The organism is Phytopseudomonas seleniipraecipitans, assembly GCF_900102335.1.
In the GTDB taxonomy this organism is placed as follows: Bacteria; Pseudomonadota; Gammaproteobacteria; order Pseudomonadales; family Pseudomonadaceae; genus Aquipseudomonas; species Aquipseudomonas seleniipraecipitans.
Genome location: NZ_FNBM01000006.1, coordinates 229376 through 286419 on the forward strand (window position 1 = coordinate 229376; position 57044 = coordinate 286419).

Annotated in this window: 51 protein-coding genes (2 of these 51 running past the window's edge); 22 read left to right on the forward strand and 29 right to left on the reverse strand. The window is 62.0% G+C overall.

The genetic code is table 11. The features are described from left to right. The 3 genes from BLS60_RS14655 to BLS60_RS14665 form a co-directional block, all read right to left on the reverse strand. On the reverse strand, positions 1-277 hold the 5' portion of the coding sequence (locus BLS60_RS14655) for an efflux RND transporter permease subunit (protein WP_070883730.1). Its footprint begins 2897 nt before the window's first position; only the first 277 of its 3174 coding nucleotides appear in the window; its start codon is at positions 275-277; its stop codon lies off the left edge, out of view. A 105-nt stretch (positions 278-382) separates the two neighbouring features. Continuing rightward, a complete protein-coding gene (mexE, locus tag BLS60_RS14660; protein WP_092369386.1) occupies positions 383-1615 on the reverse strand; it encodes a multidrug efflux RND transporter periplasmic adaptor subunit MexE in 1233 nt (410 codons plus the stop codon). A gap of 172 nt (positions 1616-1787) precedes the next feature. Then, positions 1788-2705: a LysR family transcriptional regulator gene (locus tag BLS60_RS14665; protein ID WP_070883728.1), complete on the reverse strand. Its 918-nt coding sequence runs from the start codon at positions 2703-2705 to the stop codon at positions 1788-1790. Positions 2706-2945: 240 nt separating this feature from the next. On the opposite strand from BLS60_RS14665, the gene BLS60_RS14670 reads away from it, so the two are divergent. Next, positions 2946-3962 (forward strand): zinc-dependent alcohol dehydrogenase family protein, encoded by a 1017-nt coding sequence (locus BLS60_RS14670; protein ID WP_070883727.1) that lies wholly within the window; start codon positions 2946-2948, stop codon positions 3960-3962. Between the two features lie 130 nt (positions 3963-4092). Here the strand turns inward: BLS60_RS14670 and gntR are convergent, their stop codons facing one another. Next, on the reverse strand, positions 4093-5118 hold the full coding sequence (gene gntR / locus BLS60_RS14675) for an HTH-type transcriptional regulator GntR (RefSeq protein ID WP_070883726.1): 1026 nt from the start codon (positions 5116-5118) through the stop codon (positions 4093-4095). Between the two features lie 192 nt (positions 5119-5310). Between gntR and BLS60_RS14680 the strand changes: the two genes are divergently transcribed. The 3 genes from BLS60_RS14680 to BLS60_RS14690 all read left to right on the forward strand — a co-directional run bounded on the left by BLS60_RS14680 (position 5311) and on the right by BLS60_RS14690 (position 7790). Further along, the gene (locus tag BLS60_RS14680; RefSeq protein WP_070883725.1) at positions 5311-5835 is read left to right on the forward strand and encodes a gluconokinase; all 525 of its coding nucleotides are present in this window, start codon (positions 5311-5313) and stop codon (positions 5833-5835) included. 159 nt (positions 5836-5994) lie between these two features. Further along, a complete protein-coding gene (locus tag BLS60_RS14685; RefSeq protein ID WP_092369389.1) occupies positions 5995-7365 on the forward strand; it encodes a GntP family permease in 1371 nt (456 codons plus the stop codon). Positions 7366-7538: 173 nt separating this feature from the next. Then, entirely contained in the window at positions 7539-7790 is a 252-nt protein-coding gene (locus tag BLS60_RS14690) for a hypothetical protein (protein WP_092369392.1), read from the forward strand. 452 nt (positions 7791-8242) lie between these two features. Here BLS60_RS14690 and BLS60_RS14695 read toward each other — a convergent pair whose 3' ends face one another. The 11 genes from BLS60_RS14695 to BLS60_RS14745 all read right to left on the reverse strand — a co-directional run bounded on the left by BLS60_RS14695 (position 8243) and on the right by BLS60_RS14745 (position 24065). After that, the gene (locus BLS60_RS14695) at positions 8243-10198 is read right to left on the reverse strand and encodes an acyltransferase family protein (RefSeq protein WP_092369395.1); all 1956 of its coding nucleotides are present in this window, start codon (positions 10196-10198) and stop codon (positions 8243-8245) included. A gap of 489 nt (positions 10199-10687) precedes the next feature. Further along, positions 10688-13519: a DNA ligase D gene (gene ligD, locus BLS60_RS14700; RefSeq protein WP_092369398.1), complete on the reverse strand. Its 2832-nt coding sequence runs from the start codon at positions 13517-13519 to the stop codon at positions 10688-10690. 221 nt (positions 13520-13740) lie between these two features. Then, positions 13741-14922: an MFS transporter gene (locus tag BLS60_RS14705; RefSeq protein ID WP_092369402.1), complete on the reverse strand. Its 1182-nt coding sequence runs from the start codon at positions 14920-14922 to the stop codon at positions 13741-13743. A 195-nt stretch (positions 14923-15117) separates the two neighbouring features. Continuing rightward, positions 15118-15900 carry an IucA/IucC family C-terminal-domain containing protein gene (locus BLS60_RS14710; RefSeq protein ID WP_092369405.1) on the reverse strand — a complete coding sequence of 261 codons (783 nt, stop codon included), beginning with the start codon at positions 15898-15900 and terminating at the stop codon, positions 15118-15120. Then, entirely contained in the window at positions 15897-16688 is a 792-nt protein-coding gene (locus BLS60_RS14715; protein ID WP_092369408.1) for an ABC transporter ATP-binding protein, read from the reverse strand. The genes BLS60_RS14710 and BLS60_RS14715 overlap by 4 nt, the downstream gene beginning before the upstream one ends. Positions 16689-16699: 11 nt before the next feature. Beyond that, positions 16700-17731, reverse strand: a complete 1032-nt coding sequence (locus tag BLS60_RS14720; protein ID WP_092369410.1) for a FecCD family ABC transporter permease — start codon at positions 17729-17731, stop codon at positions 16700-16702. Further along, positions 17724-18713 (reverse strand): FecCD family ABC transporter permease, encoded by a 990-nt coding sequence (locus tag BLS60_RS14725; protein WP_070883716.1) that lies wholly within the window; start codon positions 18711-18713, stop codon positions 17724-17726. Before BLS60_RS14725 ends, BLS60_RS14720 begins: the two co-directional genes overlap by 8 nt. Next, positions 18710-19627 carry an ABC transporter substrate-binding protein gene (locus BLS60_RS14730; protein ID WP_092369413.1) on the reverse strand — a complete coding sequence of 306 codons (918 nt, stop codon included), beginning with the start codon at positions 19625-19627 and terminating at the stop codon, positions 18710-18712. Before BLS60_RS14730 ends, BLS60_RS14725 begins: the two co-directional genes overlap by 4 nt. 20 nt (positions 19628-19647) lie before the next feature. Continuing rightward, positions 19648-22092 (reverse strand): TonB-dependent receptor, encoded by a 2445-nt coding sequence (locus BLS60_RS14735; protein WP_092369416.1) that lies wholly within the window; start codon positions 22090-22092, stop codon positions 19648-19650. A 516-nt stretch (positions 22093-22608) separates the two neighbouring features. Continuing rightward, a complete protein-coding gene (locus BLS60_RS14740; RefSeq protein ID WP_092369505.1) occupies positions 22609-23556 on the reverse strand; it encodes a FecR domain-containing protein in 948 nt (315 codons plus the stop codon). After that, positions 23553-24065, reverse strand: coding sequence for a sigma-70 family RNA polymerase sigma factor (locus BLS60_RS14745; protein WP_070883713.1), 513 nt, complete (start codon positions 24063-24065; stop codon positions 23553-23555). The genes BLS60_RS14740 and BLS60_RS14745 overlap by 4 nt, the downstream gene beginning before the upstream one ends. 276 nt (positions 24066-24341) lie before the next feature. On the opposite strand from BLS60_RS14745, the gene BLS60_RS14750 reads away from it, so the two are divergent. Then, positions 24342-24818, forward strand: coding sequence for a hypothetical protein (locus tag BLS60_RS14750; RefSeq protein ID WP_070883712.1), 477 nt, complete (start codon positions 24342-24344; stop codon positions 24816-24818). A 10-nt stretch (positions 24819-24828) separates the two neighbouring features. Here BLS60_RS14750 and BLS60_RS14755 read toward each other — a convergent pair whose 3' ends face one another. Continuing rightward, a complete protein-coding gene (locus BLS60_RS14755; protein WP_070883711.1) occupies positions 24829-25716 on the reverse strand; it encodes a polyprenyl synthetase family protein in 888 nt (295 codons plus the stop codon). Positions 25717-25958: 242 nt separating this feature from the next. On the opposite strand from BLS60_RS14755, the gene fni reads away from it, so the two are divergent. From fni to crtB, 5 genes are read left to right on the forward strand one after another with little or no spacing between them, the layout of a single operon-like run. After that, positions 25959-27014, forward strand: coding sequence for a type 2 isopentenyl-diphosphate Delta-isomerase (gene fni, locus BLS60_RS14760; protein ID WP_092369419.1), 1056 nt, complete (start codon positions 25959-25961; stop codon positions 27012-27014). Further along, positions 27011-28282, forward strand: coding sequence for a glycosyltransferase (locus BLS60_RS14765; protein ID WP_092369422.1), 1272 nt, complete (start codon positions 27011-27013; stop codon positions 28280-28282). Before fni ends, BLS60_RS14765 begins: the two co-directional genes overlap by 4 nt. Beyond that, complete coding sequence (gene crtY / locus BLS60_RS14770; RefSeq protein ID WP_092369426.1) at positions 28279-29445, forward strand: lycopene beta-cyclase CrtY; 1167 nt, start codon at positions 28279-28281, stop codon at positions 29443-29445. The genes BLS60_RS14765 and crtY overlap by 4 nt, the downstream gene beginning before the upstream one ends. Further along, entirely contained in the window at positions 29442-30932 is a 1491-nt protein-coding gene (locus BLS60_RS14775) for a phytoene desaturase (RefSeq protein WP_092369429.1), read from the forward strand. The genes crtY and BLS60_RS14775 overlap by 4 nt, the downstream gene beginning before the upstream one ends. Beyond that, positions 30929-31930: a 15-cis-phytoene synthase CrtB gene (gene crtB, locus BLS60_RS14780; RefSeq protein ID WP_143024607.1), complete on the forward strand. Its 1002-nt coding sequence runs from the start codon at positions 30929-30931 to the stop codon at positions 31928-31930. The genes BLS60_RS14775 and crtB overlap by 4 nt, the downstream gene beginning before the upstream one ends. Here the strand turns inward: crtB and BLS60_RS14785 are convergent. After that, positions 31812-32348, reverse strand: a complete 537-nt coding sequence (locus tag BLS60_RS14785) for a sterol desaturase family protein (protein ID WP_092369432.1) — start codon at positions 32346-32348, stop codon at positions 31812-31814. The two genes, crtB and BLS60_RS14785, sit on opposite strands and share 119 nt — an antisense overlap. A 510-nt stretch (positions 32349-32858) precedes the next feature. Between BLS60_RS14785 and BLS60_RS14790 the strand changes: the two genes are divergently transcribed. The 3 genes from BLS60_RS14790 (at position 32859) to BLS60_RS14800 (ending at position 35170) form a co-directional block, all read left to right on the forward strand. Continuing rightward, complete coding sequence (locus BLS60_RS14790) at positions 32859-34034, forward strand: hypothetical protein (RefSeq protein ID WP_092369435.1); 1176 nt, start codon at positions 32859-32861, stop codon at positions 34032-34034. Next, a complete protein-coding gene (locus BLS60_RS14795) occupies positions 34031-34756 on the forward strand; it encodes a ferritin-like domain-containing protein (RefSeq protein WP_070883704.1) in 726 nt (241 codons plus the stop codon). Before BLS60_RS14790 ends, BLS60_RS14795 begins: the two co-directional genes overlap by 4 nt. A 144-nt stretch (positions 34757-34900) precedes the next feature. Beyond that, positions 34901-35170 carry a hypothetical protein gene (locus tag BLS60_RS14800; RefSeq protein WP_092369438.1) on the forward strand — a complete coding sequence of 90 codons (270 nt, stop codon included), beginning with the start codon at positions 34901-34903 and terminating at the stop codon, positions 35168-35170. Positions 35171-35241: 71 nt separating this feature from the next. Here the strand turns inward: BLS60_RS14800 and galE are convergent, their stop codons facing one another. Continuing rightward, positions 35242-36291 (reverse strand): UDP-glucose 4-epimerase GalE, encoded by a 1050-nt coding sequence (gene galE, locus BLS60_RS14805; protein WP_092369441.1) that lies wholly within the window; start codon positions 36289-36291, stop codon positions 35242-35244. A 288-nt stretch (positions 36292-36579) separates the two neighbouring features. Between galE and BLS60_RS14810 the strand changes: the two genes are divergently transcribed. From BLS60_RS14810 to BLS60_RS14825, 4 genes are read left to right on the forward strand one after another with little or no spacing between them, the layout of a single operon-like run. Continuing rightward, entirely contained in the window at positions 36580-37767 is a 1188-nt protein-coding gene (locus BLS60_RS14810) for a glycosyltransferase family 1 protein (RefSeq protein ID WP_092369444.1), read from the forward strand. Continuing rightward, positions 37755-38969: a UDP-galactopyranose mutase gene (gene glf / locus BLS60_RS14815; RefSeq protein ID WP_092369448.1), complete on the forward strand. Its 1215-nt coding sequence runs from the start codon at positions 37755-37757 to the stop codon at positions 38967-38969. Before BLS60_RS14810 ends, glf begins: the two co-directional genes overlap by 13 nt. Positions 38970-38978: 9 nt before the next feature. After that, the gene (locus BLS60_RS14820; RefSeq protein ID WP_092369451.1) at positions 38979-40121 is read left to right on the forward strand and encodes a beta-glucosidase; all 1143 of its coding nucleotides are present in this window, start codon (positions 38979-38981) and stop codon (positions 40119-40121) included. Beyond that, a complete protein-coding gene (locus tag BLS60_RS14825) occupies positions 40118-41887 on the forward strand; it encodes an ABC transporter ATP-binding protein (protein ID WP_092369454.1) in 1770 nt (589 codons plus the stop codon). Before BLS60_RS14820 ends, BLS60_RS14825 begins: the two co-directional genes overlap by 4 nt. Positions 41888-42187: 300 nt before the next feature. Here BLS60_RS14825 and galU read toward each other — a convergent pair whose 3' ends face one another. Beyond that, the gene (gene galU, locus BLS60_RS14830) at positions 42188-43024 is read right to left on the reverse strand and encodes a UTP--glucose-1-phosphate uridylyltransferase GalU (protein ID WP_070883193.1); all 837 of its coding nucleotides are present in this window, start codon (positions 43022-43024) and stop codon (positions 42188-42190) included. 49 nt (positions 43025-43073) lie between these two features. Further along, positions 43074-43601 (reverse strand): CinA family protein, encoded by a 528-nt coding sequence (locus BLS60_RS14835; protein ID WP_420848469.1) that lies wholly within the window; start codon positions 43599-43601, stop codon positions 43074-43076. Positions 43602-43737: 136 nt separating this feature from the next. Between BLS60_RS14835 and BLS60_RS14840 the strand changes: the two genes are divergently transcribed. Beyond that, on the forward strand, positions 43738-44175 hold the full coding sequence (locus tag BLS60_RS14840) for a hypothetical protein (protein ID WP_092369458.1): 438 nt from the start codon (positions 43738-43740) through the stop codon (positions 44173-44175). Positions 44176-44273: 98 nt separating this feature from the next. Continuing rightward, positions 44274-45449, forward strand: coding sequence for a 5-demethoxyubiquinol-8 5-hydroxylase UbiM (gene ubiM, locus BLS60_RS14845; RefSeq protein ID WP_092369508.1), 1176 nt, complete (start codon positions 44274-44276; stop codon positions 45447-45449). Between the two features lies 1 nt (position 45450). Here the strand turns inward: ubiM and cysW are convergent, their stop codons facing one another. From cysW to cysP, 3 genes are all read right to left on the reverse strand, one after another. Further along, positions 45451-46281, reverse strand: a complete 831-nt coding sequence (gene cysW, locus BLS60_RS14850; RefSeq protein ID WP_070883192.1) for a sulfate ABC transporter permease subunit CysW — start codon at positions 46279-46281, stop codon at positions 45451-45453. Then, positions 46278-47126: a sulfate ABC transporter permease subunit CysT gene (gene cysT / locus BLS60_RS14855; protein ID WP_070883191.1), complete on the reverse strand. Its 849-nt coding sequence runs from the start codon at positions 47124-47126 to the stop codon at positions 46278-46280. The genes cysW and cysT overlap by 4 nt, the downstream gene beginning before the upstream one ends. A gap of 133 nt (positions 47127-47259) precedes the next feature. After that, a complete protein-coding gene (gene cysP / locus BLS60_RS14860; protein WP_070883190.1) occupies positions 47260-48273 on the reverse strand; it encodes a thiosulfate ABC transporter substrate-binding protein CysP in 1014 nt (337 codons plus the stop codon). A gap of 259 nt (positions 48274-48532) precedes the next feature. Between cysP and BLS60_RS14865 the strand changes: the two genes are divergently transcribed. Beyond that, positions 48533-49429 carry a formate/nitrite transporter family protein gene (locus tag BLS60_RS14865; RefSeq protein WP_070883189.1) on the forward strand — a complete coding sequence of 299 codons (897 nt, stop codon included), beginning with the start codon at positions 48533-48535 and terminating at the stop codon, positions 49427-49429. A gap of 91 nt (positions 49430-49520) precedes the next feature. Here the strand turns inward: BLS60_RS14865 and BLS60_RS14870 are convergent, their stop codons facing one another. The 6 genes from BLS60_RS14870 to BLS60_RS14895 form a co-directional block, all read right to left on the reverse strand. Beyond that, a complete protein-coding gene (locus tag BLS60_RS14870) occupies positions 49521-50537 on the reverse strand; it encodes an ABC transporter substrate-binding protein (protein WP_092369511.1) in 1017 nt (338 codons plus the stop codon). A gap of 49 nt (positions 50538-50586) precedes the next feature. Further along, a complete protein-coding gene (locus BLS60_RS14875; protein WP_092369461.1) occupies positions 50587-51453 on the reverse strand; it encodes an ABC transporter permease in 867 nt (288 codons plus the stop codon). Between the two features lie 13 nt (positions 51454-51466). Beyond that, on the reverse strand, positions 51467-52330 hold the full coding sequence (locus tag BLS60_RS14880) for an ABC transporter ATP-binding protein (protein WP_092369464.1): 864 nt from the start codon (positions 52328-52330) through the stop codon (positions 51467-51469). A 4-nt stretch (positions 52331-52334) separates the two neighbouring features. After that, a complete protein-coding gene (locus BLS60_RS14885; protein WP_092369467.1) occupies positions 52335-53375 on the reverse strand; it encodes an ABC transporter substrate-binding protein in 1041 nt (346 codons plus the stop codon). Positions 53376-53450: 75 nt separating this feature from the next. Further along, positions 53451-54344: a TauD/TfdA dioxygenase family protein gene (locus BLS60_RS14890; protein WP_092369470.1), complete on the reverse strand. Its 894-nt coding sequence runs from the start codon at positions 54342-54344 to the stop codon at positions 53451-53453. A 264-nt stretch (positions 54345-54608) separates the two neighbouring features. Beyond that, on the reverse strand, positions 54609-55388 hold the full coding sequence (locus tag BLS60_RS14895) for a MetQ/NlpA family ABC transporter substrate-binding protein (protein ID WP_070883183.1): 780 nt from the start codon (positions 55386-55388) through the stop codon (positions 54609-54611). 221 nt (positions 55389-55609) lie between these two features. Here BLS60_RS14895 and BLS60_RS14900 point away from each other — a divergent pair, with 221 nt between their 5' ends. Continuing rightward, complete coding sequence (locus BLS60_RS14900; protein WP_070883182.1) at positions 55610-56608, forward strand: D-cysteine desulfhydrase; 999 nt, start codon at positions 55610-55612, stop codon at positions 56606-56608. A gap of 86 nt (positions 56609-56694) precedes the next feature. Continuing rightward, positions 56695-57044, forward strand: partial view of a cystine ABC transporter substrate-binding protein gene (tcyJ, locus tag BLS60_RS14905; protein WP_092369473.1) — the beginning only. It continues 448 nt past the right edge of the window; 350 of the gene's 798 nt are visible here — the first part of the coding sequence; it begins with the start codon at positions 56695-56697; its stop codon lies beyond the right edge, outside the window.

Genomic DNA, 57044 nt, shown 5'->3' on the forward strand with positions numbered 1-57044 from the left:
TCAGCGTCATGCGGCCATCGTTGTTGGCCTGCGACGACATGTAGAGCATGCCCTCGACGCCAACGATGGCCTGTTCCAGGGGCGAGGCAACGGTTTCACCGATGACCTTGGGGTTGGCACCTGGGAAGTTGGCAGTCACCACCACGGTGGGCGGTACGACTTCCGGGTATTCGCTGATCGGCAGCTGGAACAGCGAGATGGCTCCGCCGATCAAGATGATCAACGACAGCACGGCGGCGAAGATCGGCCTTTGGATGAAGAACTGGGAAAAGTTCATCGCAGGTGTTCCTTTGTTTAGCGGACACAGTCCAGCCTGCCCACGCCATCATCGGCGCGAGCAGGTTCTAGGGGATATGTAAGGGGGAGGGCGAGGCCCAGGTTGTTACTTGAGGCTGACCTTCAGCGGCTGATCATCACGCGCGGCACGGGCCGTAGCCACCGCACGGCGTTGGCGCTCAAGTGCCGCGAGGGTTTTCTCGTCGGCCATCGGCACGGCTTGCGGGTCTACGGTGCTGCCCGGTATTGCTCGCTGCAAACCGTTGACCACGATGCGTTCGCCCTTGGCCAGGCCATCGCGGACGATACGCAGCCCCTCCAGCTTCGGCCCTAGTTTCACGGAGCGGTAGACGACCTTGTTGTCCGAACCGAGCACCAACACGAACTTCTTGCCGAGATCAGTACCGACGGCGACATCCTGAATCAGGGTGGCGTCGTAGGTGCTGCTGCCGACCAGCTTCAACCGCGCATAAAGGCCTGGAGTGAAGCGTCCATCGGCGTTGTCGAACACCGCACGGCCGCGGATGGTGCCGGTTCGCGGGTTGACTTGGTTATCGAGAAAGTCCAGTTGGCCAAGGTGCGAGTTGCCGTCTTCGTTGGACAGGCCCAGGTACACCGGGCTCTTGCCGCGGCTATCCTGGCCGGACTGGCGGGCCAGCTCGGTGTACTTGAGGAATGCACGCTCGTCGGCGTCGAAGTAGGCATACACCTTGTCGGTGGATACCACGGAGGTCAGCAGTGACTCACTGGCGGTAACCAGGTTACCGGCGGTGACCTCGGCCCGGCTGACGCGGCCATTGATGGGCGCGATCACGCGCGTGAAGCTGAGGTTGAGACGGGCGTTATCGAGTTCGGCCTGGATGCCAGCGACGGCAGCCTGAGCTTCCTGGGCAGCGGTTTTACGGGCGTCGGCGAGCTCGGTGGAAATCGCATTGCCCTCACGCAGACGCTCGCCGCGGCGCGCTTCGCTGACGGTGCGAGCCTGATTGGCGCGAGCTTGCTGCAGCTGGGCGTCGAGACGCTTGACCTCGGCCTGGAAGGGGCGCGGATCGATCTGGAACAGCAGGTCGCCTTTCTTAACCAGGGCGCCTTCGGTGAAACTCACCTTGTCGACGAAGCCCGAAACCCGTGGGCGAATCTGGACCGATTCTGGCGCTTCGAGACGACCTGTGAACTCGTCCCACTCGTTGAGCGGTTGTTCGATGACTTCGGCAACGCTGACTTTCGCTGCGGGCATCTGCTGCTGCGCAACGTCCTCGCTCTTGCCGCAAGCGGCAAGCACCAACGTCGCGGCCAGTGCCAGGGGGAAGTGCCAGAGCTTGGTGTTGGGCTGTTCCATGATTACGATCCGCCAAGGTGTAGTGATGGAGGCGGAGTCTGGTCCCGGCAACATCCGGGAACGAATCGAACGGCGCGAAGATAGATATCACTGCGAATGATGATATTACGTTTTGGAATATAAATAGCAAGCTAGCTATCTATAGAGCATAGGCCGAGCGCTTACCATCTCGCTATTCGAGACTGTCGGGGTCGCCAAAGAACATCTGAATGCGCGAGCGTAGCCAGCGCTCGGCCGGGTCATTGTCCTGCGCACCGCGCCAGGCCATGGACATCTCGAAGCTGCTGCTTTCGAACGGCGGGTCCTCGGCGCGCAAACCGCCGGCCGCAGTGAGCGTGGCGGCTGTGTAATCGGGAACCACAGCTATCAGATCGGTGCCAGCGAGCAGGGTGCCCAGGCCGTTGAACTGTGGCACGGCCAGCACGACCTTGCGGCTGCGGTCGAGACGGGCCAATTGCTCGTCGACGAAACCATTGAGGTCACCCGCGAACGACACCATTGCATGGGGACGTGCGCAGTATTCATCGAGGCTCAGGGTGCCTGGCACTGCATCGGCACGCAGCAACTTGGGCTTGCTGCGGCGCAACGTCTTGCGTTTGGCGTTGGCGGGCAATTCCTCGGTGTAACTGACTCCGACGGATATCTCACCGGACGCCAGCAGGTTAGGCATCAGCAGGTAATTGGCACGGCGCACCACCAGCACCACGTTGGGCGCTTCGGAGCGCAGGCGGCGGAGCAGGGCAGGCAACAGGGCGAACTCGACGTCGTCGGACAAACCGACACGAAACACCGCAGTGCTGGTCGCAGGATCGAACTCCGAAGCGCGGCTCACCGCCGTCGAGATCGAATCGAGCGCCGGCGAGAGCAGGGCGAAGATCTCCTGCGCACGGGCAGTGGGCTCCATGCTCCGACCAGTGCGCACGAACAGCGGATCATCGAACAGGCTGCGCAGGCGTGACAGCGCTGCGCTGATCGCTGGCTGACCGAGGAACAGCTTTTCCGCTGCGCGGGTCACGCTGCGTTCGTGCATGAGTGTTTCGAACACGATCAACAGGTTGAGATCGAGACGGCGCAGGTCGTTGCGGTTCATCCGGGTACCAATGTGCGGGCTTGCCAGAGCGGGACGCTAGTGAGAGCCTTGTACGCCAATAGTACGAGCACTTGAGCGAATTGGGGAAGACACCGGTCTCATCGATATATCCACACGTTCTAGCGGCCTTTATCACTGCCAGGCATGACGACTATCAATAGTCGCGGGTGGTGCAGGTAGAGGTCAGCAGATAAAGTCGATTCCAGTGAATACCCAATCCGCGATCAGTTGAGGTTGACGATGTCCCGCATGATCCGTTTCCACAAGTTCGGCGACGCCAGCGTATTGCAGTGCGAAGAAGTGCCGACACCTACCCCCGCTGCGGGGGAGGTACTGGTACGCGTCCAAGCCCTCGGGGTTAGTTGGGGCGACGTATTGTGGCGCCAGAATCTGGCGTCGGAAGAAGCCAAATTACCTTCGGGTGTCGGTGCGGAACTGGCCGGCATCGTAGAAGCTGTGGGCGACGGCGTTGACGACCTCGCCGTCGGCACACCGATTGCCGCGTTCCCGGCCAGCACGCCTAATCGCTACCCGACCTGGGGCGACCTGGTGGTTGTGCCGCGTTTTGCCGTCACGCCGTACCCGGACGTGTTGTCGCCGCTGGAAGCCAGCGTGCACTACACCGGTCTGCTGTTCGCCTATTTTGCGATGGTCGATCTGGCCAAGCTCCAAGCCGGGCAGCACGTGCTGATCACCGAAGCCTGCCATTGCCTGGCGCCGCAGTCGGTACAGCTGGCCAAGGCGTTGGGCGCCAAGGTGATCGTATCAACCAGCGTGCCGGACAGCCGCGAGTTCCTACGCGAGCTGGGCGCCGACAAGATCATCTTTACCGAAGAGCAGGATCTGGTGCTGGAAGTTGAGCGCTACACCGAAGGCAAGGGCGCCGAAGTGATCCTCGACCATTGCGCCGGCCAGCAGCTGAAACTGCTCGGTGACGTGGCGGCGACGCGCGGCAAGCTGATTCTGTACGGCATCAATGGTGGCAACGATGCAGCGTTCCCGGCATGTGCGGCGTTCAAGAAGCATCTGCAGTTCTTCCGCCATTGCGTGCTGGATTTCACCGGCCATTCGGAGCTGGGTATCGAGCCGGATTACGCCGCCGTGCAGCGAGCGCTTGATCACATCAACGCGCTCACCGCTGAGGGCTTGTTGAAACCACGTATCGACAAAACATTCCCGTTCGATGAGTTTGTCGATGCACACCGCTACATGGAAGCCTGTCCGGAACGCGGCCGCGTCGCCCTGACGCTGGAGTGATCCGCAGCACAGCGAAAGAAGCCCGGCATAGACCGGGCTTTTTTCTGGGGCGACACATCCCTGTGTCAGGAACCAAGCCTAGCGCGCGCCAGTGAAGGTTTGATGACCATCGCGGCGCTGCATGCCCGCACTAGCTGCTTTCGCGAACACGCAATTCAAAGCCCAGATCGATACTCGGCGCGCCTGCGCGGCCATCGAGCATTTTCAGCAGCAAATTGGCGGCTTCTCGGCCCACTTCAGTGCGTGGCGTGTGGATCGAAGACAGGCGAGGAACGGTGTGCGCAGAGGCCGGCAGATCATTGAAGCCCACTAGGGCGACGCGCTCTGGCACCGATATCGAGCAGCGCTGCGCCTCGAATAACGCGCCCTGTGCCAGGTCATCGTTGCAGAAGAAGATACCGTCGACATCCGGATGGCGCTGCATGAGCTCGCGAAATAGCTGGCAACCTAGCGCAATGGATGAGGGCAGGGGATGCAGCAGCTCTAGCGCCGGGTCATAGACGCCGGCGGCCTGCAAAGCCCGTCGAAATCCCTCACCCCGTTGCATTACGCGCGGGTCCAGCTGTGCGGCAACGTAAGCGAGCCGGCGGCGACCCTGCTGCAGCAGATGCTTGGCCACGGCCTCACCGGCCGCCTGCTGGGAAAAGCCTACGCTGGCGATGCCTGGTGCGCTGTTCAATTCCATCATGTGCACGCATGGGATTCGGCTGGCGGCGAGCAATTGCCGCGTACCTTCGGTGCGGTCGAAACCGGTCAGCAACATGCCCATTGGCCGATACGGCAAGTAGTTGCGGACCAGCCGTTCTTCCTCGTCGCGGCAATAGTGGTAGTCGCCGATCAGCACTTCAATTCCGCGTGGACGCATGACTTCATGAATCGCATCCAACGGCTCGATGAACAACTGGTTGGACAACGAAGGAATTAGCACGACCACTGAGGTGCTGCGCGCCGACGCGAGGGTGCGCGCCGCGGGGTTGGCCACATAACCCAGCTCGTTGGCCGCCTTGCGCACCCGCTCGGCTAGGTCCGCGCCCACCGTCGCCACGCCGCGCAACGCCCTTGAGGCGGTGATGGTAGACACACCGGCACGTGCGGCAACCTCTGCCAGCGTGGGCATACCTAGCGTTCGGGAGTTACTTTGCGTTGGAGATTTCATCGCGAGGGGGCTTGTCACGGGCTGGAATTGGCGATTAAGGTAGCGCTGTCTCGGTGTCTTAGCAATGATGAGTGCAAAGCGCTCACGGCCCCGGTTCATTGTCCCTAGCGATTAAAAAGTACAATTCGAAGCAGCCGTTGCGCAGATTTTTTAGGTCTTCAAGATAGCGCTGTCTTCCGCTGGAGTTGCGATATGAATAACCCTATAAGCGCCCTGGTTGTGATGGGCGTCTCTGGCTGCGGAAAGAGCTGCGTTGGCGAGTCGATCGCCGAACAGGTCGGCGGCTACCTCATCGAGGGTGACACGTTTCACCCGCCTGCCAACATCGAGAAAATGAGCAAGGGCATTGCGTTGACCGACGATGATCGCGTCGACTGGTTGACCCGTCTTGGCCAGGAACTCGCCACTGCCTTGAAAACTCACGAGAGGCCGCTACTGGCTTGCTCTGCACTCAAACGCAAATACCGAGACCGACTGCGCGAAGCCGTGCCAGGTCTGGGCTTCGTGTTCCTCGAACTGTCACGCGAAGAAGCTGCAAGCCGCGTGGGTAACCGCCCAGGCCACTTCATGCCTGCCAGTCTTATCGACAGCCAGTTTGCCACGCTGGAATCGCCACAAGGCGAACCGGCGACATTGACCCTGGATGCCACATTGCCCATCGAGACGCTTGGCCAACAGGCCGCCGATTGGTGGCAGGCAGCCAATACCATTCGCTGATAACACAGCACCATGCTTCTCCCATAACAAAGACAAGTGGAGGCGACATGAATACTCTTCAAAACGCTCGGCTCGCCGAGCAACCTCGTTACAGGGCCCTGACCGATAATCTCGCCCGATACAGCCGAGCGGCTGTAGCTGCAGAGGAGGGTGGCCGTCATGAATGAGGCTACTCTTGGCGCAGGTCCTCTGCTGGGCATAGCGGCTGGTGCGGTTCTCCTGCTGCTGTTGCTGATCATCCGCTTCCGCCTGCATGCCTTTTTGGCGCTGGTACTGGTCAGCATCGCGACGGCGCTGGCCACCCAGGTTCCCTATGACAAGGTGGTGCCAACCTTATTGACCGGGTTCGGCTCCACACTGGCAGCGGTAGCCTTGCTGGTCGGCCTGGGCGCGATGATTGGCCGGTTGCTGGAAATCACTGGCGGCGCGCAGGTGCTCGCCGACACGCTGATCAACAAGTTCGGTGAAAAGCGCGCGCCATTCGCACTGGGCATCGCCTCGCTGCTGTTCGGCTTCCCGATCTTCTTCGATGCCGGCTTGATCGTCATGCTGCCGATCATCTTCAGCGTGGCCAAGCGGTTCGGTGGCTCGACACTGACCTACGCGCTGCCGGCCGCCGGTGCTTTCGCGGCGATGCATGCCTTGGTGCCACCGCACCCGGGGCCAGTCGCAGCTGCCGATCTGCTAGGCGCCAACATCGGCCTGCTGGTCATTGTTGGGGCAATAATCGCTTTGCCAACCTGGTACTTCGGCGCCTACCTGTTCGGTCTGTGGGCCGGCAAGCGATTCAACCTGAAGATACCCAGCAGCTTCCTGACCGATGTAGAGCGCGATACCAGCGTGGCGCCGCCGCCGTTCTCCCTGGTAATGACCATTCTGTTGCTGCCGCTGGTGCTGATTTTCCTCGACACGGGCCTCAACACGCTCAGCGTGATGGGCACGATTGACGGCAGCAGCGACTGGGTGCAATTCCTGCGCATGATCGGCAAGACGCCGGTAGCGCTGCTGATTACCGTGCTCTTCGCACTGATAGCGTTCAGCGGCCGCCATACCCGCAAGCACCTGGAAAAAGTCTGCGAAGGCGCTCTCGGTCCGATCTGCTCGATCATTCTGGTGACCGGGGCAGGGGGCATGTTCGGTGGTGTGCTGCGTAGCAGCGGCATCGGCGATGCACTGGCAGCCACGCTGTCCGATACAGGCCTGCCGGTGATCGTCGCCGCCTTCGTTATTTCTGCCGCACTGCGTGTGGCCCAGGGTTCCGCCACGGTAGCGCTCACCACAGCCGCGGCGCTGATGGCTCCGACGGTCGCCGCAACGCCAGGCCTGAGCGAATTCGACCTGTGCTTTATCGTGGTCGCCATCGCAGGCGGCGCAACGGTGCTGTCCCACGTCAACGACTCGGGCTTCTGGCTGGTTTCTCGCTTCCTGGAAATGGACGAGAAAACCACACTGAAAACCTGGACGGTGATGGAAACCTTGCTGGGTGGCATTGCGTTCCTGCTGGCCCTGATCGGTAGCCTCATCCTTTAACAAGACCGCACATCCGGGCGTTCACGACAGGCCACATGCCGTTCGTGAGCGCCCGGATGCGTTTGGGTGCATCAGCCTAGACGTAGCCGATGAATAACCTACAGTAAATGAAAGGGACTGCAGCCTGATCCAGCGACAGGAAGCCGCCAGGTGTCATTCACGGAGCGTTTTCCATGTCGATCTCGACCAGCAGAGCCACTGCCTTCAGCCATACCAGCAAAAGCGGATCGCATGAGGTGCATCTCGAATTTATCTGGGCGCACGAAATGGGCGGCGTAGCACAAGCGGTCGTCGCCACGTTTGCAGACGGCAACGGCGAGCAATGCAAACAGTTCATCCTACAAGGGCCATTCAGCGAATCCGGCAGCGCCCGCAAGGCAGTAATTGCGAAAGCGGATGCCTGGTTCAATTGTGGCCGAGAGTGATGAGCCAGATATGCAGATGTAAAAAATGAGGACTGAATGAATAAACGCATCATCATCCGCGCTGCAAAGGCCACCGTACTCGTCGGTGGTTTTTTCTGTGCATGCCTGTTGGTCTTTATCGTCGTCGGCATTTTGATGGGAGCCTAGCGGTTATTACTGTCCAGTCGGATAGCAGGTGTTCACGATTCATTCGGCGCGATGGTTAGCTAGCAGGATTTCGCTCCAGAAGCGTCGATGCCTAGTTTCGCATAATGTATATTATGTTAAATTACGATTATCACGATGATAGCCATCCAACAATTCTGCGATCTATATCGCTCCCCACTCTGATGGCTCAAGGCGTTCGGAGCCACTTTGCCCGGCACAGCGAAAACCAGGCTTCACCTCACACTGCCAGACCCTGATCTCTTGTTGCCTGCCAACCGCAGCGTGCGCTTCACTCCAACGCAAACTCATCGTTGCCCAAGCCCCATTCCTGTCCGCTGCGTGCGCACTGCATCCAGCCGCTGCGCCAGTGAGCGATAGCGCGCCGTTTCGCTGAATGCATCGGCTGCCTTGTACGAGCCGTAGATGCTCAGGTGGCCCGACTCATCCAGGCCGAACGGTATGTTTTCATGGGTTACGTCCGAAGGCCGACCGCTGATGTGAAAAAGGTCATCACGGGCCAGGAATATGGCGTTGCCCAGGCGATTGACCACCCCCGCCAACTCGGTGTTGGCCAGGCGTGCGGACACGTCTCGCTGTTTGCCGTATTTGTGGATGTCGAAAGGGATATCGAACAGCAACGTCCGGGCGTAGCGATCCGCGACATTGACGTCGAAGTTGGTCGGGGTCGGCATCACGATCAGTAGCGGCGCCCTCCCCGACGTTCGGCGTATCGCCCGGTATACGCCATTCATCTTGCGCTGATGGCGAATTACGCCCCACGAGCCGGCGAAAATGATCAGGTCATAACGATGAGCGCCGGCCTTCAGGTAGGCACGATTGAGCAAACATTGCGCATAGGCCCGGCTGCTGGTTGGCCCGGTAAAGGCCTGGCCTTCCGCGGGAAAACACCAATCGCTGGCTACCGACTGCACGTCGATGGACAGCCTCTTGCCGATCGCATCCCAGAACGGCGCGTAATGGCCTGCGAACGAGTCGCCAATGAGCAGCGCTTTGAGCTGACCATCCTGCGCGCCGATGCGACAAAGCTGACCGCGGCTGCCGACCGGCAGCGTGGCAATAGTCTCGACGCTATAGAAGCACCAGCCGTTGGTGACTATCGGCATCGACAGCTCTGCCGAGGCACGTCGAAAATCGGCCGATAGCCGAGCTGGAACACCGTTGGCGACAACCGTCAGCATCGCTGCGAGCGCTATGCCGAAGAGCATGCCCAGCCTGGTCGCTGGCTGCGTACGCTGTAGCAGCCCATCGCTGCGGGTAATGCCAAGCTCGATGAACCGATAGGAAAGATGTCCTGCGGCCACGGATGCCAGGATGCCGATCACCAGCCACAGCGGCTGATTCTCCAGGCTGAAGTAACCCAGCCACACCACGATTGGCCAGTGCCAGAGGTAAACCGAGTACGAGGTGCGGCCGAGGTACTGCGCGACCCGGTTATCGGTCAGCGCACATCGCTGGTGCCCCGCAGCAACGAACAACCCGCTGCCTAGCACTGGAATGAGCGCCAGATAACCAGGCCACAGGGTTTCTTCACTCACCAGCAGAGCGGCAGCCAGGATCAGCGCCAAACCCGCCCACGCCATCAACCGCTGCTGGTGATCCTTCAGCCTGAGTGGAAACAAATACACCAAGGCGCCGACCAGCATCTCCCAGGCCCTGGCCGGCAGCAGATAAAACGCGCCAGATGGCGAGTACAGCGTGCCCACCACATTGATGGTGAAGGACAGCAGTACGGCGACAATAATCAGCCAGCGCAACATTTTCTGGCCGACAAAACGCGCCAACACGGTCAGCAGAATCGGGTAAAGCAGGTAGAACTGCCACTCGTTCGACAGCGACCAGGTATGTAACAACCACAGGTCGTGAGCGCTCTCCTGGAAATACCCGCCCGTTTTCCAGAACAGTACATTGGAAACGAACGTCAGGGCCGCGATCACCTGCTGCCCGAGGTCCATGTATTCGCTTGGCATCAGCAGGAACCAGCCCGCCACGAGCACCGCCACGCAGAGCACCGCCAGAGCCGGCACGATGCGCCGGCAGCGTTCCAGGTAGAACGTCGCGAAACTGAAACTGCCGGACAGCTGACGCGAGACGATGATCCCGGTCATGAGATAACCGGATATCACGAAGAAGACATCTACACCGATGAACCCACCAGCTACCGGTGCAACGCCGAAGTGAAACAGCACCACCAACGCTACTGCGACGGCACGCAGCCCGTTGATATCCGATCTGAAATGCATACCACGACCTCTCGCCGCGCATGCGCACCTAGTCAGAGCCTTACTGCTTGAAAGGTTACGTACTACCGTAGGTATCGCGATTTACAGGTCATCCGATCGCTGCGTTACGCAGCGGCTATCGAACGAGTGTTAGACGCCAACGCTGATTCCACTGAAGGACAACGCCAGGCAGCGAATCCAGCTGGCGCTTGAACTGGGCGCCTCTGCCCTGCTCTTCCAATAACGGGCAACGTTGATCAGCCTCAGATTGGTCAGCCTCACAGCCCGCGCAAGCAACCCAAGGCGAGGCCTAGAGAAGCACCCTGGCCAGGTCGCAGCAAGAAAATTTGCGAGCCCGCCGTTTCCGCGCGACGGGCTGTAGGTGGTTGCCGCTTACTGCGCAAAAACCAGCGCAATGGCTGTGCTGAGTAACCGCCGACCAGTTGCTGACGCCAGTAAAATCATCACGCTGCGCAGAGAAAGGCACGCTCGAACGCGCCTTGGTGCGAGTTACTTCATCCCAATGCGTTGCCGCATCTCCCGAGTGATCGTCTGCCTGGTGGCAGCCAATCCCGCCCACGGATCCTCTTCCAGCTCATTCAGGCGTTGGTGCAGATTGACGATCGTCCAGCTGTTGGCGGCTTTCAGCTCGCTGACTTCTTCGCGACGAATCGGCACGGAGACGGGTAAACCTTCTCTGGCGCGCACCGAGTAGGCACAGATGGTCGTAGCGCCAAGGCCGTTGCGCAGGTAGTCGATAAAGATGCGTCCCACTCGGTTCTTGGGGCCGGCGACTGCGGAGAATCGGTCGGGAATAAGCCGGGCCATGTATTTCACGATGCTGTGGCTGAATGCTTTCACGTCCTGCCAGCTGTCTTTCGGCGTGAGCGGCACGACGATATGGATGCCCTTGCCTCCGCTGGTCTTGAGAAACGATTGGAGGCCCAGCTCGTCGAGCACCGTCAGCGTCAGTTGGGTGGCTTCGACCATGCTTTTCCATGGCAACGACGGGTCGGGATCGAGATCGAGCACGAAGCGATCGGGCCGCTGCAGGTCAGCGCTTGTGGCATTCCAGGTATGCAATTCGATCGTGCTCATCTGAACAGCGCCCAGCAGTGCCTCGGGGCTGTTGATCACCATTGCGGGGTGCTTAGCCTGGGCCTTGCTGATCGAGTCGATACCGGGAATAGCCAGGCCTTCCGGGTTCTTCTGGAAGAACAGCTGAGCGCCGATACCTTCAGGCGCCCGCACCAGTGCCACCGGGCGGTTTGCCAGTTGCGGGACGATCCAATCGACGGTGCGCACGTAGAATTCGGCCAGATCCCGCTTGGTCAGCCCGCTGCTGGGGTCTATCACCCGATCAGGATGGGTGAGCCGCAGATGAGGCTCTGGACTATTGCTGCTACTAGTCCGTTTGGCGGGCTTGGCAGCAGCCGGTGATGCGCCCTGCTCCGCCGCGCCTTTCTGAACGATGCGCTTGGCTCGCTCCTCGGTAATCTCGGTAGCCGGTTTGTCCGTGCGAAGCCCTTGAAAAACGGCATGCCTGACGATGCCATCCTGCGTGATTTGCGCGAAGGCGATTTCCGCGAGCAACACGGGTTTTAGCCAATACACACCGCGGGCGTCCGCCCCTGTCGGCGGGTTGGCTACCGCAGGTGCCTTGGTTTCCAGCGGCTGCAGTCGGCCATGAATCGAGTTCAATGTCGATTCGCTGAAACCGGTGCCCACCTTGCCGGCGTATCTCAGTTCTCCGGAGCTCGACTCATGCAGCGCAAGCAGCAGCGCGCCGAACTTGGCGCGCGCGCCTTTGGGAGCTGTGTAGCCCACCACGACGAACTCCTGTCGCCTTTGGCATTTGAGCTTGATCCAGTCATCGCTGCGTCTGGATCGGTATGCGCTGCCCACCCGTTTGCCGATGAGACCTTCCATTTGCATCTGGCAGGCACTGTTTAGCAACGCTTCAGGTGCTTCCTCGAAATCGTCGGAGAAACGCAAAAGCCGGGACGGCGATTTGCTTAGCAATGCGGCCAAGACCTCACGGCGCTGCTCCAGCGCGGTGCTGCGCAAGTCGACGCCATTCAGGTACGGCAGATCAAACACGTAGTAGAGAATGTTGCCGCTGCGTTGCGTCTCGAAGGCATTCTGCAGCGCCTGGAAATCCGGCAGCCCGTTTTCGTTCGGCACCACCATCTCGCCGTCGAGCCAGCCGTTTTCGATACCCAGCGCCGAGACTGCTGCAACTTGTTCGGGGAGCTTGTCAGTCCAGTCGTGGCCGTTTCGAGTAAAGCACCTCACCTCGCCATCAAGGATTCGGGTAAGGATGCGGTAACCATCAAATTTGATCTCGAAACGCCATTCACCGGGCGGCGCAGACTCCACCAATGTGGCCAGTTGCGGTTTCAGGCTGTCGGGCATAGGCCTATCCACAGCCTGTACGGAACGTTTTTTTGCCACCTGCTTGGCTGGGGTTTGGGGTTTTTCGGGCTCAGGCGAACCGGCGCTGCTTGCGGTACGTGTGCCCTGCCCTTGCCGCTTGCCCGTCTGCCCACGTTTTTGCTTACGGCTGCTGATCTCCACCCAGGTCGGCGCATGATCGCTAGGGTGGTCCTCACCTCGTACCCAGGTGTCCACTCCGGCCGATGCAAGATAGGGAGCGAGTGCGGGATTGAGCAGCAGGTGGTCGATGCGCAGCCCTGAATTGGTCTGCCAATGGCGCCGGAAATAATCCCAGTAGGTGAATAGCTGCTCCTCTGGATGCAGATGCCGAAGCGAGTCCACCCAGCCTTGGTCCAGCAGACGCTGATAGCACTCGCGGCTTTCCGGCTGCAGCAACGCATCCTTCAGCCAGGAGCGTGTGTTGTAAATATCGAAGTCAGTCGGCACGACATTGAAGTCACCGGCAAGTACTACGGGATGCTCGCTGGCCTGCAACGTTCTGGCATGTTCGATAAGGTGCTGGAACCACGCGAGTTTGTAATCGAACTTGGGGCCTGGGCGTGGGTTGCCGTTCGGCAAGTACAGACACGCAACGATCACACCGTGGGCGGCCGCTTCGAGGTAGCGTGCCTGCTTGTCCGATTCGTTACCCGGCAACCCTCTGCGAATCTCCAGCGGCTGCGCATCGCGGGCCAGGATGGCAACCCCATTCCAGGCGGTTTGCCCCTGGTACACCACACCGTAACCGGCCGCCTCGATATCCTTTGCCGGAAAGGATTTGTCAGCGGCTTTGAGTTCTTGCAGGCAGACGATGTCCGGTGCTTCGCGCTCCAGCCAAGTCAGCAGGTTGGGCAACCGCGCGTTGATGCCATTGATATTGAAGGTGGCGATCCGAAGGCGCTTCATCGGGGGCTCCCTGAACATTCGTCATAGGCGTATGACCCGCCGATGCGGCTATCAGTCCCAGAGAATGATCAGGGCGTTCGCAGGCGTATTGCCGAGCGAACGTGCGCTGCGCCTGCCAGAGGCCGGAGCCGCCTGCTGCTGCCGGGCGGTTTGTTGCTGCGGTAAAAATGTGCCGTCTGCATGTCGTGCGTAGAGGGCCTGATGACTTGAACGTGACGCCCTCAAACCTGCACGCAAGTGCTCTGCGTTCTGCTCGAAGCCAGCGGCTTGAGCACACTGAGCAGCCCCAGTAATGCCAGCCCAGCGCCCACCCACAGCGGGGCACGCAGACCATAACCGGCCTCGATCGCCGCACCGCCGCCCCAACTGCCCAGCGCCAGGCCGGCGGTGATGACCGACGTATGCAGCGTGTTGACCAAAGGCCCAGACTCGGCCGCTTTCATGACGCGGGCAACCATTGCCGGGTTCAGTGCTACGCCGGTCAGACCGATGGCGATGAAACACGCGATATTCAACCAGAACTGCTCGCCGGCCAGCGCGAAGCCAATCAATGCGAGCATCAGCATCACCAGGCCCCAGGTCACTGCCGTGAGGGTGTGACTATCGGCATAGCGCCCCACGACCATATTGCCCAGCAGGTTGGCGACGCCATACAGGGCCAGCAACGGCGCAACCATTCCCGGCGCCACGCCGACCTCGTCGATCAGAATCGGTGTGCAATAGCTGAAGGCCGCGAAGGTTGCGCCGATGATCAACCCGCTGGTGAGGTAAGCCGCCCATAGGCTGCGATTACCCAGTGTCGCCCACTGCCGCTTCAAGCTGGTTTCGTTCCCGTCGCCAGCCGGCAGGCGCAGCGCCGCGAATGCGGTGCAGATAAGGGCAAGCGCGACCACTGCCCAGGAGCTGGCACGCCAGCCATAGTGATGTTCGATCCAGGCAGTCATCGGCACACCGGCCACTGGCGACAGCATCAGCCCCGCCAGCACCACCGAGACTGCCCTGCCCCGCGCTTCTCGAACGACCATCGCAGCGCAGACGGTCATGCACAAACCGATACAGGCGGCGCTTGCCACGCCCATGACGATTCGCGCCAAGGCAAGCACCGGATAGCTCGGCGCGGCCGCTGCCAATGCGCCGGCGGCGATGTAAAGCGTCAGTAGCCCCACCAGCGCGCGCTTGTTACTGATACCCCGGGCAAGCAGCAGGACAGTCACAGGCGGGCCGCCGAGGGCCATCCCCAGGGCATAGAAAGCGATGAGATTGCCGACCTCCGCCAGGCTTACCGAGAAGGCCTCGGCCAGCGCCGGCATCATGCCGGCGACCATGAATTCGGCGGTAACCAGCGAGAAGATGGTGGCGCCCAGCAGGTAGACGGTGACGGGCAGTTTGGAGCGGCTGGTCATAAATTATTCAGGCAGCGAAGAAGGCCGGCCACCCTATGCATTGTTGAACAAATGGTCAATTAATTGCTGCGCAAAGCTGCCCGTCGGGAACCTGGCAGGCGCTCATATGGAGCTGTTTCGCCCCCACGATCAGCAGCTACTGCAGGCTCACTGCCATCGGCAAAGGTCGCTACCTATGCTCAGAAATATCGAGTGTTATCGTGTGGCTTTAGGGCGGATCAACGGGCAGGTCGAGCAGTATTCCACCGGGTTGCTGGCCTGGTAGTAGAAGCAGCAGGTTCGGCGAAAACGCACCGCGCGCGTGCCGTTGTCGAGCAGGGTCACTGGGCGATTGAAGTGCGCCAGCGGGTTGTAGTCGAGGCCGAACACGCTGGCAGGCGCCTCGTCTGTCAGCCAGCGCAAATCCTCGGCGCACCTTTGGCGGGTTGCCACGCACTCCAGCTTGGCCAGGCGTTTCTCATACAGCGAATAGACCCGCACCGCGGTGTTTTCCCAAAGAATGCGCCGCGACACCCCGGTGACCCCGTGGAGGCTGCGCCACAGCGGCTGCAGCAGGCCGGCGAACAACTGCGTGGCAATCGCCAGCCGCCATGCCTCGCGCTGCTCTGGCGGCACAACCGCTGCGTCGAGGCTGCGCAGTGGCAACGACGATGCCCACAAGCCGTCGTCGTGGCCGTACTCGATATAGGTATTGTCCAGCGACAGCGTCAGGCCCTTGTCGTAGGCCGACATCGCGTACAAGCAGGCACCGGTGAGCAGAAACGATAGGCGTTTGCCGAGCAGCGAGGCAGTGATGCGTCGCGACGGCGAGCCGATCACCGGCCCCAGCTCATCCAGCAGCGCGCTGCACACGGCGTCGTTCAACAGCTCGCTGGCCACCAGGCTGCGCGGAACATCCCGCTCAGCTTCGCTGCGCAGGCGTAATTGCCCGGCGAGCACCTGCCATTCCTGCGTGCTAAAACCAGCTAGCGGGTTCATCGTGGAATGTCCCGGCCGAAGGGAATGCACAGCGGCGTGTGGAAGAACGGGTCGGGAATGATTCGGCAATCGAGATCGAACACCGTCTTGACCAGCGCCTCGGTGAGGATGTCCGCGGGCGTGCCCTGGGCGTAGGCGGTGCGCTGGTGCACGGCGATCATGTGATCGGCGTAGCGACAGGCCAGGTTGAGGTCGTGCAGCACCATGATGATGGTCTTGCCCTCCTCCCGGTTGAGTTCGCGCAGCAGGTCCAGCACCTCGATCTGGTGAGCCAGATCGAGAAAGGTAGTTGGCTCGTCGAGCAGCACCAGCTCGGTTTCCTGCGCCAGGGTCATGGCGATCCAGGCACGCTGCCGCTGGCCTCCGGACAGGGCATCAACGGGGCGATCGGCCAGGTCATCGAGACTCGTCCGGTTCAGCGCGCGGGCTACCGCCGTTTCGTCGTTGGCGGACCACTGTTGCATCCAGCTCTGGTACGGATAGCGCCCCAGCGCCACCAGTTGCCGCACGCTGATGCCTTCGGGCGGCACCGGCATTTGCGGCAGAATCGCCAGTTCGCGGGCCACCGCGGCGGTCGGCTTGCGCTGGATATCGGCGCCATTGAGGATCACCGTTCCCGCCTGCGGCTTGAGCAGCCGTGCGAAGGATTTGAGCAAGGTGCTTTTGCCGCAACCGTTGCTGCCGATCAGCACCGACACCTTGCCACGCGGCACCTGAAGGTCCAGCGACTCGATGATGGTCTGGCGCTGATAGGCCAGCGTCAGGTTATGGCTCTCGATCGAAGTCATGTCGATGCTCCTCACTGCCGCTGCCTGATCAGCAGGTACAGAAAATACGGGGTGCCGAACACCGCGACGAAGATGCCCGCGGGCAGATCCAGCGGGAGAAACAGGGTGCGCCCGGCCAGGTCGGCGAGCATCACCAGATTGGCGCCGACCAGTGCTGCCATCCACGCCTGGGCAGCGAAGCCGACTGGGATCAGTTGCCGAGCGATATGCGGCGCGATCAGCCCGACGAAGGCCATAGCACCGCCCCAAGCGATGGCAGCGCCTGCCAGGGCCACGCTGACAGCGAGCAGCGCGGCGCGCAGCCACTGCACGCGCACGCCGACACCGCGGGCCAGACCTTCATCCAGCTGCTGAACCACCACATGCCGGGACAGCAGCATCAACACCGGCACCAGGCACGCCAGCAACGTGGCCAGCGCGCGTACCGCCGGCCAGCCGGCGCCGTATACGCTGCCGGTCAGCCAGACATAGGCCGACAGCGTGGTGGACAGCGGGCTGAATACCAGCATGAAGGTGGTCGCTGCCGCCAGCATGGCCGACACGCCAACACCAATCAGCACCAGCCTCAGCGGCGACGTACCCTGCTTCCAGGCCAGACCGTAAACCGCCAGTGCGGCGGCGCCAGCGCCAAGCATGGCCGCCATCGACAAGCCACCCATGCCCCACAGCGTGGCGAAACTGGACAGGTACAGCACCGCAGCGGCACTGGCGCCGCTGGTCAGCCCCAGCAGGTCCGGCGATGCCAGCGGATTGCGCACTACGGCCTGCAGAATCAGCCCGGAAATCGCCAGCGCCCCGCCGATCAGCGCGCCCAACAACAGCCTGGGCAGACGCAACTGCTCGACGATGAACGACAGGCTAGCGCTGCCCTCGCCAAAAAGAATGCGCATCACGTTCCATGGCGATACCGCGACTTTGCCCAGGCACAGGTTCAGCAGCACGACCACGGCGCTGAACAACAGGGCAATGGCCAGGCGACGCCCTGCCTGCTGCTCGATACGTCGCGAGAATCCACGCCAGCGCAGTACGGAGGACTCAGCCATGCCGACCTCCTCGCCTGGCCAGGGCAATAAAGAACGGTGCACCGAACAGCGCCGTCATCACCCCCACGGGCATTTCCTGCGGCAGGATAACCACCCGCGCGAGCATGTCGGCAACCAGCAACAGCGCGGCGCCTAGCAGTGCGCAGCCGGGCAGCATCAGCCGATGGTCGATGCCGACCAGGCGGCGTACAACGTGCGGCACGATCAGACCGATAAAGCCGATACTGCCCGCCACCGCCACTGCACTGCCGGCCAGCATCACCACCAGCACGCCCAGTTGCAGACGAATCAGCCCAGTGCGCTGCCCCAGGCCGACGGCAATCTGCACGCCGGCGTTGAGCACATTGACCTGAGCGCCGAGCAAGCAGGCGACGAGCACCCCGACCAGCGCACACAGGATGAATGGCTGCGCGGTGGCCAGGTCGCGCTCACTGAGCGAGCCGGCCAGCCAGAACAACACTGTGTCCAGGCCCTGTTGATCGATTACCAGCAGCGCCTGGCTGAAGGCGGTGAACAGCGCGGTAATCGCAGCGCCAGCAAGCACCATGCGCAACGGATTGAGCGCCCCCTGCCCGCTGTTGCCCACCAGCCAGACCAGCGCGCCGGCGACTGCCGCTCCGATAAAGGCGCTCCATAGCCACTGCTCCGGCGAGCTGATGGAAAACAGCGACAGGCACAGGACCAGCGAGAACGTCGCCCCGGCGTTGATGCCGAACAAGCCTGGTGAGGCCAACGGGTTGCGGGTCATGGCCTGCATCAGCGCGCCGGCCACTGCCAGGCTGGCCCCCACCACCACGGCCGTCACGGTGCGCGACAGCCGCGTGGTGCTGACCAGCAGGTGCTCGACGTTCAGCGGATCGGCCTTCAGCAAAGCTGCCGCCACCGTACCTGGCGAGATCCAGCTGGCGCCGACGGACAGGCTCAACGCGCAACAGGCCAGTAGCAGCAACGACGCGATACCCAGTTTGATGGGCGCGCTCATACCCGACTGCCCTGCAGGATTGTCCGCTCGATATCGTCGAGCATGCGATTGGCCCCGAGGATGCCGCCGGAGAATATCCACGCCACCCCATCCACCCACCAGACCCGCCCCGCCTGCGGCGCTGCCATGCGCTGCCACAGCGGATGCGCGGTCAGGCTGCGGTAATGGCGCTGCACGCCGGGGCTGTCGGCGCGGCCGAACACGAAGAACACATCGGCATTTACCACCGGCAGGCTTTCCCGGCTGCTGAGCTTGATGGAAACGCCGGTGGCCGCCCGCCCCTGCTCGTTCCACACAAAACCCAGCTCGCTGAGTACGGTTCCGGCGAAGCTGTCCGGCAGGTAGCTGCGCACGTGGTCCTCGCGTATATCCAGCACCGACACGCTGAGTGGCCAGCGGGCGCCGAATTGCGCCTGCAGCCGTACCCTGAGCGCGGCGATGCGTGCGTCCCAGCTTGCCTGCAATGCGCTTGCTTCGACCCTGCGCGCCGTGGCGACGCCCATCACGCCAAGGGTTTTCTGGAACTCGAAAACCTCATCGAGCATTACCACCGGACACACCTGTTCGAGCAGCCCCTGAATCCGCTCGTGGCGAAAGCGCGACGCGACGATCAGATCCGGCGCCAGCAAGGCGATGTCTTCCAGGCTCGGCTGGGTTTCCAGGCCCACATGGGGCACGCCCGCAAGCGCCTGGCGCAGGTAGCGATACATGGGCTTCTCGCTCCACGAATCGACCACGCCGGCCGGCCGAATGCCAAGCGCCACCGCAGTGTCGGTGGCGCCCTGGAACAAGGTGATGACGCGCTGCGCTGCAGGCCCTGCCTTGGCCAGCGGCATTGCACCGGCAGCGAGAACGCCCAGGGACAGGCGCATCAGCGTGCGCCTGGACATCAGCCCGGTCTTGTCAGGTTGCAAGCTCGATCCTGTTCAATGCATCAGAACCCGAGGGTGGCCGACAGCACGAAAGTGCGTGGCGTCGCGAGGGTCAGGCCAGGCTCGCTGTCGTCCGAGGCGCCCGCCGAGATCCAGTCCCGGGAGTTGGCCACGTTCTCGACGGTGCCGCGCAAGGTGACATCGGTTTCATCGACCTTGAAGGCATAGCGTGCGCCCACGTCATAGCGGGTCCAGGAATCAATCTCCTTGGTATTGGCCTGATCCAGATACTGGGAACTGCTGTACATGCTGCGGGCGGTCAGGGTCAGGCCCTGCACCGCTGGCACGTCCCACTCGGCACCAAGGTTGGCGTTGTACTCGGGCGTTGCCGGGGCACGGTTGCCGTCGGTGGCGCCGCCGTTGTTGGTGTCTTCCAGATTACTGTCGATGTACATCACACCGCCGAGTAGACGGAAGCCGTCGATGGGCTCGCCGAACACGTTCAACTCGATACCGTCGTTCACCCGCTTGCCGCTTGGGCCGAAAGTGCCCCTAATACCTGGGCCGGGCGCATCACCTGTCTCATAGGCAGGCTGTTTGATGCGAAATACGGCAGCGGTAATGGCGAACTTACCCATGTCGTATTTGGCACCAGCCTCAAGCTGGCGGCTGATGAATGGAGGGAATATGTCGTCTTCGTTGCTGGAGGTCGACGGTGCGATCTTGCCCTGGCTCAGACCTTCCATGTAGTTGGCATACAGCGACAGCTGATCAGTAGCCTTGAACAGCACGCCAACCGACGGCGAGAGCTTTTCCTCGTCGTAGGAAGTCTCACCCTTGATGCCATTCTCCCAGTCATCGACCTTCACTCGCTGCCAGCGGGCACCGAGCGTCAGCAATACGCGATCCTCCAGAAACCCCATCGTGTCGGATAGCGCCACGCCACTGAAGCGGTTCTCGGTGTAAATCTTTGCATCAGTCCGCGTGCGAACGGTCGGCTCGGGCGTAGCAACCGGGTTGTAGAGATTGCCCGGGCGATTGGCATAGCGTCCGCCGCCATTCTCGAAGTCCATCGAGAAGTAATCGGCAGCCAGATTGACCTCATGGCTGACTGGCCCGGTCTGGAACCACTTGCGCACACCCGCGTTGACGGTGCGCACGTCTTCGTCGCGGGTGAAGTCACGGGGCTGGATGGTGAAATCGCCGGCAGCATTGAGGATCGATACGTTATGGCGAACGAAGTCATGATTGCTCTTGCGCGCCCCCACTGCGCCATAAACCATCAACGAATCGTCGATGTCGTACTCACCGCGCAGCGCACCAAAGGTGTCACTGGTCTCGGCCTTCGTCCAGGCCTGGGCATAGTTGTGGCGCACGTCGCTGGCTCTTGGCACAGGCGCAGCATCCGATACCAGCACCCGCTCCTGCGGCGCATCGGTATCGCGCTCGGTATGCCCCACATCCATCGAAAGGCGCAGGCGCTCATCGCGGAAGTCCAGTCCCAGCACGGCCATCTCGCGGTTGACCTTCTGATGATCCCATTCGGTATCGCCGGACTGCTTGACGCCGTTGAAGCGCACCCCGAAGCGGTTGTCTTCACCGAAACGGCGGCCGACATCGACGGCGCCGCCGACTTGGCTGTCCGAGGCATAGGTACCGGTGAACTCGGTGATCGGCTTGTCGGTGGCGCGCTTGGGCACCACGTTGATGCCGCCGCCCACACTGCCGCGCGGCGAGATGCCGTTGACCAGTTGGGTGGGCCCGCGAAGGATGTCGACGCGATCGGCCATCTCCATATCGATGGAGTACGTCGGCATGATGCCGTACAGACCGCCGTAGGACACATCGCTGTTGAACAGGCTGAAACCGCGAATGGTGAACTGCTCGAAACGTCCGCCGGCCGGGTTGGTAGACCGCACCGCAGGGTCGCTGGCGGTCAGGTCGGCCAGGGTGCGAGCCTGGTTGTTCTTCACCGCCTCGCTGGTGTAGGTGGTCATGCTCAGTGGTGATTCCATGAAATCCCGCGAGCCGAGCAAGCCTTGCGAACTGCGCCGTGCTACCTGCCCGCCAGCGTAGCGCTCGCCCTCCAGGCTTTCTGAAGGAAGCGTGACACCGGTGATCGCCGTCGGCGCAATTTCCATCGCGGCGGCGTCATCGGCAGCTGGTACCAACGTATAAGCCTGCGCACCCACAGGCTGCAGGCTCAGGCCACTGCCCTGCAGCAGACGCATGAAGCCCTCATCAACGCTGTAGGTGCCGGACAGCCCAGGCGTGCTGCGGCCACTGACCAGCGCCGGATCGACCGACAAACTCACCCCGGCCTGACTGGCGAAACGGCTTAGCGCTTCGCCAAGGCTGCTGGCGGGCACGCTGAACGTGCGCTCAGCGGTCTGCGCGTGGGCGGCCAGCGGAGCCATGGCGCCCAAGCCGAGCATCAGGCTCAGGCATACGGTCGAGTAGGAAATGGAAGACACCAGGCGAGGCCGATGACGTGTCAGCGATGGCATTGGCAAGACTCTCTTTTAGGTTCACTTACTACCCATGACAGGCCAGTGAAAAAAAAGGGACAGCTACCCGAATAAATTTCCCCACCCGACGAAGATCGGCCTGGCCCCCGCCGCAGATGGGCGCAACATCGAACCCCAGCACCGCCGCCATCCTTCGCGCTGGGGCGCCGCCCCTACGAAATGATTGCGCGGCAGACCACATCCCGTAGGAGCGGCGACGTCGCGGCGAATGGTGGGCGCGACATCGATCCTGCAGCACGGCCGCCATCCTTCGCGCCGGGGGCGACGCTCCTACGAAATACTGCGCGGCTAACCACATCCTGTAGGAGCCGCGACCCCGCGGCGAATGGTGGGTGCAACATCGATCCTGCAGCACGGCCGCCATCCTTCGCGCCGGGGGCGACGCTCCTACAAAATGATTGAGTGGCTGACCCAATCTCGTAGGAGCCGCAACCCCGAGGTGAGGTGGGAACATGTAGGGTCGTTAGCACATCCAGCGTCGCGATGACGTGCAGGTCAGGCCGATTGTTCGCGGGGTACCAGCGTCACCCAGTAACGGGTGCGAGCACGAACCTCTAGCGGCAGGCTGGCGGCGAGCAGGTCAAGGACCTGATCGGTATCGGCAAGGCGAAAACTGCCCGTAACACGCAATGTTTCGAGCGCTGGCGACCAGCGCAGGACCCCGGGTCGATAGCGATCGAGCTCACGCAGAAAATCCCCGAGAGGCTGATCGTTAGCCATCAGTACGCCGTCGCGCCAATCGGGTGCAGCGGTGTCGAAGGCCTGTGTCGATACCACCCGACCGTTGCGCAACAGCACGCGCTGGCCGGCGCGCAACGCCGGTGTCTCGTACTGCGTCGGGCGCAGCTCTGCCATGCCACTGAGCATCGAGAATTCGCAGCTATCGCCCAGCTCGCGAACGCAGAGCTGGGCCTGGCTCAGTATCGCCCTGCCCTGGGCCGTGTCGATGACGAAGGGCGTGGTCTCTGCAACGCGTAAGGCGATTTCACCGCGCACCAGCGTCACGCGCCGCTGCGCTGCATCGACATTCACCGCAGAAGCGGTATTCAACTCGAGCACCGAACCGCCCGCGAGGGTCACGCTGCGACGCTCGCCAGTGCCCGTGGACAGGTCTGCCCGCCAGGCAGCAACGGGCAGTTCGCGGCTTACCAGCCAGGCCGCCGGGGCAACCGCGGCGAAACCGAGCATGCCTTTCAGTAGTCGCCTGCGGCTGGCGTCAGGACGGTCGAGACTGGCCATGGCGAGTTCGGGGGGCAACCCGGCGAAACGGCCGCGCAGCGCCTGGATGCGCTGCCAGGCGTGTTCATGGCTGACATTCAGTTCACGCCAGCGCTGCAGATTGGCGTGGTCCTGATCACTGGCCTGCCCGGACTCGATCAACGCCAGCCAGCGCGCCGCGGATCGCGCCGTCTGCCGAGCATCGTCACTGACCTCGCGATTCAGCACAGCTCAGCCAGCAGGCAGTGTTCGTAGGCTTGCGCCATGTAGCGTTTGATTGTCCGCTCGGAAACCTCCAGGCGCTCGGCGATTTCCCGGTAGCCCAGCCCTTCGAGCTGACTGAGCAGAAAAGCGCGGCGCACCACCGGCGGCAACCCATCGAGCAATTCATCAAGCGCCTGCAGGGTTTCCAGTAACAGCCAGCGCTGCTCCGGCGATGGCGCACAGGCGTCGGGCAACTGCATCAGCGCATCCAGATAGGCTTGCTCCAGGCTGCGCCGCTTGTGCAGGTTGATCAGCAGGCGTTTACCGATGGTCTTCAGGTAGGCACGCGGCTCCTCCAGGTCAGTGATGACCTGCGAACCTGACAAGACGCGGATAAAGGTGTCCTGGCTGAGATCGGCCGCATCCCAACCGTTGCCCATGCGGCGGCTCAGCCAGTGTTCAAGCCAGCTGCGGTGGTCACGGTAGAGGTCGTGAAAAGCCTGTTCACTGGGTACCGCCGAACCGAACATGCCGAACACCTGCCTCGAGAGCTAATAACGAGATCGATTCTAATTAACAACTGATCGAAGCGGTAGCCTTGTCGGCGGATTTCGTTGGCAGCTACCTACTGCGCATGCAGGCAAGTTTGCGGCGCTCGGTCTTTATAGGGGGTGCACGCGGGCCGCCCTTCCCTCCATGCATGCGATAAACAACCAGCCGCACAGCGCGGTATGGGCGGCAAAACATTTGGCAAGGAAGGCACGGGGCTCTATTGTGCTGCGAATTTTTCGATAAAGCGGCCAGCCATGAAGTCTCTTTCCATTCTATTGCTCAGCGTCATCTGTTCGTCCGCCTGGGCCGCCGATACGCCCGCAACGGCGCCGACGCCTGCCGCACCCTGGACGCTGCTCGATCAGTTCGAGAAGGCTTACACTCTGGATCACAGCGCTCGAGTGGTGCTTGTGGCGCGCAGCATGTCGACCGCGCGACTGGTCAACGGCGCGCTGGAAGAGAAGCCGGCGGGTTACCTGGAAGCGCGTCACGTGGTCTACGTGGCCGATATCGAAAAGATGCCATCGCTGGCGAAGATGGTGGCGGTGCCGGCCATGCGCTCGGCCAATTACCGCATCATGCTGGATCAGACGGGTCGCGTTGCAGGCCGCTATGACGGCGACCGGGAAACGGTGCAGTGGCTGGAACTGGAAGGCGGTAGCGTGGTGCGCGAAAAGCGTTTCAGTGATGCTGGCGAGTTGCAGAGTGCTCTTGAAGCACTCTCTCGGTAATAGCGCCCGATCAGACGAACAGCATTTTTAGAAAACGCCCGATATACACGTCATCGCGATAGGCCTCGTCCAAACATTCCTGGGCGCGCGCCAGGTGACGATCGAGCCGCTCACGCACACCCGCCTCACCACATACCGCGAGCAAGGTCGATTTGCCGTCGTCTTTGCCCTGGTCCTTGGCATTGTTGGGGTTGGCGTCCTGCAGGTCATCGTAAAGCTGAACGGCGTGGCCAAGCTCGATGGCAAAGCACTGCAGTACGCTACGAACCGGCTTGGGCGCATCGCTGATCAGATACGCCATATCCATGATTGCGCTGAACAACACCCCGGTTTTCAGGTTGTTGGTCGCGGCAATCTCTTCTTCAGAGCGCGCATGCTTGCCATCGCGCAGGTCCTGCAACTGCCCCTGCACCAGCCCTTGCGAGCCAACCGTATTGGCAACTATCTCGACCAACTGGGTGCGTACCAGCGGATCCAGCCCTTCGATGCTGGCAACTACCCCGAAAGCTCGCGCCAGTAACGCCACGGCGGCCAGAATCGCGATGTCTTCGCCGAACGCCAGGTGCACGGTGGGCCGGCCGCGACGGATCTGCGCGTTATCCATGCAGGGCATGTCGTCGAGAATCAGCGACGCGGCATGCACCATTTCAATCGCGCATGCCAGATCAAGCGCCTGGTGCTGGTTGGCCCCCAAGCCATTGGCGGCGAGCAACAGCAGCAGCGGACGCATGCGCTTGCCGGGAGCCAGGGCGCCGTCGCGAACGGCAGCCGCTACCAGGGCGCGCTCATCGCTGACAACCGGCAATAAAGCATCCAGCCTGTCCTCGATGGACACGCGCAGTTGCGCAAGGTGTTCGGTAAATCCGCTGTCCATCGTTGCAGTCGCATAGGCTGTCATCGTTCACTCTCTTCTTCTGTATTGCGCAACACCTGGATACGTTTCCCACGCTGCAAGGTCGCCGCAACGCGCGATCCTGACACCGAAGTGATCGCAACTAAAGCCGCTTTGTAATATTGGAACGTCTAAAGCGTGCAGTTGCCTGATAATGTGGCAAATTCAAGCCAAGCGGACACCTATATTATTTCCGTTTTGGACAGACCGCGCGCCCCCCGAAATGATTCCTGTGCAATGGAGCCTGCATGAATAATAGCGACCTGAGTCGCCGTAAGGATGATCATCTGGATATCGTCCTGGATCGACACAAGGCGAGCACTCGCGTCAGTGCAGGTTGGTCGACGATACAGTTCGAACATTGCGCACTGCCGGAACTGGATCTTGGCGAGGTAGACCTGCGCGCCTCGCTGCTTGGCATCGGCCTGCAGGCGCCGCTGCTGATCAGCTCCATGACCGGTGGCGCCAACCGTTCCGAAGCCATCAACCGTCACCTCGCCGAGGCGGCTCAGGAACTGGGCATCGCCATGGGCGTCGGCTCCCAGCGCGTCAGCCTGCAGACCGGCAATGATCAGGGCCTGACCCGTGAATTGCGTCGCCTGGCGCCAAGCATTGCGCTGCTGTCCAACATCGGCGCCGCGCAGTTGCTGGAGCCTGAAGGCCTCGACCTGGCGCGCCGCGCTGTCGATACGCTGGAGGCCAACGGCCTGATCATTCACCTCAACCCGCTGCAGGAAGCCGTGCAGCCCGAAGGCGACCGCAACTGGCGCGGCGTACTGACCCAGATCGCGCGCATCACTGCCAGCCTGCACGTGCCGGTGGTCGTCAAGGAAGTCGGCGCTGGGCTCTCTGCCTCGGTGGCTCGCTCGCTGGTCGAGGCTGGTGTGCAGGTGATCGATGTCGCTGGCGCCGGCGGTACCAGCTGGGCGGCCGTCGAAGGCGAGCGCGCGGCGAACGAGGCGGATCGCGCCGTGGCGATGGCCTTCGCAGGCTGGGGCATTCCGACGGCGACAGCCGTGCAATCGATACGCGAGGCGCTGCCGGAGGTGACGCTGATTGCCTCTGGCGGCGTACGTGATGGCGTGGACGCTGCCAAGGCCATTCGCCTCGGCGCCGACATCGTCGGCCAGGCGGCCGGCGCGCTGCCCGGTGCGACGCTGTCGACCGAGGCGGTGATCGCTCACTTTCAGGTGGTCATTCGCCAACTGCGCACCGCCTGCTTCTGCACCGGCTCCGCCAACCTGGCCGCGCTGCGCAATGCCCGGCTGCTTTCGACTGGCTCCTTACGAACGACTCAAGCATGACCCACTTCGCCGTCATCGCGCCGCCCTATTACAGCCACTTTCAAGCCTTGCAAGCCCTTGCCGTCGAGCTGATCGAGCGAGGCCACCGGGTAACCTTCTTTCATCAGTCGGACGCCGCGCATTGGCTCAGTGACCCACGCGTCGCGTTTCGCTCGGTCGGTGCCGGCAGCCATCCGCCAGGCAGCCTGGAGCGCACCCTGCGCCAGGCCGCGCGACCGGATACGCCCTGGGGCCTGCGACGGATCATCAAGCAGATGGCCGGCACCACGGCGATGCTCTGCAGCGAGCTGCCTGGCGCGCTGGCCGACAACCAGGTGGACGCCCTGCTCTGCGACCAGATGGAGCCGGCCGGCGGGCTGGTCGCGGAAGGCCTGGGCCTGCCGTTCGTATCGGTAGCCTGCGCGCTGCCGGTCAATCGCGAGCCTGGCCTGCCGCTGCCGGTGATGCCGTTCGCCTACGCCACCGACGAGCGCAGCCAGCACATGTACCGTGGCAGCAGCCAGGTCTACGACTGGCTGATGAAGCCGCTGGGCACTGTCATCAACGAAGCGGCACGGCGCCTTAACATCGCGCCGCGCACCGCCCTGCACGACTGCCTGTCGCCCCTTGCGCAGATCAGCCAGACCCTGCCGGGCTTCGATTTCCCGCGCAGCCAGCTCCCGGATACGTTCCATGCCGTCGGCCCGCTGCGCAGCCCGGCGACAACGCGCCAGGGCGAGTGGCCCATCGATAAACAGCGGCCGTTCTTTTTCGCCAGCCTCGGCACCCTGCAGGGCGACCGCCTCGGCCTGTTCGAGCGGATCGCCCGTGCCTGCCGTCGTCTCGACGGCCAGCTGCTGATCGCCCACTGCGGCAAGCTGGATGCCGCCCAGGAGCGGCGACTCATCGACTGCGGCGCCACCTGGGTCACCGACTTCGCACCGCAACAATGGGCGCTTGAGCAGGCCGATGCGGTGATCACCCATGGCGGGCTGAACACCGTGATGGATGCGATTGCCGCGCGTACACCGATGCTGGTAATGCCGATCGCCTTCGACCAACCCGGGGTGGCGGCACGCGTCGCCTATCGTGGCGTGGGTAGCCAGCTCAGTCGCCGTGCCAGTGCCTCGCGCATCGAAGCGGCGCTGCGTGCACTGATCACACAGCCGTTAGCGGGCTTCGACGGGCTGATTGCCGAACTGCAGCAGGCAGGCGGTGTGCCGCGGGCTGCCGATATCGTCGAGGCAGCCGTCCTGCCATTCACCACGGAGCGCGCTGAAGGTCTATGACTTACGACTTGATTCTTGCTGGCGGCGGCCTGGCCAACGGTCTGATCGCCTGGCGCCTGAAACAGCAGCGGCCCGATCTCAAGGTGCTGTGTATCGAGGAGCAGCCGCAGCTGGGCGGCAACCACACCTGGTCTTTTCACGACGGCGACCTCAGTGAAGCCCAGCATCGCTGGCTGGACCCGCTGGTGGTGCAACGCTGGTCCAGTTACCAGGTGCACTTCCCGTACCTGTCTCGCGCTCTGGAAAGTGGCTATGCGAGCATCACCAGCGAGCGCTTTGCCCAGGTCGTCACCCCGGCCTTGGGCTCGACGCTGCGCCTGGGTGCGCGGATCAGCGACCTGAGCCCGACCCACGTGACTCTGGAAGATGGCGAGCGGCTGCAGGCCCGCGCGGTGATCGATGGCCGCGGTGCACGCGCCAGCCAGCAACTGGTGCTCGGCCAGCAGGCCTTCGTCGGCCAGCTACTGCGCCTGGAGCAACCCCATGGCCTGACGGCGCCGATCATCATGGACGCCCGGGTGCCCCAGGGCGACGGCTACCGCTTCGTCTACGTGCTGCCCTTCTCGCCCGACACGCTGCTGATCGAAGACACCCACTACGTCGACCACCACCGTGCGTCCACCGAGCAGTTGCGCGAGCACATTGCGGCCTATGCCCATCGCCATGGCTGGAAGATCGCCGAATGCCTGCGTGAGGAACAAGGGATCCTGCCGATCACCCTCGCGGGCGACTTCGACGCTTTCTGGGACGAAGCAGCCGGCCAGCCGCTGTCCGGCCTGCGCGCGGGGCTGTTCCACTGCACCACCGGTTATTCGCTGCCCCACGCGGTGCGCCTGGCCGACTGGCTGGTTGGGTATGAGCTGCGTGATGCCGCCACCCTGGCCCATGACCTGCGAGCCCATGCGCGCGGTGAATGGCGCAATCAGGGCTTTTATCGTCTACTCAACCGCATGCTGTTCCTGGCCGGGCGCCCGAAAGACCGTTGGCAGGTAATGCAGCGGTTCTACGGGCTGCCCGCCGGGCTGATCGAACGATTCTACGCCGGCAGCAACCCTTGGCATGACCGTGCGCGCATTCTGATCGGCAAACCACCGGTGCCCGTCGGCGAGGCCATGCGTGCGGCCGTCCGTCATTCCCCCCAGCATTTTGAGACTCGTTCATGAACCAAGCGAAAACAGCCATCGTCATCGGCGCGGGATTCGGCGGGCTGGCCCTGGCCATTCGGCTGCAGAGCGCCGGCTTCCGCACCACGCTGCTGGAAAAACGTGACCAGCCGGGCGGCCGCGCCTACGTGTACCGCGATCAGGGTTTCACCTTCGATGCCGGGCCGACGGTGATTACCGACCCCAGCGCCATCGAGGAGCTGTTCGTGCTCAGCGGCCGCAAGCTTTCCGACTACGTCGAGATGCTCCCGGTCGCGCCCTTCTATCGCCTCTGCTGGGAGGACGGCACGCAGTTCGATTACGCTAACGACCAGGCTGATCTGGATCGGCAGATCCAGGCGCTCAACCCCAGCGACGTGGAGGGTTACCAGCGCTTCCTCGCCTACTCCCGCGCGGTCTTCAATGAAGGCTATCTGAAACTAGGCGCGGTGCCGTTCCTGTCGTTTCGCGACATGCTCCAGGTCGGCCCGCAGCTGGCTCGCCTGCAAGCCTGGCGCAGCGTTTATTCGATGGTGTCGAAGTTCGTCGAGCACGACAAACTGCGTCAGGCGTTCTCGTTCCATTCGCTGCTGGTCGGCGGCAATCCGTTCGCCACCTCATCGATCTACACGCTGATCCACGCCCTGGAGCGTGAATGGGGCGTGTGGTTTCCCAAGGGCGGCACCGGCGCGCTGGTGCAGGGCATGGTCAAACTGTTCGAGGACCTTGGCGGCACCCTGGAACTGAACGCCGACGTGGCGTCCATCGACACCAAGGGCAACCGTGCCACTGGCGTACGCCTGCAGGACGGCCGTCATTTCGCGGCGGATTGCGTGGCCTCGAATGCCGATGTGGTGCATACCTACGACAAGCTGCTGGCTGAACACCCGCGCGGCCGCCAGGAAGGCCGTCGGCTGAAAGGCAAACGCTTCAGCAATTCGCTGTTCGTGATCCACTTCGGTCTCAAACGCCAGCAGCCTCAGCTGCAGCACCACACGGTGTGCTTCGGCCCGCGCTACCGCGAGTTGATCCAGGAGATATTCCACGGCCACACCCTGGCCGAGGATTTCTCCCTCTATCTGCATGCGCCCTGCGTCACCGACCCGAGCCTGGCGCCGCCCGGCTGCTCGAGCCACTACGTATTGTCGCCGGTGCCGCACCTGGGTAATGCGCCCATCGATTGGGAGGTCGAAGGCCCGCGTTACCGTGATCGCATATTGGACTACCTCGAAGAGCACTACATGCCGGGCCTGCGCGACGATTTAGTCACCTGCCGGATTTTCACCCCCAACGATTTCCGCGATGAGCTGTACGCCTATCAAGGCTCGGCGTTCTCGCTGGAGCCCGTGCTGCAGCAAAGCGCCTGGTTCCGCCCGCACAACCGCGATGCGCAGCTGGAGAACGTCTACCTGGTCGGCGCCGGCACCCATCCGGGCGCCGGTGTTCCTGGTGTGATCGGTTCGGCGAAGGCAACGGCGGGATTGATGCTCGAGGACCTGCAGCCATGAGCAGCACTGCGCCTGACGACCAGGCGCTGATCGAACACGCCAACCAGAGCATCGCCGTTGGCTCGAAGAGTTTTGCGGCAGCCTCAAAGCTGTTCGACGAGCCAACCCGGCGCAGCGCCGTGATGCTCTACGCCTGGTGTCGCCACTGCGATGATGTGATCGACGGTCAGCAAGCCGGCCACGATGCGGTGACCATCAGCCGTGAAGAAGCAGAGCGGCGCCTGGCCAACCTCATGGCGCAGACGCGCGCGGTGTACGCCGGCGGCGAGCTGGACGACCCGGCATTCGCGGCCTTTCGCCAGGTGGTGCGTGCCCACGGCATTCCCGAGCAGCACGCGCTGGAGCACCTGGCGGGTTTCGAAATGGACGTGGTGGAACGCCGCTACCTGACCATTGATGACACCTTGCAGTACTGCTACCACGTCGCCGGTGTCGTGGGGCTGATGATGGCTCGGGTGATGGGTACCCAGGACGAAGCGACGCTGGACCGCGCCTGTGACCTGGGCCTGGCGTTCCAGCTGACCAACATCGCCCGGGATATCGTCGACGATGCCGCTGTGGGCCGCTGCTACCTGCCCGAGCAGTGGCTGGCCGAACTGGGAATACCGCGGGATCAGGTCGGCGCAAGCCAATACCGCCCGGCAGTTGCAGTGCTCGGTCAGCGCCTGGTGGCACTCGCCGAGCCTTATTACGCCAGCGCCCAGGCCGGGCTCACCGCCCTGCCCTGGCGCTCGGCCTGGGCAGTGGCAACTGCAGGAGCGGTGTACCGACAGATTGGCGTGAAGGTGTCAGCGGCCGGCGAACAGGCCTGGGATGCGCGCATATCCACCTCAAAAGCGGAGAAGATCGGCGCGGTACTGACTGGTTTGCAGCGCGCGCTTACGAGTCGTGGCGCCCGTTGGCCGGCTCGCCCTGCGCAGTTGTGGCGACGTCCGCATCCGTCTTGCGCAGCGGCCCGTCGTGCATCGCCCGCAGCTGAGCCTTCAGACGCGCCGTAGAAGGCGCGTAGAGAAAGCCGAACGATACGCAGCGCTCCTTGCCGTCCACGGCGTGGTGCATCAGGTGCGCCTGGTACAGGCGCTTGACGTAGCCGCTGCGTGGCACGAAGCGAAACGGCCAACGGTGGTGCACCAGGCCATCGTGCACCACGAAATACAGCAGGCCGTAAGCGGTCATGCCGGCGCCAATCCACTCCAACGGATGCATGCCCTGAGTCCCCAGGGCGATCAGCACGATGGCCAACCCAGCGAACACCACGGCGTACAGGTCGTTCTTCTCGAACCAGCCTTCGCGCGGCTCGTGGTGCGAGCGATGCCAGCCCCAGCCCCAGCCGTGCATCACGTACTTGTGGGCGTAATAGGCGACGCCTTCCATCGCCGTCAGCGTGGCGAAGAACACCAGCGCGTTGACGATCATCGCGCCACCGCCACGCAACGGCTGAAGCGCTCGGCTTGCCTGTGTTCGTCAAACCAGGTGCGGTGATTCATCGGGTGGGTGTGGCTGCTCAAACGCATCGCTCCGTTATGCCTGTGTTATCGACCGCCATCGCTGCCAGGCGCTCCATTTTCAAAAGCGTGGGGCTGCGTGGGGCAACGATTAAAAGTCGCACCATCCTACAAGAACTGCGCCGCGCTCGCCGCACTGTTGCCGCCGAACTGCGGCGGGCCTGGACGAGCGGAAAAAAGTACCGCCATTCAACGGTTTGCCTAACTCGCAAGCGTCAGCGCTGTAAGGCGGCCGCAGCAGCGGCAAGGCCGCGCCACATGGGGCTTCAAGCGGCGAATTCAGCCTACTCCATACGAACCGGCGAACGAAGCGGCCACTTGTCGCAGGCCTGCAATGGCCGGAACTCGGGGGCAGTCGACGAATAAAGGCGCGCGAAACAGCGTGCTGCTATCCGTGAAAACCGATGATGGAGGCTCATCCATGAGCATGATCGACACCCTGTTGGACAACAAGGGAACGCCGCTGGAGAAACAGACGTTCACCTGGCGAGAACTGGCCAGTAGACCCATCAGCAAGCTGGACGACGACGCCTTCACCCGCGTACGGGTGATCCTGATGAACGGTGTCGAATCCGACGCCTTGCGCCTCAAGCACTTCGGTGCACGCTTCAACAAGGCGCTGCAACTGCCGCTGGCGCAGATCCGCCGCGTCGAGCATCACCAGATGACCGCCATCAACTGGCTCCTTTCGTCCGACCATTCGCCGCTGGAAACCACCGTGGCCTACGAGCAGACCGCCATCGAGATCACCGCTGCGGTCGCCCAGAACGAACCCGATCCTTACCAGGCGCAAACCTACCGCTTCGGCCTGCTCGAAGACTTCGATCACCTCTACCGCTACGCCGCGATGCTCGACCGGCTGGAGGGCAAGGACGCCAACAATATCCTGCAGGGTTACACCGACATCATTCCGGGCCGGCCGACCAGCGAGCATCACCGCGCACCCGAGGATGACCTGCGCGACAGCTACGAGAAGGACAACGCCGCCCTGATTACCAAGATCCACGCGGCGCTGATCACCGGGGCCGAATATCAGACCCACGATTACTACATGAACATCGGCCCGCTATTCGCCGACCCGGTGGCGCGGGCGCTGTACGCCGAGATCGCCTCGGTTGAAGAGCAGCACGTGACCCAATATGGCTCGCTGCAGGACCCCAGCGAGAGCTTCATGGAGAAGTGGCTGGTGCACGAGGCGATGGAGGTCTACACATACGCCAGTTGCGCCGAGCAGGAAGACAACCCGCGCATCAAGGCGCTGTGGGAGCGCTTCGTCGACTACGAGCAGGGCCACCTCAACCTGGCCTGCGAGCTGTTCAAACAGCACGAACGGCGCGACCCGGCCGAGGTGCTGGGCGGCCAGTTACCAAAGATGATCCAGTTCAAAAGCCAGCGCGATTTCGTTCGCGAAACCCTTTCCAGAGAAATCGATCTGCGCGCTCACGGCGTCGATTACGTGCCCAAGGACAAGGAAGGCCGTGCCTCCCTCGACTATCGGTCACGGCTCAACGGCGAGGGCGTGCCGGCCAATGTGGTGTCCGCCGGCTACACCTGGAAACCCGGTACCGAACTCAACCCAGCGGGAGAACAACGATGAGCGAGCGCCAAGTCAAAATCGGCATGAATCTCACCGGCACACAAATGGCGCCAGACGCCACGCAGGAACAACTCGAAGCCACTCGCCTGTTCCCTGCCGACATACCCGGCGATATGCGTAGCTACACCGACGCACGTCAGCAGGCTATCGGCACGGCCGACCGGGTTGGGTCCGTACCGCCGCCAGGCTCGGTCAAAGGCATGCTGAAAACCGCCGTCGACAAGGTCACTGGCAGCAACCCCGAGGTGCTCCTCGACAAGCTCGGCGAACGCCTGGCCTTCGAGCGTACCGGGGTGCGCTTGTATGAGGCGATGATCGCCAAGGCGACATCCGCCGTAGGCGCGACGCCGGCCATGGTGGCAACGCTGCGGGAGATCCAGGCCCAGGAGCTCGAACACATGAACCTGGTACGTGAAGCGATCGAAACACTAGGCGGCGACCCGACCACCATGACGCCCTGCGCCGACGTTGCGGCGGTGAAAGCTCAGGGCGTGCTGCAGGTACTGACCGACCCACGCACCACGTTGTCGCAATCCATGAGCGCGATCCTGACCATCGAGCTGGAAGACAACGCGGCCTGGGAACTGCTGATCGAACTGGCCAAAAAGGCCGGACACCCGTTGATCGCCGAAGGATTCAAACACGCCTTTGAGCAGGAGGAGCTGCACCTGAGCACAGTGCGCGAGCTGATCCGGCAGGACCTGCTGGGTCAAGTCAGCTGACCGGTCAATGGCGAGGAATGGAAGGCCGCCTGCGGGCGGCTTTCTACCGGATGCTCCCCGCTCGTCGTGCCAGAGGAGTCTGGCGGCAGCGCGGCAGTCAACCGCTGCACATACCTCACAATGAGCTGCAGAAGGCACCTGTTGATGAACGAAACCGCAAAGGACATGGAGCTCAAGGCATGGCGATTGCTGCTCGAAGATGATGCCTATCGCCTGGATTGCCCCAAGGATTATCACGCGACGCTGCTGCAGCGCGCCGACGAGTTGCTGCAGCGAGGCCTACTCGACGCAGATGACTGGCAGTTGTTAGTCGCCGCGGCCGATCAGGCTTATGACGCGACCGTCGAAGCGCCAGCAGACAAGCAAAGCGACTGCCTGCCGCTTTCTACCCTGCGTCTGCCGGATACGCCCTGACGGATACGCGCTTGCATTCATAACTGCAGCCCGCCGTTGGCAAACGGTCGGGCTGCTGGTGGTAGCGCAGCCTAACTGGCCAACACTTCGGCCGGCGCCACCGCAACTTCAGCCTGATAGCCCTGCGGATTCATCTTTTGCCAGCGCCAGGAGTCGGCGAGCATCGCATGCAGCCCGCGCTTGGCACTCCACTGCAATTCGCCCAGTGCCTTGCTCGGATCGGCCCAGCATTGAGCGATGTCGCCAGGGCGCCGCGCGACGCTGCGAACCGGCAGCGAGCGACCAATGATCTGCTCGAACGAGCGGACCATTTCCAGCACCGAATAGCCCTGCCCCGTGCCCAGGTTCCAGACCGAGACGCCGGTGCTCTGACTCAGGCGTTCGAGCGCACACAGGTGGCCCTCGACCAGATCGACGACGTGAATGTAATCGCGGATTCCGGTGCCATCGCGGGTCGGGTAATCGTTGCCGTAGATACTCAGCTGCGACTGTCGACCCACCGCCACTTGCAGCATGTACGGCAACAGATTGTTGGGAACCCCGTTGGGGTCTTCACCAATCAACCCCGACTCGTGAGCACCGATCGGGTTGAAGTAACGCAGCAAGGCAATCGACCAGCGCGGGTCGGAATGCGCCAGGGCCTTGAGCACGTTCTCGGCCATCAGTTTCGACTGCCCGTACGGATTGGTCGGGATGCCGGTGGGGCAATCTTCACGGATCGGCATGCTCACCGACTCGCCGTACACCGTGGCCGAGGAGCTGAATACCAGGCGGAAGATTCCGGCATCGGCCATCGACTGGCACAGGGTAATGCTGCCGGCCACATTGGTTTCGTAGTAACGCAGCGGGTCACGAACGCTTTCGCCAACAGCCTTGAGGCCAGCAAAGTGCATCACCGCAGTGATCGGCCAGCGCTGGAACAATTCGTCAAGCAGTGCCCGGTTACGGATATCGCCTTTGATAAAACGCGCCTTGTGGCCGGCAATCAGCGCCACGCGGTCGAGCGACGCCCGCGAGCTGTTGCACAGATTATCCAGTACCAGCACCTCATGACCGGCCTGCAGCAGCGCCAGCACTGCGTGAGAACCAATGTAACCCGCACCCCCTGTGACCAATATCATGTTTGCCTCCACCGAAATTGAGTCGCTCGTTAGGCCGCCGCCCATGCCATGGCAAAAGCACGGGACGCCTGCCTGATGAAAAAGTGATCGTCTACAGAGATAACGACGAAGGCCTGTTCGCAGTAGTTCAGGTCAGTGGATGAACGCGCCATTGCGTGACCTTTCAGCCGATCTGTTGAACTGCGCAGAACCCCTCATCGTCCACTTTTCGCATCTACCCGCTTAACCGAAACGGCCGCGCCAGAGCCCGCCGCTTCGCTTGTGCGGCCCATTTGAGGAGAGCTGAACATGAGTTGGGCAGGATCTTTCCAGACGTCTATCGGCAAATCCCGGACGCCTTCGAATCACGCCGAAGCAGCGGTCGTTTTCGACCCCTCGATGGCGACGTTGCTGTGTCTTTCGCACCTGCGCTGGAGCTTCGTCTACCAGCGTCCGCAACACCTGATGTCGCGCTTCGCTGGCACCTACAACGTGCTGTTCTTCGAGGAGCCGATCGGCACCGATGAAACCGAGCCCTGGCTTGAGGTGCGCCCTGACGAACAAGGTGTGCAGGTGCTCGTGCCGCGCTTGCCTGCCGGGCTGAATGCGCAGGCCAGCACCGCTGCCATCCGCGCCCTGCTCGACGACTACCTGGGCAAACTCGAGGTCGAGGATCTGCTGCTCTGGTATTACACGCCGATGAGCCTGGCGTTTTCCGATCACCTGCAGCCACGCGTGACCATCTATGACTGCATGGACGAGCTGTCGGCCTTTCATGGCGCGCCGCCCGAACTGGTCGAGCGGGAACGCGAGCTGTTGGCGCGCGCTGATCTGGTTTTCACCGGTGGCTACAGCATCTGGGAAGCCAAGCGCGAGCTGCACGACAACGCGCATGCGTTTCCCAGCAGCGTGGATATCGCCCACTTCGCCAGCGCACGGCAGCCACAAAGCGATCCGCCTGACCAAGCCAGCATCGGCCTGCCGCGCCTGGGCTTTTACGGGGTGATCGACGAGCGCTTCGACATCGAGTTGCTCAGAGCGGTGGCAGCCATGCGCCCCGACTGGCAGTTCGTGATGATCGGCCCGGTGGTCAAGATCGACCCTGCCGACCTGCCGCGTCTGGACAACATCCACTACTTCGGCGGCAAGACCTATGACGAGTTGCCGGGCTATCTGGCCGGCTGGGACGTGGCGCTGATGCCCTTCGCCCTGAACGCCTCGACCCGTTACATCAGCCCGACCAAAACCCCCGAATACCTGGCTGGCGGTCGCCCGGTGGTGTCCACGCCAATCAACGACGTGGTGCGCAGCTATGGCGATTGCGGGCTGGTGCTGATCGCCGGCACACCCGAAGAGTTCGTCGCCGCGTGCGAGCAGGCCCTCGCCCTGGCGGCGGACCGCGACGCCATGCTCGCCGCGGCCGACCGCATCCTCGGCGACATGTCGTGGGATCAGACACAGGCATCCATGAAGGAGATGATCGAATGCATTCGTTGAACGTCACCGGCCCATCGGCCAGCCAATCAGATCAGCAACAGGCATTCGATTACCTGATCGTCGGCGCCGGGTTCGCCGGCAGCGTGCTCGCCGAACGCCTGGCCGCCGGCCTGAACAAGCGCGTCCTGTTGATCGACCGGCGTTCGCACATCGGCGGCAATGCCTACGATCACCACGACGAAGCTGGCGTGCTGATTCACCGGTACGGCCCGCATATCTTCCATACCAATGCGCAGCGCATCGTCGATTACCTGTCGCGCTTCACCCAATGGCGCCCTTACGAGCACCGTGTGCTGGCGGTCGTCGATGGTCAACAGGTGCCCATTCCGATCAACCGCACCACGTTGAACGCCCTGTATGGCCTGGACCTGCAGAGCGACGAAGAGGCCGAGCGCTACCTGGCCAGCCGCGCCGAGGCGGTCGAGACCATTCGTACCAGTGAGGATGTGGTGGTCAATCAGATCGGCCGCGAGTTGTACGAGAAGTTCTTCCGCGGCTATACCCGCAAGCAGTGGGGGCTCGACCCGTCGCAGCTGGACAAGATGGTCACCTCGCGCGTGCCGACCCGCACCAACACCGACGACCGCTATTTCACCGATACCTTCCAGCAGATGCCTCTGGAGGGCTATACGCGAATGTTCGAGCGCATGCTCGACCACCCGAACATCAGCATCATGCTGAACACCGATTACCGACAGGTGCGTGATCAGGTCGCGTACAAGCACCTGATCTATTGCGGCCCTATCGACGAGTACTTCGATCACTGCTTCGGCAAGCTGCCGTATCGCTCGCTGAAGTTCGAGCACCAGAGCCTCGAGCAGGAGCAGTTCCAATCGGTAGCGACGGTCAACTACCCTGACGAGACGGTGCCGTACACGCGCATCAGCGAATACAAGCACCTCACTGGTCAGCAGCACGCGAGCACCAGCATCACCTACGAGTATCCGTCCGCAGAGGGTGACCCTTATTACCCGATCCCGAGGCCGGAAAACGCCGAGCTGTACAAACGCTACGAGCAATTGGCAGCCGAAACCCCGGGCGTCACCTTTCTTGGCCGGCTTGGCACCTACAAGTACTACAACATGGATCAGGTCGTCGGCCAGGCACTGGCGCTGTACAAGCGTATCGAGGAAGCTCACAACGGTCCGGCGCCTGGCGAGAGCGCCGAACACAGTGAAAGCCTGGCCCGGCAAGCACCGTAAGGACGACCGATGCACCTACCTTCCCTGTTCGACAGCTTCTTCCTGGGCGGTTTCGAGTGTTCCACCCATAGGCGTGACGACGGTCGGCGGCTTGATCTGGTCGACAGCACGGGTCACGCCCGCTGGGCGGGCCAGGACTATGCCGCCCTGCGCCGCCATGGCATCCGCTCGGCGCGCGATGGGCTGCGCTGGCACCTGATCGAATCGACCGCTGACCACTACGACTGGTCGAGCTTTCTGCCGCAGCTAAGAGCAGCCGAGCAAGCAGGCGTGCAGGTGATCTGGGACTTGTGCCACTACGGCTGGCCAGACGGTATCGACATCTGGCGACCAGAGTTCGTCGAACGCTTCGCGCGCTTTGCCGCAGCGGCCGCCCGCGTGATACGCGAGGAAAGTGATCGGGTGCCCTTCTACTCACTGCTCAACGAGATGTCGTTCTGGGCCTGGGCCGGTGGCGAAGTGGCCTATTTTTCGCCGCTGGGCCGAGGCCGTGGCGACGAACTCAAGCAACAACTGGTGCGCGCCAGCATCGCGGCCATTGAAGCGATCCGCGCCGTTGATCCACGGGCACGCTTCGTTCAGGTCGACCCAGTGATTCATGTAGTGCCGCGGGTCAATCGTGCCGACGCTCAAGCCGACGCCGAGCGTTATCGGCTCGCCCAGTTCCAGGCCTGGGACATGCTCGCCGGGCTGCAGTGGCCGGGCCTCGGTGGCCGCCCGGAGTACCTGGATATCGTCGGGGTCAACTTCTACCCGAACAACCAGTGGTTCGCCGGCGGCGGCACATTGTGGCGGGGCGAGCCAGGGTATCGCCCGTTCAGCGGCATTCTTGCCGAGGTCTATCAGCGTTATCGGCGGCCGCTGCTGGTGGCGGAAACCGGCGCCGAAGGCGAGCAGCGGGCCGAATGGCTGCGCTATGTCGGCGATCAGGTGCGTCTTGCACTGCAGCGTGGCCTGCCACTGGAGGGCATCTGCCTGTATCCGGTACTCGACTATCCCGGCTGGACGGACGATCGCCACTGCCAGACCGGACTATTCGGCTACGCCAATGGGCAAGGCGAACGGCCGGTGTATGCACCGCTGGCCGAAGAGCTGCGCCACCAGCAGGCGCAGTTCGATGCCCTCGCTGGGCAACTGGCGGCGCAGGTATGAGCGGCAATGCGCATACCGGGCCGGACGAGCTGCCCGGGCGGCCGATTGCCTTTCTGGCCCATTACGTCAAACGCCGCCCCTGGCATTTTGGCGGCATGTTTCTGCTGATTCTCGGCGCGGGCGGCTGCGCGGTTGCCGTGCAATACGGCATGAAGCTGCTGGTCGATGCGATGGCCACAGAAGACCGCCAACAGGCCCAGGTGTGGTTTCCCCTGAGCTTGTTCATCGGCTTGATCGTCGTCGAGAACGTGTTCTGGCGCCTCGGCGGCTGGCTCGGCTGCCGCACCGTAGTGGCTAGCTGCGTGGACCTGCGTGTCGACCTGTTCCGGCACCTTACCGGCCACCCGATGCGCTATTTCACGCAGCATTTCGCCGGCGCCCTGGGTAACCGGATCTCCGCCACCGGCCAGGCGGCAGGCGCCATCTATGGCGGCCTGGCGTGGAAAATCATGCCGCCGTGCGTGGATTTTCTCGGCGCAGTGATCGTGCTGTTCACCGTGGATACGCGCATGGCCTGGGCGCTTATCTTTTTCGTCGCCGTCGTCGCGGCGCTGATCACCGCGTTCGGCGTTCGCGGGCGCAGCAAGCACCAGCGTTTCGCGGCGCAGGCTGCGCGGGTCGGCGGTGAATTGGTCGACGTGGTGTCCAACGTCTGGACGATCAAGGCGTTCTCCGCACGTGACCGCGAAAGCCAGCGCCTGGCCGAGGAAATCGGCCTGGAAGCACGTGCGCAGCGGCGCAGCTGGATGTACCTGGAAAAAGCCCGGGTCATCCATGACATCTGCCTGTCGGTGATGGCCGGCGGCATGCTGGTCTGGGCGATCCAGTTGTGGATAGCTGGCACGGTAACCGCTGGTGACGTGGTGATGGTCAGCGCCCTGACCTTCCGCATTCTGCATGGCTCCCGCGACCTCGCCCTGGCGCTGGTCGACACCACTCAGCAGTTGGGCGCCATCGAAGACACCTTGCGCATCATCGTCCAGCCTCACGAGCTGGACGATCCCGAACCCCAGCTGGCGCTGCTACGCGGCGACATCGAGTTTCGCCACGTAGCGTTCGCCTATCCCGATGGACGCCGCGTGTTCGAGAATTTCGACCTGCATATTCCAGTGGGCGAAAAAGTTGGCATCGTCGGGCCTTCGGGAGCCGGCAAATCCACGCTGATCAGCCTTATCCAGCGCCTCGACGATGTGCAGGCCGGCAGCATCATGATCGATGGGCAAGACATCAGCGACGTCAGCCAGGACAGCCTGCGCGCACGCATGGCTGTGGTGCCGCAGGAGACTGCGCTGTTCAACCGCAGCATTCGCGAGAACATCCGCTACGGCCGTCCAGGCGCTAGCGACGAGGAAGTGGTGGCGGCGGCGCGTCATGCCTTCTGCGACACCTTCATCCGCGAACTGCCGCAGGGCTACGACACATTGGTGGGTGAGCGCGGGGTCATGCTCTCCGGTGGTCAGCGCCAACGACTCGGCATTGCCCGCGCGTTTCTCAAGGATGCGCCGATCCTGATCCTCGACGAAGCCACCTCAGCGCTGGACACCCACTCCGAGGCCGAGATTCAGGCCGCCCTGGCCAACCTGATGGAGAACCGCACAGTGCTGGCCGTAGCGCACAGGCTGTCGACACTGGCGAGCTTTGACCGCGTAGTGGTGCTGGAAAATGGACGTATCGTCGAGGACGGCCCGCCCGAGCAGTTGCGACAACAGGACGGCAGTTTTGCGCGGCTATGGCGTATACAGGCAGCCGGCTTCGAGGCGTCCTGACAATCGCCTGCTCGATTTGAATGATGTAAGAGCGTAGACCTCGGCGCGAAAGGATGGTGGCTGCACCTTCATTACTGCGTTGCCCCAGCTATTCGCCCCGGGGTCGGGGCTCCTACAGATAATCGCAGTCGTTCAGGTAAATGCGTCACCCGCCGCCACTGTAGGAGCATGGACTCGGCGCGAAACGGTCGTGGCTGCACAGCGATGTTGACGTTGCGTCGCCATTCGCTCGGAAGCGACGTTCATCCAGGCATTAAAAAACCGGGCTCGAAGCCCGGTTTTTTGATACCGCTTGGCTTATCAGCCGCGGCCTTCGCGATACAGGTTTTCGAAGCAGAAGTTGGTCGCTTCGATATAACCCTCGGCGCCACCGCAGTCGAAACGACGGCCTTTGAATTTGTACGCCAGCACGCAACCTTCCTGCGCCTGTTTCATCAGCGCGTCGGTGATCTGAATTTCACCGCCCTTGCCTGGCTCTGTGTCCTTGATCAGGTCAAAGATGTCCGGGGTGAGGATGTAGCGACCGATGATCGCTAGGTTCGACGGCGCATCTTCAGCTTTCGGCTTCTCGACCATGTGGCTGACGCGGAAGATGTCGTCACGGATAGTTTCACCCGCGATCACGCCGTACTTGTGGATCTCGTCCATCGGCACTTCCTGCACCGCCACGATCGAGCAGCGGAACTGGTTGTACAGCTTGACCATCTGGGTCAGCACGCCATCGCCGTCGATGTTCAGGCAAAGGTCATCCGCCAGCACCACGGCAAACGGCTCGTCACCGATCAGCGGGCGACCGCTGAGAATCGCATGACCGAGGCCCTTCATTTCCACCTGGCGGGTGTAGGAGAAGGTGCAGTTATCGATCAGGCGACGAATACCGACCAGGTACTTTTCCTTTTCGGTGTCGCGGATCTGGTGTTCGAGCTCGTAGCTGATGTCGAAATGGTCTTCCAGCGAACGCTTGCCGCGGCCAGTCACCATGGCGATCTCGGTCAGGCCGGCGTTGAGTGCTTCTTCCACGCCGTACTGGATCAGCGGGGTGTTGACCACGGGCAGCATTTCCTTGGGCATTGCCTTGGTCGCCGGGAGAAAGCGCGTGCCGTAACCGGCGGCTGGGAACAGGCATTTCTTGATCATGTGTTTTCCTTGAGTGGTCGATGTTGCACAAGTCGCCGAGTCGCTGACATCAGGAAGTCTGACGCAGCCGTTCGTAGTAATAGGGCAGTCGCAGCAAGGCATGACGCGCGGCGGCCGCACGCCTTTCGTTGTTGTCTCCGGGGAAGGTGATGGTCTCGCTGGTCACCCCCTCATGTTCGGCAAGGCGTGTCGCGCAGGCGAAGCACATGGCGCCATCGATCACCTGCTGGCCGCTCTTGTCGTCGGCCGTCGGTGCGCCAGTGATGGCCAGGATAATGTCGGCGCTGCTGGTCTTCAGCACGCCCAGGGCCATTTCCCGCGCCACTTCTTCGCTGTTCATGCCGTAGGTGTCGATGGTTTCCAGCTTCACGCCAAGGCTGGCTTGCATGGCGCGCTTGGAATAGACCACGAAGCCGCTCTCAAGCACGCCGTCACAACCCGGCACGGCCGCGACCGTGGCGGCCAGCAGGCCGGCTGTGGAGGATTCTGCGGTGCTGAGCACCAGGTTGTACTTTTCCAGGAAATGCACCGCCTGCTCGATGTTTTGCATGCTGGCGTAGTTCTCCAACCCAATCATTACTGTGTGTCTATGGCAGTACGATGGGCACACAAGTTCCGGACAATTATCAGAGACCACCCATCGACCTAACTGAACTCTGCAGCCCTGGGTTTTTCCCACGCTAGACAGCCGGCCGACTTTGAGAGGTAACACCGTGAACACTCTTCGCAAGCTGCAGGACACCCACGAACTGCACGATGTCAGCGATGGCTCGATCCGTGATGCATTCATCAAGGCATTGAGCGAAAAGGCGCGTCCGCTGTTCGAAGAAGCCGCCAGCTACGCACGCAACCATGATCTGGATGTGGTCGTGGACCTGGTGCTGGAAAACGACAAGCCGCGGCTGATCCTGGCGGTCAGCCGCCCCGATGAAGGCATCGTCAGCAGCTACAGCCTGGTCGCCAATACGGCGGCGCAACGCATGTTGCACGAGGAGTATTACGCGGACAGCGGCGATATTCATCGCCAGGAATCGCTGCTGGCTTCGGTCAATGAAAAGGTCATCGACACCCGCCTCGCCAACTTCTTCCGCAAGGGCTTCGCCCTGCCCCTCGACTACATCAACGAGCGTCACCCGATCGGCTTCTGGTGAGCACACGTTTCATTGACGGCGTTTAGCTGATCCTGAGCAACACCTGCTGACAGGCGATGGCCTACCTTGATGACCTGTCAGCCTTGCCGGAAACGCCCATGAACGTGGATGTGGTTATCGTCGGAGCCGGCCCCGCCGGCCTGTGTTTTGCGCGCGCCCTGTCGGGCCATGGATTGGCGATTCGGCTGGTCGAGCGTCAGTCCATCGATGAGCTCATGATGCCCTCGGCCGATGGGCGCGAAATCGCCCTCACCCACGCCTCACAGCACACGCTGCAGGCCCTCGAAATATGGCCGCATTTGCGTGCAGACGAGATCGCTGTACTGCGCGATGCGCAGGTGCTCAACGGCCCGTCCCCTTTTGCTTTGCGCATCGCGGCGGCTGCAGCCGGCCACGAGCGGCTCGGCTGCCTGGTGCCGAATCAGGCGATTCGGCGTGCGGCGTTTGCCTCGGTAAGCGACTGTGCCGACATTGAGATAGTGAGTGAATGCACCATCACCGCGCTGCACAGTTCAGAACACCAGATATCGCTAGAGCTGAGCGACGGTCAGCAACTGAAAGCTCGCGTACTGGTGGCCGCCGACAGCCGCTTCTCGGAGACGCGCCGCAAGCTGGGCATTGGCGCGCGGATGGAAGATTTCGGCAAGACCATGCTGGTTTGCCGCATGGCCCACCAACGCTCACACGAGCAGGTCGCCTGGGAGTGGTTCGGCTATGGCCAGACGCTCGCCCTGCTGCCGCTCAACGGCAACTGCGCTTCGGTGGTGCTGACATTGCCGCCAGAGCAGATGACCGAGATGATGAGTCTCGACGCGGCGGCTTTCGCGCGCGAGATCGAGCGGCGTTTCGAGCGGCGTCTGGGCGCGATGCAGCTGCTCGGCGAGCGCTACACCTACCCGCTGGTGGGCGTTTTTGCGGAGCGTTTCGCCGGACGACGCAGCGCATTGATCGGCGACGCGGCGGTCGGCATGCACCCGGTGACCGCTCACGGTTTCAACCTCGGCCTGCAAAGCCAGAAGCGTCTTGCCGATGCGCTGCTCGATGCCCTGCGGCGTGGTCAGGATATCGGCGCCCCCGCCGTACTGCAGCGTTACGCCAGCGACCAACAGCGCGCCAGTTGGCCGCCTTATCAGGCCACCGGCCTGCTGGTGCGGCTGTATACCGACGAGCGCCGCCCCGCTCGTTTGCTACGCAACGCCGGCCTGCGCCTGGCGCAGCACCTGCCACCGTTCAAGACAGCACTGGCCCGCCACCTGACGCAGCCCTTGCGCTGACTCAGCTGTCCGCGGCGCGCTGCATGTTGACGCGCTGACGCCACTCCATATACGTCTTGAGGAACAGCGTGAACAGAGCCATGCACGCCAACAGCGCCGCGGCAGTGAAGGCCGCGACCGGTTTGTAGTCGTTGTTCAGTTGATCGACCAGCAGCGGCAAGGTCAGGGTTTGATTAAGGATAGTGCCGGACACCACCGAAACCGCGCCGAACTCACCCACCGCACGCGCATTGGTGACTACCACGCCGTACAGCAACGCCCATTTGATGTTGGGCAGTGTGATGTGGCGGAAAATCTGCCAGCCATTGGCGCCCAGGCACAGCGCCGAGGTTTCTTCATCATTGCCCTGGGACTGCATCACCGGAATCAGGATGCGCGCCACATACGGCGCGGTGACAAACACCGTGACCATGACAATCCCCGGCCAAGCAAACATCAGCTGCATGTCGCGCTCGTAGAACCAGCGCCCCAGCGTGGTCTCGAGCCCGTACACGACCAGGTAGCAGAGGCCTGCGACCACCGGCGACACCGCGTAGGGAATGTCCACTAGGGTGGTGAGCAGCTTGCGGCCGCGGAAGTCGTAATGGGTTACGCACCACGCCAACATGATGCCGAAGCACAGATTCAGCGGCACGGTGAGCGCAGCAACCAGCAAGGTCAGGCCGATGGCGTGCTGCATGTAGTCCTGGGATAGGTTATCGGCCAGCGCACTCCAACCACCGCTGAGTGCCTTGGTGAAGATCAGCGCCAGAGGAACCAGCAGGAGCAGCGCGACTGCGCCCAAGCCGAGAAGAATGAGTAACCATTGATGCCAGTGTTGAGGCTTTTTCATCGACTTTGCCTCTGCCATTTGAACAACCGCCCCTGCACAACCTGCAGTGAGAACAGCAGGAACAAGGAGGCCAGGAGAATCACAGAGGCAATCGCCGCCGCCGCCGGGTAGTTGAACTCCTGCAGGCGCACGAAAATCATCAATGACGACACTTCGGTTTTGTAGGGAATGTTGCCGGCGATCATGATCACTGCACCAAACTCGCCCAGGCTGCGCACGAACGATTGCGATGCGCCGGTTATCAACGCCGGCGCCAGACTCGGCAGCACCACGTGCCTGAAGCTTTGCAACTTGTTCGCGCCGAGCGTGCTGGCCGCCTCTTCGTATTCGGTACCGAGACTCTGCAACACCGGCTGCACCGTGCGCACCACGAAGGGCAAGCTGGTGAACACCATGGCGATCAGCAAACCGGGATAGGCGTAGGCGATCTTGATGCCGACCGCCTCGAAGTACTGGCCGAGCCAGCCGCCGGGCACCAGCAGGGTCGCCAGGGTCAGGCCTGCGACCGAAGTCGGCAGTGCGAACGGTAGATCCACCAGCGCATCGATCAGGCGACGTCCCGGGAACTCGTAGCGGGTAATGATCCAGGCGATCAGCAAGCCGACCAACAAGGCGATAACGGTCGCGTAAAAGGCACCGCTAATGGTCACCTTGTAACTCTGTACCACGCGAGGATCACTGATTGCCTGCCAGTACTGCGCCCAGCTCATGTCGCTGACATAAATCAGCAACGCCGACAGCGGGAACAGGATCACTAGGGACAAGTAGAAGACGCTGAAGCCGAAGCTCAGGCCGAAGCCCGGTAGCAACGGATTCTGCAGAAAGAAAACGGGGGTCTTGCTCACTCGGAAATCCTTGAAATGCACAAACCGCCGAGGGTCGGCGGTTTGTGTAATACAGCTGATGCGGTTCAGCCCTCAGTGATCGTCACGATCTCGGAAGCCGCAGGGCCAACGCGCAGCAGATCGCTGCAGTCAATTACCGGCCTTCGGCCAGAAGCTGGTCAAGAATAGCATTGCCATCGAAGTGCTTGGCAGTGATCTCGTCCCAAGTGCCGAGTACGTCGGTCGGGTTGATCAGGCGCAGCTCCTGGAACTGGGCAGCGGTTTCGGCTGCCACTTCCTTGTCCTGCACACGGTAGTGGTAGGTGGTCAGCAGCTTCTGGATGTCCTTGCTGTACTGGAAGTCCAGGTAGGCTTTGGCGACATCGCGGGTGCCCTTCTCGTCGACCACCTTGTCGACCACAGCGACCGGGAATTCGGCCAACACACTCACCGGCGGCACGACCACTTCGAACTCGCCGGATTTGAACTCTTCGCCCTTGGCGATATTGACCACTTCCGACTCGAAGCTCAGCAGCACATCGCCCTGCCCGTTCTGGGCGAAGGCCACGGTGGCGCCACGGCCGCCGGTGGGGAAGTTCTCGACATTACGCAGTACCTTGCCGACGAATTCCTTGATCTTGGCTTCGTCGCCTTTGAACGCCTCGTTGGCATACAGCCAGGCGCCCAGGTAGCTGTAACGGGCGTTGCCGGAGGTTTTCGGGTTGGGGAATACCAGCTTCACGTCGGAACGGGCCAGGTCGTCCCAGTTCTTGATGTTCTTGGGGTTGCCCTTGCGCACCAGGAAGGCAGTAGTGCTGTAGTACGGCGAGCTGTGGTTGGGGAACTGCTCGGCCCAATCCTTACGCACCAGGCCACGCTTGGCCAGGATGTCCACGTCGGTAACCTGGTTGAAGGTCACGGTATCGACCTTCTTGCCCTGAATGATGTCCTGAGCCTGGCGCGAGGTGCCGGCGAACGACTGGTCGATCTTCAGATCCTTGCCGGTCTCGGCCTTCCAGTGTGCCTGGAACTTGGGATTGATCTCGGCGAACAGCTCACGTGCCACATCATAGGACGCATTGAGAATCGGCTTGTCCGCCGCCGCTACGACAGCGCTGCCAAGCAGCGACGTGGTGACGGCAGTCGCCAGCAGGATGTTCTTCAGCATGATCCGGGGTTTCCTTACGAAGGGGGCAGTTGACGGCAGCAGTGTGCTTGACGGCCTTATGCCTTTAAAGAACCTTTTTATCATAACCATATTCCACTACACACTAGGGGCTGTTGACGTTATATGCACGGCTACGCCGTAGCCCATTTTGCCGCGAGGCAAGGAACGCCTTCATCACGGCAGAACGACGCCGGGCGCCGCAGGTCTGAACCCTCAGAAAGACGGGCCTCCGTCGTTTCACCCCATGAAGGTAACTGGTATGCAAGAACAAGCAGACGGCAAGACACCCGGCCTGTCAGCCGAAGAAGAGCGCGAGATCGACGAGAAGCTGCCGCCGCGGGCGGCGGTGTTGCATGAAACCATCAGGATCCAGGGCGACCATGAGCTGGAACGCAGCATCGCAGCATTATGGTGGTCGGCGCTGGCCGCCGGGCTGACCATGGGCCTGTCGCTGATGGCCATGGGTTTGTTCCGCTCTCGGTTGGGCCCCAGCGATGAAAGTCATGTGATCGCCAGCCTCGGTTATTCGGCAGGCTTTCTGGCGGTGATCCTCGCCCGTCAGCAACTGTTTACGGAAAACACCCTGACCGCCGTGCTGCCGGTGATGAGCAAGCTGACCCTGAACAATGTCGGGCGACTATTGCGTCTTTGGGGAGTGGTGCTATGCGGAAACTTGGCCGGCACCCTGCTGGTGGCTTGGGTGATGCTGCGCCTGCCGATTTTCGATACCCAGACCGACCTGGCGTTTCTGGAAATCGGCCGTAAGGTGATGGAAAACGACGTGTCCAAGATGCTTGCCAAAGGCATCGTCTCGGGCTGGATGATCGCCACCATGGTGTGGATGATCGCCTCGATGGAAAGCGCCAAGATCGCCATTATCGTGATGATCACTTACCTGATGGCACTGGGTGACTTCACCCATATCGTGGTCGGCTCGGTAGAGGTGTCTTATCTGGTGTATGCCGGCGAAGTAAGCTGGGGCGATTTCTGGCTGTTGTTTGCGGGGCCTACCCTGGCCGGCAATATCATCGGCGGCAGCTTTATCTTTGCCCTGATCAGCCATGCACAGATCCGCAGCGAGCGTGACGTGATTGCCAAGCGCGAACGCGACAAACACAAGTTGCTGGAGGAGTTGCGCCGCAATCGCAAGGACTGACTGTGCAAGATCGCCAAAGGCCTCAAGGCCGCCTTTCTCGAAGTCGAGCCTTCGAAGACGTCGCACAGGGCGCTATCTAGTTCAACGCTGATCAGCTACCCGGGTTGGCGTAGGCTTCCTCGAAGAAGTAATCCTTCCAGGACGCTGCCTTGTTCTTCAGCACGCCCAGCTCATGCAGCTTTTCGGCATAGATGAAGGTGCGCTGTGGCGATACGGTAAAGTCGTTTTCCGGGTCTTCGATGATTTTCTTCACGAAGGCCAGCGGCAGTTTGGAGTTCTCGACCTTGATGTAGGTCTCGGCCGCAGCAGCCTTGTCGGCCTTGATGATTTGCGAGGCCTCGACCAGCGCGTCGTAGAAGGCTTTGTAGGTCTTCGGGTTGGCGTCGTGGAATTTCTCGGTGGCGTACAGCACGTTGAACGTCGCCTGGCCGCCGAGGATGTCGTAGGAGCTGATCAGCTTATGCACGTTGGGATTTTCCAGCGCCTGGTACTGGAATGGCGGGCTGGAGAAATGCGCGGTGATTTCCGAGCCACCCTTGGTCAGCGCCACGGTGGCGTCCGGGTGTGGCAGGCTCACGGAAATTTTGTCGAAACGCTGAAAATCGGCATTGCCGTAGAGCTTGGCGGTTTCGATCTGAAGGGTGCGCGACTGGAAGCCGACACCCGCTGCCGGTACGGCAATGCGGTCCTTTTCACCAAGATCATCCAGGGTCTTGACCTCGGCGCGGTTGCTCAGCAGGTAGTTGGGCATGGAGCCTAGCGCCGCGACGGCCTTGACGTTCTGCCGACCGTGAGTGCGATCCCAGACGGTGAGCATCGGCGGCACGCCGGCCGATACCACATCAATGGCGCCGGCCAACAGCGCCTCGTTCATTGCCGTGGCGCCGGAAATGGTCCGCCATTCGACCTCGATGTCATCCAGCCCCTGGGCCTTGGCGTGCTTCTCGATCAGTTGCTGGTCCTTGACCACATGCAGCACCAGATAACCGATGCCGAACTGCTGGGCGATGCTGATCTTGCCTTCCGCATGAGCCGCCAGCGGGTTTGCCAGGGCGCCTAGTAGGCCAAGAGCGGTGGCCAGACGGCCAAGTTTCAACGTGTTGGTCATCATTTCTTCTCGTTATGTGAGTTCAAGTGTGTTGCAGGCAACGGTTGTGTTAGCGCTGCATCCCCCAGCGCTTGACGGTGACGCGCTCCAGGGTGGCGAACACCAGGTTTTCCACCAGCAGACCAATCAGGATCACGGCGGCCAGACCGGCAAACACCTTGTCGGTGTACAGCTCGTTGCGGTTCTGGAAGATGTACCAGCCCAGGCCGCCCTTCCCGCTCGACGCACCGAACACCAGTTCGGCAGCGATCAGCGTGCGCCAGGCGAAGGCCCAGCCGATCTTCAGGCCGGCGAGGATCGACGGCAGCGCAGCAGGCACCAGAATGAACAGCACGAAGCGCAGGCCCTTGAGGCCATAGTTGCGCCCGGCCATGCGCTGGGTTTCCGACACACCGAGAAACCCCGCGTAGGTGTTGAGCGCCAACGCCCAGAGCACCGAGTGCACCAGCACGAAGATCAGGCTGTTCTCGCCCAAGCCGAACCACAGCAGCGACAGCGGCAGCAGCGCGATGGCTGGTAGCGGGTTGAACATCGAGGTCAGGGTGGACAGCAGATCACGGCCCAGCTGCGTCGACACCGCCAGGGTGGTGAGCAAAAAGGCCAGGCCGATACCGATCAGGTAACCCTTGATCAGCACCGACAGGGAAATGGCGGTCTTCTCCACCAGCTCGCCGGTACCTACACCCTCGATAAAGGCGCGCGCAGTCTGCAAGAAGCTGGGCAGCAGCAGGTCATTGCCCTGATAGCGGGCCGCGAGCTCCCAGATCAGCGCCAGCCCGAGCAGGATCACCGACTTGCGCAGCCAGCCCTGCTGCCACAAGCGCTGCCCCAGAGACAGCTCGCGCTCGACCTTGAGGCCGGGCAACGGTTGAAGGGGGATTTCGTATTCCTCACGCCGTGTGGGGGAAAGATTCATGCTTGAACGCTCCTCAGTAGGCGATGCGGATATCGTGAAAGCCCAGCTCGGCGCCTTGGCCGCTGTCGACCTCCTCGTCGAACAGCAGGCGATGGATGCGTTGCGCAGTCTGCTGGAAACCCACGCCGCCAAGGCTGTGCAGGTCGTACTGATGGCTGTTGATCTCCGCCCGCACTCGGCCGGGATGCGGCGACAGCAGCAAAATTCGGTTACCGACGATCAGCGCCTCTTCGATGGAGTGGGTGACGAACAACAGGGTGAAGCGCACCTCCTCCCACAGTTCCAGCAACTCCTCCTGCATCTTGCGACGGGTCAGTGCATCGAGCGCGGCGAAGGGCTCGTCCATCAGCAGGATCTTCGGCTGCATGGCCAGGGCCCGGGCGATGGCCACACGGGCTTTCATGCCGCCGGACAGCGTATGCGGATAGGCGTCGGCGAAGGCGGCCAGGCCGACCTTCTCCAGGTAATGCAGGGCGCGCTCCTCGGCGTCCTTGCGACCCAGGGTGCGCGAGGCCAGCAGCGGGAACATCACGTTCTGCTTGACCGTCTTCCACGGCGGCAACTGATCGAACTCCTGAAACACCACGATGCGATCCGGGCCCGGCTCGCGGACGTGGGCGCCGTCGAGGCGAATGCTGCCGCCAACCGGCTCGATGAAGCCGGCGACCGCCTTGAGCAAGGTGGATTTACCGCAGCCTGATGGGCCGAGCAGCACGAACCGATCGGCACGGTCCACCGCAAAGCTGACTTCGTGGGTGGCGCGCACCACGCGCTGCGGTGTGCGGTACTCGAGGCTGACCTTCTCCACCTGCAAAACGGTGTCGAAGGCGCCTCGGTCCAGTGTGCTGGCCGTGTGGCCTGACAGAGGAGCATTCATGGTTTCAGCTTCCCTGGCCGATGGCGGCGTCTTCGAAGAAGTAGTCCTGCCAGGTGGCCGGTTTGTTTTTGATGGCGCCGACGCGGTGCAGGAAGTCGGCCAGCGGATAGGTGTTGGTGGGGGTGACGGTGAACTGGAATCGATCGTTGTCGATAATCTTCAGCAGATCCTCGCGGCCGATCTTGGCGCCGGTGACGCGGATGTAGGTGTCCGCTGCCGCGCCCTTGTCTTTCTGGGCGAAATCGGCCGCTTCGGCCAATGCACCGACGAAGGCCTTGTAGGTCTTGGGGTTATCGCTGCGGAATTTCTCGGTGGCATACAGCACCGTCGGCGAGTTCGGGCCGAGTAGCTCGTAGGTATCGAGCACCACGTGCACATCCGGGTTTTCCAGCGCCTGATTCTGGAACGGCGGATTGGAGAAGTGCCCGGTCAGCTCGGTGCCACCCGTCTTCAGGGACGCGGTGGCATCCGGATGCGGCAGCGCCACGGTGTATTTATCCAGGCGATTGAATTCCTTGTCGCCCCACTGCTTGGCGGCGGCGTACTGCAGGAAGCGCGATTGCACCGACACGCCCACCGCCGGAACGGCGATGCGATCCTTCTCGGTGAAGTCGGCGATGGTCTTGACCTTGGGGTTGTTGCTCAGCAGGTAGTACGGGAAGTTGCCGAGCGAGGCCACGCCCTTGACGTTCTGGCGACCGTGGGTGCGATCCCAGACAGTCAGCAGCGGGCCGATGCCGGCACCGGCGATATCGATGGCGCCGGACAACAGCGCATCGTTGACCGCCGAGCCGCCGGAGAGCTGCTGCCAGTCGACCTTGATGTCCAGACCTTCGGCCTTGCCATGTTTCTCGATCAGTTGCTGATCACGCACCACGTTGAGCAGCAGGTAAACGATACCGAACTGCTCGGCGATGCGGATCTGCCCTTCGGCGTGGGCGATTTGCGGCGCCAGGCTGCCTGCCAGCAGGCTGAGACTCAGTACGACGCCGCCGGCGAGGCGGCCAAAACGGGGAACGAAGGGAAAGCGCTTACCTGCCGACATGTCGAGGCTCCAGTCAAAGGTGCAGAAAGTGGGTATTAGCGAACGAGTTGCAGCAGGTTGTTTTCCAACGAGCTGTCAAAAAGGCACATCGCCCTGAATCGTGGTGCGGTGCATGCGCCGGCGCAGATGGCTCGGGCAGCCGGTCGCCAGATGGATCAGCGCGCGGTTGTCCCAGAACACCATGTCGTTCGGCTGCCACTGGTGGCGGTAGATGAATTCGGGCTTCGCGCTGTGGGCATAGAGCTCGCCGAGGATCTGCCGGCTCTCATCCTCGGGGACGTTGAGAATGTGGGTGGTGAAGTTCTCGTTGACGAACAAACCTTTGCGCCCGGTTTCCGGGTGGGTCCGCACCACCGGATGGACCACGGCCTTGACCTCGGCCAACTGCGCCTCGGTCAGTGTCGGGCGGCGGATGCCCTTGAACACTTCATCGGCATAGCGGGCGGTGTAGGAATGCGCCGCACGCTTGCCATCGATGGCCTGGCGCAGCTCGGCCGGCAGTGTCTCGTAGGCCAGTTGCTGGCTGGCGAACAGCGTATCGCCGCCCTCTTCCGGCAGCTCCTGGGCGAGCAGCATGGAACCCAGGCTGGGGAATTCCTTGTAGGACAGATCCGAGTGCCAGAACTTGCCGGCATCGCCGAGACCGATCGGCTGACCGTTCTCGACGATATTGGAAATGATGAAGACTTCCGGGTGGTTGGCCAGCAGGAACTGCTTGAGCACGTGAATCTGCAGCACGCCGAAACGACGGCTGAAATCGATCTGCTGCTGGGGCGTAATGTGCTGGTCGCGAAACACCACCACGTTGTAGTCGAGGTGAGCTCGGTGAACGCGGGCGAAATCGGCGTCGTTCAGCGGGCGGCTCAGGTCCAGGCCGACGATTTCGGCACCGACTGCAGCAGCGAAGGGACGGACATCGAAACGCTGCGTTGGCTGTTGATAAGCAGCATTGAGAGATGCGGCAGGCATATTGCGACTCCACACGTAAGGGCGCCAGTAAGGCGCATCTCAGAAGCAGGTGCTGGCACCTGGATTCAATCGTGCGGCGCGCCGGTTAGCCGGCAGGTACGCATGGCAAAACTATATAGCTATAAGAAATTAAATTTAAATATCTTTTTGGAATTTACTTATGGCCGTTCAGTCGCGACTAAAAGCGCGCCTGCGAAACGAAAACGCCGACAGAAGCGAAGCCTCTGTCGGCGTAGTCAACTGCGAGCATTCGCTCGCGATAAATCAGAACGCCGGAACGACAGCGCCCGAGTATTTCTTCTCGATGAAAGCCTTCACTTCCGGGCTGGTCAGCGCATCGGCGAGTTTCTGGATGGCTTCGCTGTTCTGGTTATCAGGGCGTGCGACTAAGTAATTCACGTAAGGCGAATCCTTGTCTTCAAGCACCAGCGCATCTTCGGTTGGGTTGAGCTTGGCTTCCAGCGCGTAATTGGTGTTGATCAGGGCCATGTCGACTTGGTTCAGCACGCGCGGCAGCATGGCGGCCTCGAGTTCCTTGAACTTGAAGTTGTGCGGGTTGGTCGCCAGATCCTTTGGTGTGGCCTGGGCATTGTTCGGATCTTTGAGGGTCAGCAGCCCGGCATGCTGCAGCAGCAACAAGGCGCGGCCGCTGTTACTGCCTTCGCTGGGAATGGCGATGGTGGCGCCGTTCGGAAGTTCTTTCAGGCTTTTATATTTGCTTGAGTAGCCACCAAACGGCTCGACGTGCACACCCTTGACGATCACCAAATCGGTGCCACGGCTTTCGTTGAAGCTGTCGAGGTACGGCTTGGTCTGGAAGTAGTTGGCGTCCAGTTGTTTCTGCGCGACCTGCATGTTGGGCTGCACGTAATCGGTGAAAACCTTGATCTGCAGATCCACGCCCTGCTCGGCCAGCTTCGGCTTGATCAGCTCAAGAATCTCGGCATGGGGTACCGGCGTAGCCGCGATGGTGAGTTTTTCAGCGGCGAATGCCTGGGTGGTCAGAACGGTGGCCAATGCGGCCAGCAGAAGCGTTTTTTTCATGATTGTTCTCATTAGTACCACTGGATCTACAGCGGCATGGTGATGGGTCAGCCGTAACCTGATACGACGGCGCGCTGACAATAAGGCTGTCGTTTATACGATGAAAATACTTTTAATTCATCCATATATTTCTTTTAAGAATATAGAGATGCTATGCACTTGTTGTGTTTCGGGCTGTCACTTCTAAAGTGTTAGTCATCCATCCTGCCGCGGTGCCCGCCATGATCAGTGACGCCCTGAGCCGCTTCGAGCGCCTCGAACTGGTTCCCCATGCCACACCGCTGCAACACTTGGTGCGCCTCTCGCATCACGCTGGCCGTGACATTTGGGTCAAGCGCGATGACCTGACGCTTTTCGCCCTCGGCGGCAACAAAGCGCGCAAGCTGGAGTACCTCGGTGCCGATGCCATGGCGCAGCATGCCGATACGCTCATCACGGCAGGTGCGATCCAGTCCAACCATGTGCGTCAGACAGCGGCCCTGGCGGCCAAGCTCGGCCTCGCCTGCGTCGCGCTGCTGGAAAACCCAATCGATACCCAGGAGCAGAACTACCTGCACAACGGCAATCGCTTGCTGCTGGACCTATTTGGTACTCGTGTGGAGGTCGTCGATAACCTGGACGAACCGGACATGCTGCTGATGGCCAAGGCCGAGCGGCTGCGTGCAACCGGCAAGCAGCCTTATGTGATCCCCATCGGCGGGTCGAACGCACTCGGTACGCTCGGCTATGTGAAGGCGGGGCTGGAACTCGCCGAGCAGATCGCGGACAAGCAGTTCCCGGCTGGCACCCTGGTGCTGGCATCAGGTAGCGGCGCGACTCACGCTGGCATTGCGCTGTCGCTGGCCCATGTATTGCCGGAGTGGCGCGTGATCGGCGTCACGGTTTCGCGATCCGCCGAATTGCAGCGAAACAAGGTACTCGGGCTGATTGACCGTACCGCGGAGCTGCTGGGCATCAGCGTGCCGGAGAGCCTGTCCATCGAGCTGTGGGATGAGTATTACGGCCCCCGGTACGGTGAGCCGAATACCGGCACCCTGGATGCAATCCGCCTGCTCGCCAGCAGCCAGGGGCTGTTGCTCGACCCGGTGTATACCGGCAAAGCGTTTGCCGGCTTGCTGGACGGCATTCACAAGGGCTCGTTCGAGGAAGGCAAGCCGATCATTTTCCTGCACACCGGCGGCGCGCCCGCGCTGTTTGCCTATCAATCGTTGACGCTCTGATTTATCTATATAATTTTTAGTTATTTTCTCGACCGGCCAAGCATCTCTAGAGTGCTGCGTCCCAATCCACTGTCCGAGGCTCAACCATGACAATCGCCACACTGCGTCGCCATTTCCTGATCGGTAGTCTCGGCCTTGCGCTCTTTGCCGGCGTTGGCAGTCAGGCTTTCGCCGCTGATGATCTGCAGAAGATCAAAGACAACGGCAGTATCAAGGTGGGCCTTGAAGGCACTTACCCGCCGTTCAACTTTCAGGACGAGAGCGGCAAGCTGGCCGGGTTCGAAGTGGACCTCGCCACCGCGCTGGCCAAAGAGCTGGACGTGAAAGTCAGCTTTCAGCCGACCAAGTGGGACGGCATTCTCGCCTCCCTCGAATCGGGCCGCATCGACATTGTGATCAATCAGGTCACCATCTCCGATGAGCGCAAGAAGAAGTA

Excerpts from the sequence above, each read along its gene's own strand:
- mexE (WP_092369386.1), bottom strand. The coding sequence starts at position 1,615 with ATGGAACAGCCCAACACCAAGCTCTGGCACTTCCCCCTGGCACTGGCC.
- BLS60_RS14665 (WP_070883728.1), bottom strand. The coding sequence starts at position 2,705 with ATGAACCGCAACGACCTGCGCCGTCTCGATCTCAACCTGTTGATCGTG.
- BLS60_RS14670 (WP_070883727.1), top strand. The coding sequence starts at position 2,946 with ATGTCCCGCATGATCCGTTTCCACAAGTTCGGCGACGCCAGCGTATTG.
- gntR (WP_070883726.1), bottom strand. The coding sequence starts at position 5,118 with ATGAAATCTCCAACGCAAAGTAACTCCCGAACGCTAGGTATGCCCACG.
- BLS60_RS14680 (WP_070883725.1), top strand. The coding sequence starts at position 5,311 with ATGAATAACCCTATAAGCGCCCTGGTTGTGATGGGCGTCTCTGGCTGC.
- BLS60_RS14685 (WP_092369389.1), top strand. The coding sequence starts at position 5,995 with ATGAATGAGGCTACTCTTGGCGCAGGTCCTCTGCTGGGCATAGCGGCT.
- BLS60_RS14690 (WP_092369392.1), top strand. The coding sequence starts at position 7,539 with ATGTCGATCTCGACCAGCAGAGCCACTGCCTTCAGCCATACCAGCAAA.
- BLS60_RS14695 (WP_092369395.1), bottom strand. The coding sequence starts at position 10,198 with ATGCATTTCAGATCGGATATCAACGGGCTGCGTGCCGTCGCAGTAGCG.
- ligD (WP_092369398.1), bottom strand. The coding sequence starts at position 13,519 with ATGAAGCGCCTTCGGATCGCCACCTTCAATATCAATGGCATCAACGCG.
- BLS60_RS14705 (WP_092369402.1), bottom strand. The coding sequence starts at position 14,922 with ATGACCAGCCGCTCCAAACTGCCCGTCACCGTCTACCTGCTGGGCGCC.
- BLS60_RS14710 (WP_092369405.1), bottom strand. The coding sequence starts at position 15,900 with ATGAACCCGCTAGCTGGTTTTAGCACGCAGGAATGGCAGGTGCTCGCC.
- BLS60_RS14715 (WP_092369408.1), bottom strand. The coding sequence starts at position 16,688 with ATGACTTCGATCGAGAGCCATAACCTGACGCTGGCCTATCAGCGCCAG.
- BLS60_RS14720 (WP_092369410.1), bottom strand. The coding sequence starts at position 17,731 with ATGGCTGAGTCCTCCGTACTGCGCTGGCGTGGATTCTCGCGACGTATC.
- BLS60_RS14725 (WP_070883716.1), bottom strand. The coding sequence starts at position 18,713 with ATGAGCGCGCCCATCAAACTGGGTATCGCGTCGTTGCTGCTACTGGCC.
- BLS60_RS14735 (WP_092369416.1), bottom strand. The coding sequence starts at position 22,092 with ATGCCATCGCTGACACGTCATCGGCCTCGCCTGGTGTCTTCCATTTCC.
- BLS60_RS14745 (WP_070883713.1), bottom strand. The coding sequence starts at position 24,065 with ATGTTCGGTTCGGCGGTACCCAGTGAACAGGCTTTTCACGACCTCTAC.
- BLS60_RS14750 (WP_070883712.1), top strand. The coding sequence starts at position 24,342 with ATGAAGTCTCTTTCCATTCTATTGCTCAGCGTCATCTGTTCGTCCGCC.
- BLS60_RS14755 (WP_070883711.1), bottom strand. The coding sequence starts at position 25,716 with ATGACAGCCTATGCGACTGCAACGATGGACAGCGGATTTACCGAACAC.
- fni (WP_092369419.1), top strand. The coding sequence starts at position 25,959 with ATGAATAATAGCGACCTGAGTCGCCGTAAGGATGATCATCTGGATATC.
- BLS60_RS14765 (WP_092369422.1), top strand. The coding sequence starts at position 27,011 with ATGACCCACTTCGCCGTCATCGCGCCGCCCTATTACAGCCACTTTCAA.
- crtY (WP_092369426.1), top strand. The coding sequence starts at position 28,279 with ATGACTTACGACTTGATTCTTGCTGGCGGCGGCCTGGCCAACGGTCTG.
- BLS60_RS14775 (WP_092369429.1), top strand. The coding sequence starts at position 29,442 with ATGAACCAAGCGAAAACAGCCATCGTCATCGGCGCGGGATTCGGCGGG.
- crtB (WP_143024607.1), top strand. The coding sequence starts at position 30,929 with ATGAGCAGCACTGCGCCTGACGACCAGGCGCTGATCGAACACGCCAAC.
- BLS60_RS14785 (WP_092369432.1), bottom strand. The coding sequence starts at position 32,348 with ATGATCGTCAACGCGCTGGTGTTCTTCGCCACGCTGACGGCGATGGAA.
- BLS60_RS14790 (WP_092369435.1), top strand. The coding sequence starts at position 32,859 with ATGAGCATGATCGACACCCTGTTGGACAACAAGGGAACGCCGCTGGAG.
- BLS60_RS14795 (WP_070883704.1), top strand. The coding sequence starts at position 34,031 with ATGAGCGAGCGCCAAGTCAAAATCGGCATGAATCTCACCGGCACACAA.
- BLS60_RS14800 (WP_092369438.1), top strand. The coding sequence starts at position 34,901 with ATGAACGAAACCGCAAAGGACATGGAGCTCAAGGCATGGCGATTGCTG.
- galE (WP_092369441.1), bottom strand. The coding sequence starts at position 36,291 with ATGATATTGGTCACAGGGGGTGCGGGTTACATTGGTTCTCACGCAGTG.
- BLS60_RS14810 (WP_092369444.1), top strand. The coding sequence starts at position 36,580 with ATGAGTTGGGCAGGATCTTTCCAGACGTCTATCGGCAAATCCCGGACG.
- glf (WP_092369448.1), top strand. The coding sequence starts at position 37,755 with ATGCATTCGTTGAACGTCACCGGCCCATCGGCCAGCCAATCAGATCAG.
- BLS60_RS14820 (WP_092369451.1), top strand. The coding sequence starts at position 38,979 with ATGCACCTACCTTCCCTGTTCGACAGCTTCTTCCTGGGCGGTTTCGAG.
- BLS60_RS14825 (WP_092369454.1), top strand. The coding sequence starts at position 40,118 with ATGAGCGGCAATGCGCATACCGGGCCGGACGAGCTGCCCGGGCGGCCG.
- galU (WP_070883193.1), bottom strand. The coding sequence starts at position 43,024 with ATGATCAAGAAATGCCTGTTCCCAGCCGCCGGTTACGGCACGCGCTTT.
- BLS60_RS14835 (WP_420848469.1), bottom strand. The coding sequence starts at position 43,601 with ATGATTGGGTTGGAGAACTACGCCAGCATGCAAAACATCGAGCAGGCG.
- ubiM (WP_092369508.1), top strand. The coding sequence starts at position 44,274 with ATGAACGTGGATGTGGTTATCGTCGGAGCCGGCCCCGCCGGCCTGTGT.
- cysW (WP_070883192.1), bottom strand. The coding sequence starts at position 46,281 with ATGAAAAAGCCTCAACACTGGCATCAATGGTTACTCATTCTTCTCGGC.
- cysP (WP_070883190.1), bottom strand. The coding sequence starts at position 48,273 with ATGCTGAAGAACATCCTGCTGGCGACTGCCGTCACCACGTCGCTGCTT.
- BLS60_RS14865 (WP_070883189.1), top strand. The coding sequence starts at position 48,533 with ATGCAAGAACAAGCAGACGGCAAGACACCCGGCCTGTCAGCCGAAGAA.
- BLS60_RS14870 (WP_092369511.1), bottom strand. The coding sequence starts at position 50,537 with ATGACCAACACGTTGAAACTTGGCCGTCTGGCCACCGCTCTTGGCCTA.
- BLS60_RS14875 (WP_092369461.1), bottom strand. The coding sequence starts at position 51,453 with ATGAATCTTTCCCCCACACGGCGTGAGGAATACGAAATCCCCCTTCAA.
- BLS60_RS14880 (WP_092369464.1), bottom strand. The coding sequence starts at position 52,330 with ATGAATGCTCCTCTGTCAGGCCACACGGCCAGCACACTGGACCGAGGC.
- BLS60_RS14885 (WP_092369467.1), bottom strand. The coding sequence starts at position 53,375 with ATGTCGGCAGGTAAGCGCTTTCCCTTCGTTCCCCGTTTTGGCCGCCTC.
- BLS60_RS14890 (WP_092369470.1), bottom strand. The coding sequence starts at position 54,344 with ATGCCTGCCGCATCTCTCAATGCTGCTTATCAACAGCCAACGCAGCGT.
- BLS60_RS14895 (WP_070883183.1), bottom strand. The coding sequence starts at position 55,388 with ATGAAAAAAACGCTTCTGCTGGCCGCATTGGCCACCGTTCTGACCACC.
- BLS60_RS14900 (WP_070883182.1), top strand. The coding sequence starts at position 55,610 with ATGATCAGTGACGCCCTGAGCCGCTTCGAGCGCCTCGAACTGGTTCCC.